The 56,561-nt window shown below is 65.8% G+C and carries 51 protein-coding genes (1 of these 51 running past the window's edge); 24 read left to right on the top strand and 27 right to left on the bottom strand.

Features of this window, described 5'->3' with window-relative positions; genetic code table 11:
• From ATB98_RS08555 to ATB98_RS08525, 7 genes are all read right to left on the bottom strand, one after another.
• A protein-coding gene (locus tag ATB98_RS08555) for an FAD-dependent oxidoreductase (RefSeq protein ID WP_066871955.1) crosses the window boundary here: on the bottom strand, positions 1–276 show its beginning. Its footprint begins 1,248 nt before the window's first position; only the first 276 of its 1,524 coding nucleotides appear in the window; it begins with the start codon at positions 274–276; its stop codon lies beyond the left edge, outside the window.
• Between the two features lie 263 nt (positions 277–539).
• Positions 540–1,550, bottom strand: coding sequence for an ABC transporter ATP-binding protein (locus ATB98_RS08550; RefSeq protein WP_066871952.1), 1,011 nt, complete (start codon positions 1,548–1,550; stop codon positions 540–542).
• A gap of 18 nt (positions 1,551–1,568) precedes the next feature.
• Positions 1,569–2,633, bottom strand: coding sequence for a Gfo/Idh/MocA family protein (locus ATB98_RS08545; protein WP_066871950.1), 1,065 nt, complete (start codon positions 2,631–2,633; stop codon positions 1,569–1,571).
• The gene (locus tag ATB98_RS08540) at positions 2,630–3,469 is read right to left on the bottom strand and encodes a carbohydrate ABC transporter permease (protein WP_066871947.1); all 840 of its coding nucleotides are present in this window, start codon (positions 3,467–3,469) and stop codon (positions 2,630–2,632) included. The genes ATB98_RS08545 and ATB98_RS08540 overlap by 4 nt, the downstream gene beginning before the upstream one ends.
• Positions 3,470–3,480: 11 nt before the next feature.
• Positions 3,481–4,428: a carbohydrate ABC transporter permease gene (locus tag ATB98_RS08535; protein WP_066871943.1), complete on the bottom strand. Its 948-nt coding sequence runs from the start codon at positions 4,426–4,428 to the stop codon at positions 3,481–3,483.
• 350 nt (positions 4,429–4,778) lie between these two features.
• Positions 4,779–6,038, bottom strand: coding sequence for an ABC transporter substrate-binding protein (locus ATB98_RS08530; protein WP_066871940.1), 1,260 nt, complete (start codon positions 6,036–6,038; stop codon positions 4,779–4,781).
• 56 nt (positions 6,039–6,094) lie between these two features.
• Positions 6,095–6,991, bottom strand: coding sequence for an N-acetylmuramic acid 6-phosphate etherase (locus ATB98_RS08525; protein ID WP_066871937.1), 897 nt, complete (start codon positions 6,989–6,991; stop codon positions 6,095–6,097).
• 198 nt (positions 6,992–7,189) lie between these two features.
• Between ATB98_RS08525 and ATB98_RS08520 the strand changes: the two genes are divergently transcribed.
• The 4 genes from ATB98_RS08520 to nagA all read left to right on the top strand — a co-directional run bounded on the left by ATB98_RS08520 (position 7,190) and on the right by nagA (position 11,089).
• Complete coding sequence (locus ATB98_RS08520) at positions 7,190–8,074, top strand: N-acetylglucosamine kinase (protein WP_066871934.1); 885 nt, start codon at positions 7,190–7,192, stop codon at positions 8,072–8,074.
• Positions 8,071–8,835: a GntR family transcriptional regulator gene (locus ATB98_RS08515; RefSeq protein ID WP_066871931.1), complete on the top strand. Its 765-nt coding sequence runs from the start codon at positions 8,071–8,073 to the stop codon at positions 8,833–8,835. Before ATB98_RS08520 ends, ATB98_RS08515 begins: the two co-directional genes overlap by 4 nt.
• A gap of 74 nt (positions 8,836–8,909) precedes the next feature.
• Positions 8,910–9,932: an SIS domain-containing protein gene (locus ATB98_RS08510; RefSeq protein ID WP_066872095.1), complete on the top strand. Its 1,023-nt coding sequence runs from the start codon at positions 8,910–8,912 to the stop codon at positions 9,930–9,932.
• Entirely contained in the window at positions 9,929–11,089 is a 1,161-nt protein-coding gene (gene nagA, locus ATB98_RS08505; protein WP_066871928.1) for an N-acetylglucosamine-6-phosphate deacetylase, read from the top strand. Before ATB98_RS08510 ends, nagA begins: the two co-directional genes overlap by 4 nt.
• 187 nt (positions 11,090–11,276) lie before the next feature.
• Here nagA and ATB98_RS08500 read toward each other — a convergent pair whose 3' ends face one another.
• The 3 genes from ATB98_RS08500 to ATB98_RS08490 are packed head-to-tail and all read right to left on the bottom strand — an operon-like array spanning position 11,277 to position 14,280.
• Positions 11,277–12,014: a copper homeostasis protein CutC gene (locus ATB98_RS08500; protein ID WP_066871924.1), complete on the bottom strand. Its 738-nt coding sequence runs from the start codon at positions 12,012–12,014 to the stop codon at positions 11,277–11,279.
• Positions 12,011–12,922, bottom strand: a complete 912-nt coding sequence (locus tag ATB98_RS08495; protein ID WP_066871921.1) for an ROK family protein — start codon at positions 12,920–12,922, stop codon at positions 12,011–12,013. Before ATB98_RS08495 ends, ATB98_RS08500 begins: the two co-directional genes overlap by 4 nt.
• Positions 12,919–14,280 (bottom strand): amidase, encoded by a 1,362-nt coding sequence (locus tag ATB98_RS08490; RefSeq protein WP_066871918.1) that lies wholly within the window; start codon positions 14,278–14,280, stop codon positions 12,919–12,921. The genes ATB98_RS08495 and ATB98_RS08490 overlap by 4 nt, the downstream gene beginning before the upstream one ends.
• Positions 14,281–14,527: 247 nt before the next feature.
• Here ATB98_RS08490 and ATB98_RS08485 point away from each other — a divergent pair, with 247 nt between their 5' ends.
• Positions 14,528–15,262 carry a sulfate transporter family protein gene (locus tag ATB98_RS08485; RefSeq protein WP_066871915.1) on the top strand — a complete coding sequence of 245 codons (735 nt, stop codon included), beginning with the start codon at positions 14,528–14,530 and terminating at the stop codon, positions 15,260–15,262.
• A gap of 50 nt (positions 15,263–15,312) precedes the next feature.
• Here ATB98_RS08485 and polA read toward each other — a convergent pair whose 3' ends face one another.
• Positions 15,313–18,312, bottom strand: coding sequence for a DNA polymerase I (gene polA, locus ATB98_RS08480; protein ID WP_066872092.1), 3,000 nt, complete (start codon positions 18,310–18,312; stop codon positions 15,313–15,315).
• Between the two features lie 105 nt (positions 18,313–18,417).
• On the opposite strand from polA, the gene ATB98_RS08475 reads away from it, so the two are divergent.
• The 3 genes from ATB98_RS08475 to ATB98_RS08465 all read left to right on the top strand — a co-directional run bounded on the left by ATB98_RS08475 (position 18,418) and on the right by ATB98_RS08465 (position 21,898).
• Positions 18,418–18,801 carry a hypothetical protein gene (locus ATB98_RS08475; RefSeq protein WP_066871913.1) on the top strand — a complete coding sequence of 128 codons (384 nt, stop codon included), beginning with the start codon at positions 18,418–18,420 and terminating at the stop codon, positions 18,799–18,801.
• Positions 18,802–19,174: 373 nt separating this feature from the next.
• The gene (locus ATB98_RS08470) at positions 19,175–20,560 is read left to right on the top strand and encodes a dipeptidase (protein ID WP_066871910.1); all 1,386 of its coding nucleotides are present in this window, start codon (positions 19,175–19,177) and stop codon (positions 20,558–20,560) included.
• A 390-nt stretch (positions 20,561–20,950) separates the two neighbouring features.
• A complete protein-coding gene (locus ATB98_RS08465) occupies positions 20,951–21,898 on the top strand; it encodes a lysylphosphatidylglycerol synthase transmembrane domain-containing protein (protein ID WP_066871908.1) in 948 nt (315 codons plus the stop codon).
• Positions 21,899–21,936: 38 nt separating this feature from the next.
• Here the strand turns inward: ATB98_RS08465 and ATB98_RS08460 are convergent, their stop codons facing one another.
• Positions 21,937–22,422 (bottom strand): hypothetical protein, encoded by a 486-nt coding sequence (locus ATB98_RS08460; protein ID WP_066871905.1) that lies wholly within the window; start codon positions 22,420–22,422, stop codon positions 21,937–21,939.
• 230 nt (positions 22,423–22,652) lie between these two features.
• Positions 22,653–23,540, bottom strand: coding sequence for a DMT family transporter (locus ATB98_RS08455; RefSeq protein ID WP_066871902.1), 888 nt, complete (start codon positions 23,538–23,540; stop codon positions 22,653–22,655).
• A gap of 498 nt (positions 23,541–24,038) precedes the next feature.
• On the opposite strand from ATB98_RS08455, the gene ATB98_RS08450 reads away from it, so the two are divergent.
• The 3 genes from ATB98_RS08450 (at position 24,039) to dnaJ (ending at position 29,936) form a co-directional block, all read left to right on the top strand.
• Positions 24,039–26,279, top strand: coding sequence for a transglycosylase domain-containing protein (locus tag ATB98_RS08450; RefSeq protein ID WP_066871899.1), 2,241 nt, complete (start codon positions 24,039–24,041; stop codon positions 26,277–26,279).
• A gap of 332 nt (positions 26,280–26,611) precedes the next feature.
• On the top strand, positions 26,612–28,537 hold the full coding sequence (gene dnaK, locus ATB98_RS08445) for a molecular chaperone DnaK (protein ID WP_066871896.1): 1,926 nt from the start codon (positions 26,612–26,614) through the stop codon (positions 28,535–28,537).
• Between the two features lie 262 nt (positions 28,538–28,799).
• Positions 28,800–29,936 carry a molecular chaperone DnaJ gene (dnaJ, locus tag ATB98_RS08440; RefSeq protein WP_066871892.1) on the top strand — a complete coding sequence of 379 codons (1,137 nt, stop codon included), beginning with the start codon at positions 28,800–28,802 and terminating at the stop codon, positions 29,934–29,936.
• A gap of 187 nt (positions 29,937–30,123) precedes the next feature.
• Here dnaJ and ATB98_RS08435 read toward each other — a convergent pair whose 3' ends face one another.
• The 4 genes from ATB98_RS08435 to ATB98_RS08420 form a co-directional block, all read right to left on the bottom strand.
• Positions 30,124–31,008 (bottom strand): DUF2182 domain-containing protein, encoded by an 885-nt coding sequence (locus ATB98_RS08435; RefSeq protein WP_066872089.1) that lies wholly within the window; start codon positions 31,006–31,008, stop codon positions 30,124–30,126.
• 28 nt (positions 31,009–31,036) lie between these two features.
• Positions 31,037–31,672, bottom strand: a complete 636-nt coding sequence (locus ATB98_RS08430) for a DUF1326 domain-containing protein (protein ID WP_066872086.1) — start codon at positions 31,670–31,672, stop codon at positions 31,037–31,039.
• Positions 31,673–31,936: 264 nt separating this feature from the next.
• Complete coding sequence (locus ATB98_RS08425; RefSeq protein WP_066871889.1) at positions 31,937–32,941, bottom strand: inorganic phosphate transporter; 1,005 nt, start codon at positions 32,939–32,941, stop codon at positions 31,937–31,939.
• Complete coding sequence (locus ATB98_RS08420; RefSeq protein WP_066872083.1) at positions 32,941–33,585, bottom strand: DUF47 domain-containing protein; 645 nt, start codon at positions 33,583–33,585, stop codon at positions 32,941–32,943. Before ATB98_RS08420 ends, ATB98_RS08425 begins: the two co-directional genes overlap by 1 nt.
• 357 nt (positions 33,586–33,942) lie before the next feature.
• Between ATB98_RS08420 and recF the strand changes: the two genes are divergently transcribed.
• The 3 genes from recF to ATB98_RS08405 are packed head-to-tail and all read left to right on the top strand — an operon-like array spanning position 33,943 to position 36,361.
• A complete protein-coding gene (recF, locus tag ATB98_RS08415) occupies positions 33,943–35,067 on the top strand; it encodes a DNA replication/repair protein RecF (RefSeq protein ID WP_066871886.1) in 1,125 nt (374 codons plus the stop codon).
• Between the two features lie 53 nt (positions 35,068–35,120).
• A complete protein-coding gene (locus tag ATB98_RS08410) occupies positions 35,121–35,885 on the top strand; it encodes a molybdopterin-synthase adenylyltransferase MoeB (RefSeq protein WP_066871883.1) in 765 nt (254 codons plus the stop codon).
• A gap of 8 nt (positions 35,886–35,893) precedes the next feature.
• Entirely contained in the window at positions 35,894–36,361 is a 468-nt protein-coding gene (locus tag ATB98_RS08405) for a GNAT family N-acetyltransferase (RefSeq protein WP_066871880.1), read from the top strand.
• A 101-nt stretch (positions 36,362–36,462) separates the two neighbouring features.
• Here ATB98_RS08405 and ATB98_RS08400 read toward each other — a convergent pair whose 3' ends face one another.
• Positions 36,463–37,467, bottom strand: a complete 1,005-nt coding sequence (locus tag ATB98_RS08400) for a 2-hydroxyacid dehydrogenase (RefSeq protein ID WP_066871877.1) — start codon at positions 37,465–37,467, stop codon at positions 36,463–36,465.
• Between the two features lie 248 nt (positions 37,468–37,715).
• On the opposite strand from ATB98_RS08400, the gene ATB98_RS08395 reads away from it, so the two are divergent.
• Entirely contained in the window at positions 37,716–38,255 is a 540-nt protein-coding gene (locus ATB98_RS08395; RefSeq protein WP_066871874.1) for an SH3 domain-containing protein, read from the top strand.
• A 209-nt stretch (positions 38,256–38,464) separates the two neighbouring features.
• On the opposite strand, the gene ATB98_RS08390 is transcribed toward ATB98_RS08395, so the two are convergent.
• Complete coding sequence (locus ATB98_RS08390; protein ID WP_066871871.1) at positions 38,465–39,457, bottom strand: adenosine kinase; 993 nt, start codon at positions 39,455–39,457, stop codon at positions 38,465–38,467.
• A gap of 78 nt (positions 39,458–39,535) precedes the next feature.
• Complete coding sequence (locus tag ATB98_RS08385) at positions 39,536–39,961, bottom strand: VOC family protein (RefSeq protein ID WP_066871868.1); 426 nt, start codon at positions 39,959–39,961, stop codon at positions 39,536–39,538.
• A 65-nt stretch (positions 39,962–40,026) separates the two neighbouring features.
• Between ATB98_RS08385 and ATB98_RS08380 the strand changes: the two genes are divergently transcribed.
• Positions 40,027–40,620: a TetR/AcrR family transcriptional regulator gene (locus tag ATB98_RS08380; RefSeq protein WP_066871865.1), complete on the top strand. Its 594-nt coding sequence runs from the start codon at positions 40,027–40,029 to the stop codon at positions 40,618–40,620.
• 70 nt (positions 40,621–40,690) lie between these two features.
• On the opposite strand, the gene nth is transcribed toward ATB98_RS08380, so the two are convergent.
• Complete coding sequence (nth, locus tag ATB98_RS08375; RefSeq protein ID WP_066871862.1) at positions 40,691–41,446, bottom strand: endonuclease III; 756 nt, start codon at positions 41,444–41,446, stop codon at positions 40,691–40,693.
• 22 nt (positions 41,447–41,468) lie between these two features.
• Here nth and ATB98_RS08370 point away from each other — a divergent pair, with 22 nt between their 5' ends.
• Together ATB98_RS08370 and ATB98_RS08365 are read left to right on the top strand one after the other, a co-directional pair.
• Complete coding sequence (locus ATB98_RS08370; RefSeq protein WP_066871859.1) at positions 41,469–41,966, top strand: DUF2244 domain-containing protein; 498 nt, start codon at positions 41,469–41,471, stop codon at positions 41,964–41,966.
• Positions 41,967–42,048: 82 nt separating this feature from the next.
• A complete protein-coding gene (locus tag ATB98_RS08365) occupies positions 42,049–42,921 on the top strand; it encodes a methylated-DNA--[protein]-cysteine S-methyltransferase (RefSeq protein WP_066871855.1) in 873 nt (290 codons plus the stop codon).
• Between the two features lie 240 nt (positions 42,922–43,161).
• Here ATB98_RS08365 and ATB98_RS08360 read toward each other — a convergent pair whose 3' ends face one another.
• From ATB98_RS08360 to mepA, 6 genes are all read right to left on the bottom strand, one after another.
• Complete coding sequence (locus ATB98_RS08360; RefSeq protein ID WP_066871853.1) at positions 43,162–43,797, bottom strand: 2,3-bisphosphoglycerate-dependent phosphoglycerate mutase; 636 nt, start codon at positions 43,795–43,797, stop codon at positions 43,162–43,164.
• Between the two features lie 27 nt (positions 43,798–43,824).
• On the bottom strand, positions 43,825–44,643 hold the full coding sequence (dapB, locus tag ATB98_RS08355; RefSeq protein WP_066871849.1) for a 4-hydroxy-tetrahydrodipicolinate reductase: 819 nt from the start codon (positions 44,641–44,643) through the stop codon (positions 43,825–43,827).
• A gap of 18 nt (positions 44,644–44,661) precedes the next feature.
• Positions 44,662–46,464, bottom strand: a complete 1,803-nt coding sequence (locus tag ATB98_RS08350) for an ABC transporter ATP-binding protein (protein ID WP_066871846.1) — start codon at positions 46,462–46,464, stop codon at positions 44,662–44,664.
• Between the two features lie 109 nt (positions 46,465–46,573).
• Positions 46,574–47,593, bottom strand: a complete 1,020-nt coding sequence (locus ATB98_RS08345; RefSeq protein ID WP_066871843.1) for a glucokinase — start codon at positions 47,591–47,593, stop codon at positions 46,574–46,576.
• Between the two features lie 126 nt (positions 47,594–47,719).
• On the bottom strand, positions 47,720–48,100 hold the full coding sequence (locus ATB98_RS08340) for a methylglyoxal synthase (RefSeq protein ID WP_066871840.1): 381 nt from the start codon (positions 48,098–48,100) through the stop codon (positions 47,720–47,722).
• 252 nt (positions 48,101–48,352) lie between these two features.
• Positions 48,353–49,408, bottom strand: a complete 1,056-nt coding sequence (gene mepA, locus ATB98_RS08335; RefSeq protein ID WP_066871837.1) for a penicillin-insensitive murein endopeptidase — start codon at positions 49,406–49,408, stop codon at positions 48,353–48,355.
• Here mepA and ATB98_RS29460 point away from each other — a divergent pair.
• From ATB98_RS29460 to ATB98_RS08310, 6 genes are all read left to right on the top strand, one after another.
• Positions 49,347–49,553, top strand: coding sequence for a hypothetical protein (locus ATB98_RS29460; protein ID WP_167354067.1), 207 nt, complete (start codon positions 49,347–49,349; stop codon positions 49,551–49,553). The two genes, mepA and ATB98_RS29460, sit on opposite strands and share 62 nt — an antisense overlap.
• 53 nt (positions 49,554–49,606) lie before the next feature.
• Positions 49,607–51,457, top strand: a complete 1,851-nt coding sequence (locus ATB98_RS08330) for an extracellular solute-binding protein (RefSeq protein ID WP_066871834.1) — start codon at positions 49,607–49,609, stop codon at positions 51,455–51,457.
• Positions 51,458–51,634: 177 nt separating this feature from the next.
• Positions 51,635–52,714, top strand: coding sequence for a microcin C ABC transporter permease YejB (locus ATB98_RS08325; protein ID WP_066871831.1), 1,080 nt, complete (start codon positions 51,635–51,637; stop codon positions 52,712–52,714).
• Positions 52,714–53,847 carry an ABC transporter permease gene (locus ATB98_RS08320; RefSeq protein ID WP_066871828.1) on the top strand — a complete coding sequence of 378 codons (1,134 nt, stop codon included), beginning with the start codon at positions 52,714–52,716 and terminating at the stop codon, positions 53,845–53,847. Before ATB98_RS08325 ends, ATB98_RS08320 begins: the two co-directional genes overlap by 1 nt.
• A gap of 8 nt (positions 53,848–53,855) precedes the next feature.
• Positions 53,856–55,484 (top strand): ABC transporter ATP-binding protein, encoded by a 1,629-nt coding sequence (locus ATB98_RS08315; RefSeq protein WP_066872080.1) that lies wholly within the window; start codon positions 53,856–53,858, stop codon positions 55,482–55,484.
• A gap of 21 nt (positions 55,485–55,505) precedes the next feature.
• Positions 55,506–56,465: a 2-hydroxyacid dehydrogenase gene (locus ATB98_RS08310; RefSeq protein ID WP_066871825.1), complete on the top strand. Its 960-nt coding sequence runs from the start codon at positions 55,506–55,508 to the stop codon at positions 56,463–56,465.
• Positions 56,466–56,561: the final 96 nt, after the last annotated feature.

Raw genomic sequence — 56,561 nt, 5'->3', positions numbered from 1 at the left:
CTCTCCCCGCAGCGAACGCAACTCCTCGAAAAAGTCGTCGAGCTCGAAGGCGAGATGGGCGCTGGTGCGCGCGGTCATGCCGCCGCCCAAGGCCCCGCGATCCACCACCGCCACCTGATGGCCCGAGCGCACCAGTTCGTAAGCGCAGGAAAGGCCGGCGATGCCGGCGCCGATGACGAGCACCTCGGTCGTCAAGTCGCCCGCGAGCGGCGGGCCCTGGTGATTTATCCTGTGCTCCATCCAGAGCGAGCGGCTCAGTTCCTTCGCGGCGTTCATGGCGAATCTCGGCGGTTGCTGTTCTGGCACAACGCGCCTTCACGGCTGGAGTTCCCGCCGCCCGTCAGGTGGTGCTCTTGGAGCGCCGCGAAGCAAAGATGATGCTGGCGGAGCGGCCCTCATGCCGCTGCCGCGCCCCCCGCACCGCCATATACGCCGGCTGCAGAATGCCGACGGTGTCCCCTCGCCCCGCTTGCGAGAAGAGGGCCAGGGTGAGGGGCGAAATTCCCTGCCGAGGGTGAGGGGCGATCCGCAGTCGGCGATCACGGACCGGAATTGACCACCCGCCCATCGGTGTCGAAGCGGTGCATGCTGCCGATGACCGGCGTCGCGTAGGCGACATCGTCGGCGGCGTAGCGGTGCTCGCCGAAGAGCCGGACGGTCAGCGTGCCGACCGTTTCCGTTTCCAGATAGACGATGGTGTCGGCGCCGAGATGCTCGACATGGATGACCTTGCCCTTCCATTCGCCGCCGTCGCGGGAGAGCCCGATATGTTCGGGGCGGATGCCGATCGTCTTTGCCGCGCCGTCGCCGAGCTTCGCGCCGTCGATGAAATTCATCTGCGGCGAGCCGATGAAGCCGGCGACGAAGAGGTTGGCCGGGCGGTTGTAGAGTTCCATCGGCGAGCCGACCTGCTCGATCTGGCCGGCATTGAGCACGACGATCTTGTCGGCGAGCGTCATCGCCTCGACCTGGTCGTGGGTGACGTAGATCATCGTCGCCTTGAGGCTGCGATGCAGCCGCGCGATCTCCAGCCGCGTGTTGACGCGCAGCGCCGCGTCGAGGTTCGAGAGCGGCTCGTCGAAGAGGAAGAGTTTCGGTTCGCGCACGATCGCGCGGCCGATCGCCACGCGCTGGCGCTGGCCGCCGGAAAGCTCGGCCGGACGGCGGGCGAGATAGGGCTCCAGCGACAGCATCCCCGCCGCCTTGGCGATCCTCTCCTCGATCTCGGCCTTGGGCGCGCCGGCCTGCTTCAAGCCCAGGCCCATATTGTCCTTCACCGTCAGGTGCGGATAGAGCGCATAGGACTGGAACACCATGGCGATGCCGCGCTTGGCGGGCGCGACATGGCCGACCTCTTCGCCGTCGATCTGCACGCTGCCGGAGGTCGCGTCCTCGAGGCCGGCGATGGTGCGCAAGAGGGTCGATTTTCCGCAGCCCGAGGGGCCGACGAAGATGACGAATTCGCCGTCCTTCACCTCGAGGTCGATGCCCTTCAGCACCTCATGGCCGCCGTAGGCCTTGCGGATGGATTTGAGTTCAAGTGATCCCACGTGTCGCCCTCTTCGAAATTAAAGCTTCACCGGCTTGCCGGTGCGCACGCTTTCGTCGGCCGCGAGGCAGATCTTCAGCGACTGCACCGCGTCCTCCATGTGCCGGTCGAGATTGATGTCTTCGCGGATGGCCCTGAGCACGAAGGCCTGCTCGCGGTCGCAGAGTTCCTGATGGCCGGGCTCGCCCTCCATCGCCAGGTCCTCGTCGGCCTCGATGAACCGGCCGTCGCGCCCGGTCGCCGCACCGTGCAGCCGGATGACGGCGGTCCTGGTGTGCATGTCGATATCGTCGGACCTCGCCTTGTCGTCCATGACGATCGAGACCGAACCTTTCGGCGAGATGACGTCCTTCACGAAGAAGGCGGTCTCCGACATCATCGGCCCCCAGCCGGCCTCGTACCAGCCGACCGAGCCGTCCTCGAAGAGGACCTGGAGGTGGCCGTAATTGTACATGTCCGGGGCGATCTCGTCGGAGAGCCTCAAACCCATGCCGCGCACCTCGACGGGCCTCGCGTCGGTGATCTGGCACATGACATCGACATAGTGGACGCCGCAGTCGACGATCGGCGCCGTCGTCTGCATCAGCGACTTGTGCGTCTCCCAGGTCGCCCCGCTCGACTGCTGGTTCAGGTTCATGCGGAACACATAGGGCGGGCCGAGCTTGCGCGCCTCGGCGATCAGCCGCATCCAGGACGGGTGGTGGCGCAGGATATAGCCGACGACGAGCTTGCGGCCGTTCGCCCGCGCGCAGGCGACGACCCGCTCGGCATCGGCGACCGTGGTCGCGAGCGGCTTCTCGACGAAGACATGGCAGCCGGCCTCCATGGCCGTCACCGCATAGGCGGCATGGCTGTCCGAGTAGGTGTTGATCGAGCAGAGCTCCGGCCGGAACTCGAGGAGCGCATCCCGGAAGGACGGCCTGATCTCATAGCCGGAGAGCGCTTCCGGCAGCGCGACCTCGGACCGGTTGACGAGGCCGGCGATCTCGAAGCCGGGGTTTTCGTGGTAGGCGAGCGCGTGGCTGCGTCCCATATTGCCGAGGCCGGCGACGAGCACGCGGATCTGGGGTGCCGATGAGTTCACTTGACTGCTCCTGCGGTGATGCCGCGGATCAATTGCCGCGAGAAGATCACGTAGAGGACGAGGACCGGGAAGATCGCCAGCGACAGTGCCGAGAGCACCGCGTTCCAGTTGGTGACGAACTGGCCGATGAAGATCTGCGAGCCGAGGGTCACGGTCTTCGTCGTCTCCGCCGGCGCGAGGATCAGCGGGAACCAGAGGTCGTTCCAGATCGGGATCATGGTGAAGACGGCGACCGTCGCCATGGCGGGCCGCACGAGCGGCAGCACCAGCCGGAAGAAGATCGCATATTCGGAAAGCCCGTCGATGCGCCCGGCGTTCTTCAGATCGTCCGAGACGGTGCGCATGAACTCCGACAGGATGAAGACCGCGAGCGGCAGGCCCTGCGCCGTATAGACGAGGATCAGTGCCGTCAGCGTGTTGACGAGGTTGGCCGCCACCATGCCCTGCAGGATCGCAACCGTGCCGAGGCGGATCGGGATCATGATGCCGAGCGCCAGGTAGAGGCCCATCAGCGTATTGCCGCGGAAGCGATATTCGGAGAGCGCGAAGGCGGCCATGGCGCCGAAGAGCAGGACGAGCGCGATCGACACGACGGTGACCACGAGGCTGTTCTGGAAATAGCCGAGGAAATCGCCCTGCTTCAGCACCGTCTCGTAGCCGATCAGGCTGAACGTCTCGGGCGTCGGGATCGCCAGCGGCTCGCGAAAGATCGCGTTGCGGCTCTTGAACGAGTTGGCGATCGTGAGAAACACCGGAAACAGCGCGACGAGCGTATAGGCGATCAGCGCGGCGTGGACGGCGCCGGTGCGGACGATGGAGGTGCGTGCTTTCGACATGTCTTTCCTCCTCAGAACTGGTAGCGGCGCATGCGGCGCTGGATGACGAAGAGGTAGAGCGAGACGCCTGCGAGGATGATCAGGAACATGATCGCCGCGATCGTCGCGCCCATCGAGCGGTCGCCGAGCTGGAGCTGGAAACCGAAGAAGGTGCGGTAGAGGAGCGTGCCAAGGATGTCCGTCGAGCCGTCCGGGCCGGCGAGCGCCCCCTGGACCGTGTAGATCAGGTCGAAGGCGTTGAAGTTGCCGACGAAGGTGAGGATCGAGACGATGCCGATCGCCGGCAGGATCAGCGGCAGCTTGATCTTCCAGAACTGGCTCCAGCCGGTGACGCCGTCGAGCTCCGCCGCCTCGATCACCTCGTCCGGGATGTTGAGGAGGGCCGCATAGATCAGCATCATCGGGATGCCGACATATTGCCAGACCGAGATCAGCGACACCGCGATCAGCGCCGAGTCGGGCCGCCCGAGCCAGGGCGCGAACAGCCATTTCATCCCGACGAGGTCCATGAGGTAAGGCGCCACGCCCCAGATCGGCGATAGGATCAGCTTCCAGATGAAGCCGACGATGACGAAGGAGAGGAGCGTCGGCAGGAAGATCGCCGTGCGGTAGAAGGCGCTGAAGCGCAGCTTCGGGATCGACAGCATGGCGGCGAGCGCGATGCCGATCGGGTTCTGCACCGCCATGTGGATCAGGAAGAAGACGAAATTGTTGCGAAGCGCGTTCCAGAAATCCGCCGCCCAGCGCGGATCGCCGAACAGCACCTTGAAATTGCTCAAGCCCACGAAGGCATATTGGCCGTCGACCGTGTTGTAGAAGGACTGGCGCAGCGTCTCGATCAGCGGCAGGATCATCACCGCCGTGTAGACGGCGAGAGCCGGCAGCAGGAAGACGAGGATATGCCAACGGCGGGGGCGCTTGAGCGCGCTGGCGTCCATGGTGGTTTCGCGTGATTTCATCGGCCTCTGGCCCGTCCTGATCGCTGGCTCCCGGCCAGCCTCGATGTCGCTCGAAATGCGGCGCGTCTGCCGCCATGGCTCCAGAGCCGGATGCGCTCACATGCGTTCGCGCCACCGCTCTTTCCGTTTGTTTTGCCGCATTTGTGCGACGTCAGGCGATTCCACCTGACTGCAAAATGCCCTAGCGCCCCCAAGGGCGGAAAGCGGCGTCGGGTTCGTTGCGATCGCTCGCATGAAGACGGCCGCCTGTTCCTCACGCGGCGCACTTCATCTTGCTTTGCGCCGCTCCGCCGCCTCAACTGGCAACCCGGAGAGGGGCGCGCGGCCGGATCGCCACGCGCCCCTGTGGCTCACTTCGCCGGCTTGTACCAGCTGTCGAGGCCTTCCTGCAGCTTCTTGGCGGCGTCTTCCGGCTTCTCAGTGCCGTTGATGACGTTGGCAGAGGCCACCCAGGTCTCGTTTTCGAGGTTCGGCGTGCCGCGCGACAGGATCTGGTAGGTCGAGCGGATCGTCGACTTGCACTTCTCACGCCATGAGACGAATTCCTGGGCGAGCGGGTCGGTCATCTTCACCGCCGTCGAGTTGAGGCTGAAGAAGCCGGGGAGCGCGTTGGCGTAGATCTCCGCGAATTCGGGCGACGCGACCCAGGTCAGGAAGGTCTTGGCCGCCTCCGCATTCGGGCTCTTGGCGTTGAGGCCGATGCCGATGTCGTTGTGGTCGGAGATGTAGCAGGTGTCGCCCGCCTTCTTCACCGGCGGCGGGAAGGCGCCCATCTTGAACTGCGCCTGCGTGTTGAAGCCGGCGATTTCCCACGAGCCGGCCGGATAGATCGCCGCACGGCCGAGGGTGAAGAGGTTCTGGCTGTCCGGATAGGTCTGCGCCTCGAAGCCGTCGCCAAGGTAGTCCTTCCACTTGGCAAGCACCCGGTAGGGCTCGACCCAGGCGTCGTCGGTGAGCTTCTGCTCGCCCTTGATCAGCGCTAAACGGCCCTCCTCGCCCTTCCAGTAGTTCGGGCCGATGTTCTGGTAGCCCATGGTCGCGGCTTCCCAGAGATCCTTGGTGCCCATCGCCATCGGGATGTAGTTGCCGTCGGCCTTGATCTTGTCGAGGACGGCAAAGAATTCCTCTTCCGTCGTCGGCACGGCAAGCTTGAGCTGGTCGAAGGCGTCCTTGTTGTAGATGAAGCCGTGGATGACCGAGGCCATCGGCACGCAGAAGGTCGTTTTGCCGTCATCGGTCGTCCAGGCGGACTTGGCGACGTCGGAGAAGTTCTCCATGCCGGCGAGACCCGACAGGTCGGCGAGATGCTTCTTGTTGTAGAGTTCGAGGGAGGCGTCGAACGGCCGGCAGGTGATGAGGTCGCCCGCGGAGCCGGCGTCGAGCTTGGCGTTCAGGGCCGCGTTGTATTCGGTCGGGGCGGAGGGCGAGAAGACCACCTTGATGCCCGGGTTCTTCGCCTCGAAGGCCGGGATCAGCTTCTCCTGCCAGATCGCCAGGTCGTCGTTGCGCCAGCTCTCGATGGTGAGCGTCACGTCCTGCGCCTCAGCAAGCCCGGCCGAGCCGAGAATGCTCGAGGCGAGCAGCAAGCCTTTCATGGTGTTGCGGGTCATTCAGGTTCTCCCAGTTTTGAGCGCTCGGTGGCGCGGTTTGGATCCCGGTTTATCGTTCAGCTCCGGACGATGGCGATCGCCCGGCGCAAATTCTGGTCGGCCTCGTCCAGTGCGGCTTCGGCCTCGGCGACGTCGCCCGCGCCCGACGCGAGCAGGATCGCCAGCTTGACGGAGCCGGAGGCCCGGGCGATCAGACTGCCCGCCTCGGCGGCGTCGACGCCGGTAATGTCGGAGACGATGCGGATCGCGCGGCCGCGCAGCTTGATGTTGTCGGCGCGCAGATTGACCATGTGGCCGTCGAGCACATGGCCGAGATGGATGCCGACCATCGTCGAGAACATGTTGAAGGCGATCTTCTGCGCCGTTCCCGCACCCATGCGCGTCGAACCGGACACGACCTCCGGCGGCGTCTCGAGCAGGATCGAGACGTCGGCTCCGTCGAAAAGGGCCGCGCCGGCATTGTTTGCGACCGCGATGACCCTGGCGCCGCGCTTTCTCGCCTCGTCGGCCGCGGCAAGCGCATAGGGAGTGGAGCCGCTGGCGGAAACGGAGACCAGGCAGTCGCCGGCCGTGATGCCGGCATTCCGCACGTCGGCGCGTGCGAGCTCCGTGTCGTCCTCGTAACCGCCGGCGAGATCGCCGAGGCTCTGGGCGCCGCCGGCCAGGAGGATGACGATCTGTTCCTTGGGGATGCCGTAGGTGCCCGGAAGCTCGAGCGCATCCGCCATGGCCATCAGGCCGGAGCTTCCGGCCCCCGCATAGGCGAGCCGCCCGCCGGCGGCGAGAACCTTCGCGGCGAGATCCGCGGCCGCGGCGATCGCCTCGATCGCCCGGTCGACGGACTTCGCCGCCGCCTGCTGCCCGCTGGCGAGCAGGCGAAGGGCAGGCGCCGGATGCATCACATCCAGGCCCCTGGCATCGTCGTGGCGCTCTTCGGTCCCTGCAGGCGGCATCGTTCGTTCTCCTCTCCGAGAATTAATGCCAAAAAAATACCACTTGTCTAGGAGAAATTTAACTTTTGATGAGAGAAAGCGCGCTGTAGATAAAATTCTTCAATAAAAACAATTGTATGCATGGAATTGTCAATCTTCGCCGGAAATCATGCTTGGTTAATGGTATTTTTTTGGTATCTTGAGGAAACGGAGGTACCCATGGCGTCTTACCTGATCGGAATCGATGGAGGCGGAACGAGCTGCCGCGCGGCAGTCGCGGCTTCGGACGGCCGAATTCTCGGCCGCGGCAAGGCCGGCGCCGCCAACATTCTAACCGATCCCGAGACGGCGCTGCAGCATATCGCCGACGCGGCACGGGCCGCCTTCCAGGACGCGGGTCTCGATCCGGCCGGCATCGCCGAAGCGCGGGCGATTCTCGGCGTCGCCGGGCATAATGTCGGCGATGCCGTCCATTATGTGAAGAGGCGGCTTCCCTTTGCCGCCGCCGAAATCGAATCGGACGGGCTGATCGCGCTGCAGGGCGCGCTCGGCGACAAGGACGGCGCCGTCGCCATCCTCGGAACCGGCACCATCTATATCGCACGTGAGGGCGACAAGGTGCGCTACATCGGCGGCTGGGGCTTCACCGTCGGCGACCACGGCAGCGGCGCGCGCATCGGCCATGCCTTGCTGCAGGAAAGCCTGCTTGCCTTCGACGGCATCCACGAAAGTTCGGCCGTCACCCAATCGGTCCTGGCCGAGTTCAACAACGATCCGCGCGATCTCGTCGATTTCGCCCGCCTCGCCAAGCCCGGCGAGTTCGGCCGCTATGCGCCGCGCGTCTTCGACTGTGCCGGGCGCGGCGATCCGGTGGCACTCCGCCTCCTCAAGGCCGCCGCGACCACCGTCGACGAGGCGCTCGACGTGGTCGTCGCCCGGGGAAGCCGGACGATTTGCCTGCTCGGCGGGCTCGCGGCACTTTACCGTCCCTGGCTTGCCGAGCGCCACCAGCCGCTCTTCGTCGAGGCCGAGGCCGATGCGCTGACGGGGGCCGTGGCGCTTGCGGCCGTCCGCTTCGGCTCCCGGCCGGAGGTCGTTGCATGAACGAGCAGCTTGCCGCCATCCTGCCGCTCGAAGGCCTGCAGTCGGGAGGCGCGGGCCCGCTTTATCTCAAGCTCCGCCAGTCGCTCGAGGACGCGATACTCTCCGGCAAGCTCAATCACGGCGACGCGCTGCCGCCCGAGAGGGACCTCGCCGACTATGCCAATGTCAGCCGCGTCACGGTGCGCAAGGCCGTCGACGACCTCGTGCGCGACGGCCTGCTGGTGCGCCGGCACGGCTCCGGCACCTTCGTCGTGCGGCCCGTCTCGCGCGTCGAGCAATCGCTCTCGCGGCTTACCTCGTTTACCGAGGACATGGCCCGCCGCGGCCTCAACGCGCGGGCGGAGTGGCTGGAGCGGGGGCTCTTCCATCCCTCGCCCGACGAGATGATGACGCTCGGGCTTGCGGCCGGCGCACTGGTCGCCCGTCTCGGGCGGCTGCGCATCGCCGACGACATGCCGCTTGCGATCGAGCGCGCCTGCGTCTCGGCGGAATTCGTTCCCGACCCGCTTGTCGTCACCTCGTCGCTCTATGCCGAGCTCGAGAAGAAGAATGCCCGGCCGGTGCGCGCGGTGCAGCGCATCTCCGCCTGCAACATCAAGGATCCCGACGCCTCTATGCTCGGCGTTGCCGTCGGCGCGGCCGGTCTCTCGATCGAGCGCATCTCCTATCTCGCATCCGGGCGCGTCGTCGAGTTCACCCGCTCGCTCTACCGCGGCGACGCCTATGATTTTGTCGCGGAACTGACAATTCCCGAAAGCTGAAACCGCCCTAACTCATAAGCTTCGATTGCGCGGATCGGCACCGGGATCAGCGCGATCCAGGAAAGGACATGACCATGCAGACCAACATGCGGCGCGAGATCGACGAGATTCCCGAGGCCGCCGCCCGGTTGCTGGAGCGTTCGGCCGCAGCACTCGCCGCCGCCGGCGCCGCCCTTCGCGCCAAGGACCCGGCCTTTCTCGTGACGATCGCCCGCGGTTCCTCCGACCACGCCGCCCTGTTCCTGAAATATGCGATCGAGCTTTCGGCCGGCCGCCCCGTCGCCTCGCTCGGGCCGTCGCTTGCCTCGATCTACGGCGCGGAGCTGAAGCTCGGCGGGGCCGCGGCGATTGCCATCTCGCAGTCGGGCAAGAGCCCGGACATCGTCGCCATGGCTCAAGCCGCGACCCGCGCCGGCGCCGTCTCGATCGCGCTCACGAACACGCTGCCTTCGCCGATCGCGGCGGCCTGCACCCACCCGCTCGATATCCTCGCCGGCCCCGAAATCGCCGTCGCGGCGACCAAGTCCTACGTCAACTCTGTCGTTGCGGGCCTTGCCGTCCTCGGCGAATGGACCGGCGACGCGGGGCTCAAGCGGGCGGTCGCCGACCTGCCGAACCAGTTCGCCAGGGCGGTGAAGCTCGATTGGCAGGATTTCGCCGCCGATCTCGGCGAAGCCGAATCGCTTTACGTGCTCGGCCGCGGCCCGGCGCTCGCGATCGCCAGCGAAGCGGCGCTGAAGTTCAAGGAGACGTCGGGCATGCATGCCGAGGCCTATTCCGCGGCGGAGGTGCTGCACGGACCGGTGGCGCTCGTCGGCCCGCGGTTCCCGGTGCTGGTCCTTGCCGCACGCGATGCGGCCGAGGCCTCGGTCGCCGATATCGCCGACGGCATGAGCGCCAAGGGCGCGGTCGTGCACGTGACCTCGGCCCGGGCGACGAAGGCGAAGCGCCTGCCTTTCGTCGAGACCGGACATCCGCTCACCGACGCGCTGGCGCTGATCCTGCCGTTCTACGGCTTCGTCGAAGCTTGGTCTCGCTCGCGCGGCCTCGACCCCGACGCCCCCGCGAGCCTCAACAAGGTGACGGAGACACGATGACTGCGAAGAAGAAGATCATCGGCGCGCGGATTTTCGACGGCATCGACTGCCACGACGGCGCCGCCCTCGTCATCGAGGGGGGGCATATCAAGGCGATCGTTCCCGCCGCAGCCGCGGGAGACGATGCCGAGACGATCGATGCGCGCGGCCTTCTCCTCGTTCCCGGCTTCATCGACCTGCAGGTCAACGGCGGCGGCGGTGCGCTCTTGAACGAGCAGCCGACGCTCGACGGCATCCGGCAGATCTGCGAGGCGCATGCGCAATTCGGCACGACGGCGCTGTTGCCGACGCTGATCACCGACAGGCGGGACATCAGGACCGCTGCCATCGAGGCCGGGCTTGCCGCCAAGGCCGCGCTGGTGCCCGGCTTCCTCGGCCTGCATCTCGAGGGACCGCATCTGTCGGTCGCGCGCAAGGGCGCCCACGATCCGTCGCTGATCCGGCCGATGGAGGATGACGACCTCCGGGAAATGCTCGCCTGCGCGAAGGCGCTCGGCTGCCTGATGGTCACCGTCGCCCCGGAAAACGCGACGAAGGAGCAAGTGCGCGCGCTCGCCGACGCCGGCGTCGTCGTCAGCCTGGGCCATACCGATGTCGACTACGACACCGCCTGCGCCTATGCGAAAGCCGGTGCGCGGACCGTCACCCATCTCTTCAACGCGATGAGCGGGCTCGGCCACCGTGAACCGGGCGTCGTCGGCGCGGCCCTCGCCACCGGCACCCTGCATGCCGGCCTGATCGCCGACGGCTTCCATGTCGATCCGGCGACGATGGGCATCGCCATCCGCGGCAAGCGCGGGCCGGGCCAGATCTTCCTCGTCACCGACGCGATGTCGCCGATCAGCACCGATCAGACGAGCTTCCTCCTAAACGGCCGCGAGATCCTGCGCCAGGGCGGGCGGCTGACGCTCGCCGACGGCACGCTCGCCGGCGCCGACATCGACATGCTCTCCTCCGTCCGCTTCGTGCACGAGAAGCTCGGCCTGCCGGTCGAGGAGGCGATCCGGATGGCCTCCGCCTATCCAGCCGACGTCATGGGCATCGCCTCGCACAAGGGCCGGCTCTTGCCCGGCACGGATGCCGATTTCGTGCTGCTGACGCCGGAGCTCGCCATGCGCTCGACCTGGATCGGCGGCGAGATTGTCTTCGCCGCCTGAGGCAGCGGGTCACGCCGAGAAAAGCCCCTCACCCTCCCCGTTCTGACGGCGACAGGGGACTGGGGCGCCGCCGCGCGTCCCCTTCGCCCCGCTTGCGGCGCTTGCGGGGAGAAGGTGGCCGGCAGGCCGGATGAGGCGGGCGCGGGAGAATCGGTCTCCGACCCGACTCCTCCAGCCGCGACCGGGGTCAAGAGCTCGCCTGCAAGGCCTCGAGCCGCGCCTTCAGCGCTTTCACCGCTGCCGCATCGGTGCGGCGACGGCCCTCGGCGGCAAAGCCCATATCGATGAGCCGTCGGTCCCTGGTCGACTCGCTGAGCGAGCAGGACGAGTGGACCTCCGTCACCGCGAGCCTCGGCAGCAGCAAGCCGATCGTGTCGACGGTGATGCCGGAACCGGGCATGATCGAGATCCGCCCGGCGGCGAGTTCGACGAGCCCGGCCAGCGTCTCGACCGCTTCCGGCGCGCTTCTCGCGCCGCCCGAGGTCAGGATGCGCTCGAAGCCGAGATCGACGGCGAGCGAGATCGCCTCGGCGAAATCCGGCGTGAGATCGAAGGCGCGATGGAGGGTGAGCCCCAGGCCGGCGGCGTGGCCGGCGAGCTTCGTCAGCATGCGTGCGTCGAGCCGGCCGTCGGCGAGCGACGCCCCGAGCACCACGCCGGCAAGCCCCACCTCGCGGGCTTGATCGATGTCCCGGCGCATCACGTCGAGATCGGCGGCGCCATAGACGAAGTCGCCGGGGCGCGGGCGGATCATCGCATAGACTGGCACCGGCGGCGGGCCGGCAAGCGCCATCAGCCCGGCACTCGGCGTCAGCCCGCCAAGGGCAAGGGCGGAGCAGAGTTCGATCCGGTCGGCGCCGCCGTCGATCGCCGCGGCGAGGCCCGCCGCGTCGTCGACGCAGACCTCGAGCTTTATGCCGGTCATGATGCCTTCCCTTCAAAGCCGAGCAGGGCGGCGCCGATCAGGCCCGGTTCCACCCGGCACGCGCCGCGCACGACCAGCGGCCGGTCGAAGCGTCGGAGAATCCGCTGGCGCACGCTGCGGTCGATTTCGGCCAGCAGCGCTTCGGCGTTGGAGAGGCCGCCGCCGACCGGCACGATCGTCGCGCCGGTGATGTTGATCGCCAGCGCCAGGGGCGAGCTGACGAGGTCGACGAAGACGTCGATCGTCCGCGCCGCTTCGGCATTGCCGCCCTGCCAGGTGTCGATAATCTCGTGGCTCGCCAGCGCCTTGCCGTGGACCGTCTCGTGTAGCCGCTCCAGTCCGCGGGCGCCGCCGACGGTATCGACACAGCGGCTCTGGCCGCAACCGCAGGGAAAGGCCGGGATGGCGATCGGCGGATGCCCGGCCTCGGCCGCGACGGAGGGTCCGTGGCCCCATTCGCCGGCGAAGCCGCCATCGGCGTTGATCAGCCTGCCCTCGACCACCAGCCCGCCGCCGACGCCGGTGCCGAGGATCGCGCCGAAGACGATGCGATGACCGCGGCCGGCGCCGATGCCCGCTTCGGCGAGCGCGAAGCAGTCGGCATCGTTGGCGATCACGATCGGCAGGTGCAGCGCCGATTCGAGCTCGGCCGCGAGTTCACGCCCGTCGATGCAGGGGATGTTGGCGCATTTGATCCGGCGCGTTTCGGGATCGATGACGCCGGTGATCGAGATCGCCACCCGTTCCGGCAGCCCGCCCGCTTCGTCGAGCAGCGATTCCAGCACCTGGACGAAGCGCCGAAAATCATCGAGCGGCGTCGTGCGCCGCGGCAGCGGAAAGATCCGCTCCGGCGAATGGGTGATCGCGCCCTTGATCGCCGAGCCGCCGATGTCGAAGCAGACGATCATGCCTCGCCCCGGATCAGCGCCTCGAGGGCGAGTGCGGCGGAAAGCAGCCGGTCATCCTGATGGTGCGGCGCGGAGAGGAGGAAGCCGACCGGCAGGCCCGCCGCGCCCTCGCCGCAGGGGATCGAGACGCCGCAGAAATCGAGGAAGTTGCCGATCAAGGTGTTGCGCAGCGTCTTCGCATTCACCTTGAAGAAGAGGTCGTCGTCGGCAAGCAGCGGCGCGACCGGCGGCGCCACATGCGGCAGGGTCGGATGCGCAAGGAACTCTCCGCCCTTGAGGCGCTCGACCGTCTCGTGGATCAGCCGGTCGCGGGCCTCGAGAAGGGCGATATAGTCGCTGACGGTGATCTTCTCGCCGAGGCGGATGCGCGCGACGACGCGGTGATCGATCCGAGCGGCCTCAGGGCCGGCGAGGCGCTCGCGGTGGAGCGCATGGGCCTCCGCCGTCACCAGCGCGCCGTGGCGCGCCGTCAGCTCGAAGACCTCGGAAAAGCTCGGGAAGGGTTGGCGCCGGACCTTGACGCCCGCCGCCTCCAGTCTCCTGACCGCCGCCTCGAAGGTGCGGACGACTTCCGGCTCGGCGTCGTCGAAGACGACGGTTTCCGGCACGATGATCGAAAGGTCGCCAAGCTCGGCCCGGCGGATCACCGGCGCGGTCAGCCCGTGCATTCCCGCATCCGCCCAGATGGCGTCCTCGACCGTATGGCAAAGGGGGCCGAGCGAATCGAGGCTCCCGGCGAGCGGGAAGACGCCCTTCATCGCATAGCGCCCGCGCGTCGCCTTGTAGCCGACGATGCCGGTCAGCGCCGCCGGAATACGGACCGAGCCGCCGGTGTCGGTGCCGATCGCCAGCGGCACGAGCCCGGCGGCGACTGCCGCCGCCGAACCGGAGGAGGACCCGCCCGGGATACGATGCTCGTCCGCCGAGGCCGGGTTGCGGGGCGTGCCGTAATGCGGGTTCACGCCGAGGCCGGAAAAGGCGAACTCGCTCATATTGGTGCGGCCGACGCTGACCATGCCGGCACCGGCGAGCGCGGCGACCACCGTTGCGTCGGCGGCCGCCGGCGGGCTGTCCGCGAGCACGACGGAGCCGGCCGTCGTGACGCTGCCGGCAAGATCGAAGAGGTCCTTCCAGGCGACGGGCAGGCCGTCGAGCAGGCCGAGCGAGCGGCCGGCCTTGATGCGCGCGGAGGCGGCCTTCGCTTCCCGTTCCGCCCGCTCGCGCGTCAGCCCGACGAAGATCGACCGGTCGGCATGGCTTTCGATCCGGCTCAGGGTCTCCATCGCGAGTGCGGCGGGATCGAGCTGCCCCGATTGCACGAGAACGGCGAGGCTCGCGAGCGTCTTCTGATTGGTCATGATGTCTCCCCTCCTGCATGTCACCTCGAGACCGGAGCCGGTTGAAGGACGCGCCGCGGACGTGGCGACGCCTATCGTCCTAACATATCGTCGCGCCTGCCGATTGCCAGCGCCTGTCGCCCCAGCCCGTTGATTGTCCAGCCCGTTGATTGCCAAGAACATAACGGCGAGGCATGGGGACCGCCTTGTCGCTGCCGATGCGCTCGCCTACATGGCTCTCGATCCACTTGCCTGAGGGAGACCGGTCATGATTCTCGATGCGGCGCGACTTGCCTTCGCCAATCTCTTCGCGGCGGAGACCCGCACGGTCTTCTGGAAGGTCATCGGGCTGACGCTGCTGGCGCTGGTCGCGCTCTGGTTCGCCCTGCGCGAACTCTTCGCCTGGCTGGCGCTGCCCTGGCTCGACGCGCTGATGCCCGGCACCCCCGAATGGGCCGGCTGGCTCACCTTCGTGGTCGGCATCCTGGCGAGCCTCGGTCTCGCTCTCGGGCTGGCGCTGCTGCTCGCGCCGGTGACCGCGCTGATCGCCGGCTTCTTTCTCGACGATGTCGCCGAGGTGGTGGAGAAGCGCGACTATCCGTCAGAGGCGCCGGGCACGCCGCTGCCGCTTGCCGAGGCGATCGCGAGCTCGGCCAAATTCCTCGGCGTCGTCATCCTCGGCAACATCGTCGCGCTCCTGCTTCTGCTGGTGCCGGGCGTCAATCTCATCGCCTTCTTCCTCGTCAACGGCTATCTGCTCGGACGGGAATTCTTCGAATTCGCCGCCATGCGCCATCGTCCGCCGGCGGAAGCGCGGCTCTTCCGCCGCAAGCACCGGGCGACGGTGTTTCTCGCCGGCCTCGTCCTGGTCGCCTTCCTCGCCGTGCCTCTGCTCAACCTGCTGACACCGCTCTTCGCGGCCGGCATGATGGTGCACCTGCACAAGATGCTGTCGGCCCGCGACCCGGGTTTCGCCCGCGCCATGGCCGTGGCGCGAGGCTGAACGCTTGAAGAGATAGGCGGCGGCGCGAACGCTTTTGGGCGCATTCCGCCCTAATGCGCCTCGTCCCAATTATGCGCCGCCCGGGCATCGACCTTCAGCGGCACCTTCATGCTGAGGGCCGGCATCGCCGCGTTCTCCATCACCGACACGATCACCGGGACGGCCCGCTCGATCTCGCCTTCCTCGACCTCGAAGATCAACTCGTCGTGGACCTGGAGCAGCATCCGGGCGGAGAGCTTCGCCGCCTCAAGCGCCGGTTCCATCTTGACCATGGCGCGGCGGATGATGTCGGCGGCCGAGCCCTGGATCGGCGCGTTGATCGAGGCGCGTTCGTTGAAGGCGCGCATCGACGGGTTGGAGGAGCGGATGTCCGGATAGTGGGCGCGGCGGCCGAAGATCGTCTCGACATAGCCGTGCTCGCGGGCAAAGGCCTTGGTGTTCTCCATGTAGTCGCGGATGCCGGGGAAGCGTTCGAAATATTTCTTGATGTAGTCGCCGGCTTCCGAGCGCTCGATCGAGAGCTGGTTGGCAAGGCCGAAGGCGGAGATCCCGTAGATGATGCCGAAATTGATCGCCTTGGCGCGGCGGCGGATCTCGCTCGGCATGCCCTCGACCGGCACGCCGAACATTTCCGAAGCGGTCATCGCATGGATGTCGACGCCGTCAGCGAAGGCCTGGCGGAGTTGCGGGATATCGGCGACATGGGCGAGCACGCGCAGCTCGATCTGGCTGTAATCCGCGGAAACGAGCTTGTTCCCCGGGCTCGCGACGAAGGCGGTGCGGATCTTGCGCCCCTCGGCGGTCCTGATCGGGATGTTCTGCAGGTTCGGGTCGGAGGAGGAAAGCCGTCCGGTGGTCGTGGCGGCCAGTGCGAAGCAGGTGTGGACGCGCTTCGTTTCCGGATGCACGAAACCCGGCAGCGCGTCGGTATAGGTGGACTTGAGCTTGGTGAGCTGGCGCCAGTCGACGATCTTGCGCGGCAGCTCGTGCCCGGCGGCGGCGAGGTCCTCGAGCACCGAAGCGGAGGTCGACCATTGCCCGGTCTTGGTCTTGGAGCCGCCCGGAAAGCCCATCTTGCCGAACAGGATGTCGCCGAGCTGCTTCGGCGAGCCGATGGTGAAGGTCTCGCCGGCGAGGCGATAGATCTCGTCCTCGAGTGCGGCCGCCCCCTGCGCCAGCTCGCCGGAGAGCCGCGACAGGATCTGGCGGTCGACCGTGATGCCGCGTTCCTCCATGTGCGCAAGTACGGGGACCAGCGGCCGCTCCAGCCGCTCATAGACGCGCGTCAGGCCCTTGGCGGCAAGCTGGGGTTTCAGCACATGCCAGAGCCTGAGCGTCACGTCCGCGTCTTCCGCGGCATAGGCCGTCGCCCTGTCGATGTCGACGAAGTCGAAGGTGAGCGAGGAGCGGCCGGTGCCGGTGACGTCCTTGTAGGCGATCGGCGTGTGGCCGAGCCAGCGCTCGGCAAGCGAATCCATGCCGTGGGCGCCGTTGCCGGCATCGATCACGTAGGACATCAGCATCGTGTCGTCGTAGCTCTGCATGGTGATCCCATGCCGCTTCATCACCAGATAGTCGTATTTCAGGTTCTGCGCGACCTTCAGGACCGATGGGTCTTCGAGCAGCTCCTTTAGCCGGCTCAATGCCTCGCGTAGCGGAATCTGGTTTTCCACGAGCCCGCCGCCCAGAAGGTCGCCGACGCCGTTCTTGTGGGTGAGCGGCACATAGGCCGCCCTGATCCGCGAACCCAGGGGATCGTCCGCATAATCGGCGATCGCCAGCGAGAAGCCGCAAAGCTCCGCCTGCATCGCATCGAGCGATGTCGTTTCCGTATCGAAGCCGACGAGCCCGGCATCGCGCGCATCGGCGATCCAGCGATCGAGGGTCGCGGGATCGCGGATCGTCACGTAGGACGAATGGTCGAAGGGCGCCTTCGCGAAAAATTCCGCACGCGCCCGGGCCAGTCCTTCCGGTGTCGCGTCCCGACCCCTGGACAGGAAGGGAACGGCCGCCCTGGCGGCGTCGCCGCGCGGCGGCGTCGCAGTCGACGATTGCGGCGTCGGCGGCGGGCCGGCGGCCTCGCCGACGTCGAGGTCGGGGCCGTGCGCCTGGGCGCCCCATTCGACCGGAACGTAAGCCGGCTCGACCGCCTCCGCATCCGTATCGGTAGCGGCGGCAACGCGGCGGGTGAGCGTGGTAAATTCCAGTGCCTTCAGGAAGGCGATGAGCCTCGGCCCGTCCTGGGAATCGAGCCTCAGCTCGTCAAGCGGCACGTCGAGCGGCGTGTGTTTGTCGAGCGTCACGAGCTTGCGGGAAAGGCGGGCCATGTCGGCATTGGCGATGATCGCCTCGCGCCGCTTCTGCTGCTTGATCTCGCCGGCACGCCCGAGCAGCGTGTCGAGATCGCCATATTCCTCGAGAAGCTGCGCCGCGGTCTTCGGGCCGATCCCCGGGATGCCCGGCACGTTGTCGGTCGAATCGCCGGTCATCGCCTGGAGATCGATCATCTTCTCCGGCGGCACGCCCCATTTCTCGATGACGTCCGGAATGGTGATCTGCTTGTCCTTCATGCTGTCGTACATCGACACCTTCGGGGTGACGAGCTGCATGAGGTCCTTGTCGGAGGAAATGATGGTGACGTCGGCGCCCGCCTCCTCGGCGAGCCGCGCATAGGTCGCGATCAGGTCGTCGGCCTCGTAGCCTTCCTTCTCGATGCAGGGCAGGTTGAAGGCGCGGGTGGCGTGCCGGATCAGCCCGAATTGCGGGATCAGGTCCTCCGGCGGCGCCGTGCGGTTCGCCTTGTACTGGTCGTAGAGCCCGTTGCGGAAGGTCTTCGACGAATAGTCGAAGATCACCGCGAAATGCGTCGGCGTGACACCGACCGACGTGTCGCGCGCGTCGGTCAGGAGCTTCCAGAGCATGTTGCAGAAGCCGGCGACCGCATTGACCGGAAGCCCGTCCGACTTGCGGTTGAGCGGCGGGATGGCGTGGAACGCCCGGAAGATGAAGCCGGAGCCGTCGACGAGGAAGAGATGATCACCGTTTTTCATGCGGCCATGGATAGCGCGGGGCACGGCAAAGGTCCATTGCGGTTTTGATCCCTTGCAGTTTTCGCGGGGCTTCGTAAGATCGGACAACTTTGTGGAGAACGATTCATGCCGGAACACGCGAAATATATCGTTCTGCAATACCTGCTGCATGGCGGGGCGGCGCTTGCGGGCTTTGTCCTCTCCGCTTTCCTGCTCGCCGACCCGGCACCGCTCATCGCGGTGAAGACGATTTTCGCACCGGCTTATCTTCTTGCAAGCAAGGGCCTCGATGCCCATTTCCAGGGAAAAGACGGCGCGCAGCCGCCGCTCTGGCAGGTGCTCGAATATTCCTTCGCACAAGGGATGATGGTCGCTTCCTTCGTCGTGATACTGGGGCTCGACCTCAACCAGACCGGGAGTTTTTTGCTGGGGCAATTCACGATGATTGCGATGGGCTACGGCGTAATCGTCGGCTTGCTCTCGATCCGGGAACGCCGCCGCATTTCGTGACGAATCGCCCGTCGGAGACTCACGGAAACGTTACACATTTGTAATGTGCGATTCAGTCGGGCAATCCTTGAAAAGCCACATTTGAATCCTCAAATCATATGGAGCGGCACGATATTATTGCCGCGTGTCTGGTGATTGGCCTGTCCCCCGCCCGCACCAGATGGAGGACAAAGGCCTCATCCCCCTCTCCGGGCCTTTGTCCCGCTTTCAAAGAGCCGTCACGGCGCCGCCTCCGCGCCGTGACGGTTTTTTGTTGCCGGTTTCATCGGCGGGCCGCTTCCGTGCGACAATTTATCGTTGCATCAAAAGAATTCGCTTAAAGCGGCCCGCTTTCGATTCTAGTTTCGCCGCAAGACCAAAAGGGATTCGCAAGATGGCAAGTATCGCCCCCGTTCTCGAGCGCGCCGACGCTAACCTGCCGCAGAGCCTGGAACGGCTCTTCGACCTCGTCCGCATCAAGTCCATTTCCACCGACCCCGCCTACAAGGCCGAGTGCCGCAAGGCGGCCGAGTGGCTAGTGGCGGAACTCCAGGCGCTCGGCTTCGAAGCCTCCGTGCGCGACACGCCCGGCCACCCGATGGTCGTGGCCCATCATCAAGCGGCAACGGCGAACGCGCCGCACCTGCTGTTCTACGGCCACTACGACGTCCAGCCGGTCGACCCGCTGAACCTCTGGGAGGCGCCCCCCTTCGAGCCCGCGGTCAGGGAAATCGCACCCGGACGGAAGGTCCTCACCGGCCGCGGCACATCCGACGACAAGGGGCAGTTGATGACCTTCGTCGAGGCGGTGCGCGCCTACAAGGAGGCACGCGGCGCCCTTCCCTGCCGCATCACCATCCTCTTCGAGGGCGAGGAGGAATCCGGATCACACTCGCTCAAGCCCTTTCTCGAGGCCAATGCCGCCGAACTCAAGGCCGACTACGCGCTGATCTGCGACACCGGCATGTGGGACCGGGAGACCCCGGCGATCTCCGCCGGCCTGCGCGGTCTGGTCGGCGAGGAGATCGTCGTCCGGGCGGCGGACCGGGATCTGCATTCCGGCCTTTTCGGCGGCGCGGCGGCAAACCCGATCCACATCCTCACCGGCATCCTGGCCGGGCTGCACGACGAGACCGGCCGCGTGACGCTCGACAATTTCTACGACGGCGTCGAGGAAACACCCGCCGAGATCAAGGCGAGCTGGGAGAAGCTCGGCCGGACGGCCGAGAATTTCCTCGGCGAGGTGGGGCTCTCGATTCCCGCGGGCGAGACGGGCCGCTCGGTGCTCGAGCTCACCTGGGCGCGGCCGACGGCGGAGGTCAACGGCATCGTCGGCGGCTATACGGGCGAGGGCTTCAAGACGGTGATCGCGGCCGAGGCCTCCGCCAAGGTCTCCTTCCGCCTCGTCGGCAACCAGGATCCGGCGAAGGTGCGCGAGAGTTTCCGCGCCTATGTGCGCTCGAAGATCCCGGCGGACTGCTCGGTCGAGTTTCATGAGCACGGCGCTTCGCCGGCTATCCATCTGCCCTATGATTCCGAACTCCTCACCAGGGCCAAGGCGGCGCTGTCTCAAGAATGGCCGAAGCCGGCGATCGTCATCGGCATGGGCGGCTCTATTCCGATCGTCGGCGACTTCCAGAAGATGCTCGGCATGGAGTCCCTGCTCGTCGGCTTCGGCCTTGCCGACGACCGCATCCATTCGCCCAACGAGAAATACGAGCTCCAGTCCTTCCACAAGGGCATCCGCTCGTGGATCCGCATCCTCGACGCGCTCGCCTGAGCGCGTCGCGATCGAACGCATTTCTTGCGACGCGCTTTGGGCGACATGCATTATGCATGTCTGCGCCCCAAAACCGCTCTACACTTTTGGGCGACATGCGTTGGTCCTGATGCATGTCGTCGCCCCAAAACCGCGCCACACTTTTGGGCGACATGCATCGAAGCGCGTCGCGCTCAATCGTAATCGCTGCTTGACCTGCCCGCCGCAGGATGCTTCCCTTTTTTGAAAACAAAACAGAACAGAATGGGAAAGTGGGCTATTGGCAGGGCTGAGGAGCGAGGCGTCGGGTTCCGGGCGCGAATTTTTAATTGCGCGGGACAGGCTTGACCGCTCGGGCACCACCGCGAACCGGAAGGCACGCCTCGATCCGGCCGGCCCCCTGATGCGAGCATGAAGCGACTGAGAACATATTTCTGGCCCGTCGTGGGGCTGGCGGCGATTCTGTTCTCGGTGAACGCGCTCTATCATGAGCTCAGAGGGCTTTCGCTCGACGAATTCGTCGCGAGCTTCCAGGCGATTTCGTTCACGAGCTGGCTGCTGGCCGTCGGCTCGACGCTCATCGCCTATGCGGCGCTTGCCGCTTACGACAAGCTGGCACTCGACCATCTCGGCCACCGCATCTCGCTCTGGTACATCACGATCTGCTCGTTCACCACTTATGCGCTCTCGCACAATCTCGGCGCCTCGGTGTTTTCCGGTGCCGTCGTGCGCTATCGCGCCTATCGCTCGAAGGGGCTGACGCCCGGCGAAGTGGGCGTGCTCGTCGCCTTCTGCTCCTTCACCTTCACGCTCGGCACGCTGATGCTCTCGGCGATCGTGCTACTCGCGAGGCCCGAGATCATCGAGCGCTTCGCTGAAGTGCTGCCGATCGAGATGTCGCTGACGACCGGGGTGTTCATCCTCGCGCTCATCGCCCTCTACGTGCTCGGCAGCCTGGTCGGCCTGCGGCCGCTGCGCACGCGCTGGTTCCAGCTCCACTATCCGCGGCCTTCGATAGCCCTCAAGCAATTGATCATCGCCCCGCTCGAGCTTCTGGGCGCAGCCGGCATCATCTATTTTGCGCTGCCCGCAGCCGGCAATCCCGGCTACATCGTCGTCCTCGGCATCTTCCTCGCCTCCTTCTCCGCAGCGCTCCTGTCGCATGCGCCGGGCGGGCTCGGCGTGCTGGAACTCGTCTTCATCGCCGCCCTCCCCGAGATGGACCCGGCCGACGTGCTGGCGGCGCTGGCGATCTTCCGGCTGCTCTACCTGCTCGTCCCCTTCGTCATGGCGCTGATCGTCATCTTCGTCTTCGAGCACTCGCGCTTCCTGGAGCAGCGCAGCGCCAACGAATCCTGATGTCGCCCCATCGCTTGAATTGGATTGAAGGCGGCGCTTTAGCGCGTGGTGCAAGTGGAGGGGACCGCCCGATCGATCGGCTCCTCGACTTCTTCGAGATGGGCTTTCTCGATCTGGTAGGGCGTGAAGGGGAGGCCCTGGATCGCCGGATTGGCGATCCGGGCCACATAGCAGCCGAAAAAGAAGCGCGGCTCGCCCTGACTTTCAACCGACTTCAGCACCACGGGAACGGCAGCATAGATGCTGCCGGCGGCGCCCTCCGTCGTCGCCTTGCCGATCGTCAATTCGACGGATCGCGTGTTGGCGTAACCATCGACGAAGGCCTTGAATTCGCCGACGGGCTTCGACGGGGCGAAATAGCTGTAGGCCCTGGCATATTCCTTGCGGTTGATGGCGTTGTAGAGTGACCTGACGAGCGCCGCGCCGTCGGAACGGTCATCGACATAGGCGATGGTCTCCTGCGCCATCGCCTCGATGCTGGTTGCCGAAAGTGCCGCGAACGCGACTGCGCATAGAAACCTCATCCTATCTCCTCTCGAAGGGGTAATCCCGCCGAGCGCAATGCCGCAGAGTCGGGTTTGCACCCCGCTGTCCGGAGGTCATCCTCAGGCTCGACTGGCTCGACCCGAGGATCCATTCACAAGCGCTCAGTCAGTGCTCGGCGACGGCGCCCGAACGCCAAAGCCCAGGAAGAGCGCGGCTCACAAGGGCCAGTATCGGTATGATCCGGGCGATTTTGCGTTGAGGAGGCCGGTTACCGCGGCGGCAGGCCGGCCCTGCGTCGCGCGACGACGTGCTCGCGCCACACGGTGAAGATGCCGGCGGCGACGACCAGCACCGAGCCGACGATCATGTTCGCCGTCAGCGTTTCGCCGAACATGCCGACGCCCATGATCGAGGCGAAGACGAGCTGCAGGTAGGTGAGCGGCTGCACCGCGGCGGCGTCCAGCATGTCATAGGCGCGGATCAGGAAATAATGGCTCGACGAGCCGGTGATGCAGAGCAGGACCATCCAGCCCCAGTCCGGCGCCGACAGCGTCGCCCAGAAGAACGGACCGACGAGGCTGATCGCGGCGGCGCCGACGACGCCGGTGTAGAAGAAGCTGGTCATCGCCGAATCCGCGCGGCTCGCAAGCCGCGTGGTGATGACATAGATCGCGAACATCGAGGCTGCGGTAAGCGGCAGCAGGAAGTCGAGATTGAACGCCCCCTCCTGCGGCTTCAGGATCAGGAGCACGCCGATGAGGCCGATGGTGATCGCCGTCCAGCGGCGCCAGCCGACGCGCTCGCCGAGGAGCGGCATCGAGAGCAGGGCGACGAAAAGCGGCGTCGCCGCGAGGATCGCCTGGGAATGCGCGAGCCCGACGATGGTGAAGGAGGTGATGACGGCGACGATCTGCGCCGGCAGAAGCGCGCCGCGCAGCAGCTGCAGGAGCGGCCTCCCCGTCTTGACGGTGGCGCCAAGCCCGCCCGGCGCGCGCGCGGCGAGCGCCACAGCGAAGGCGGCGAAGGCCCAGTAGCGGATCATCGCTACGAAAACCGGCGGATAGAGCGCGCCGAGGTGCTTCGAGATGCCGTCCTGGATCGAGAAGATGACGATCGCCAGAAGCGCGAAGACGTAGCCGTTAGCCTTGGGGTTCATGGGTCCGCTGATAGGCGCCTTGCGGCGGCCACCACGACGACAGCGGACGCCCAGAAAGAGAAAAGACCCCGAGCCGGGAGGAGGTGGCGTCGGGGTCTTTGAACTCGATCGGTTCTGGGAGGAGGAGTGGAACCGATCTCATGTCGGGCGCCGTGGGAGGAGGTACAGCGCGTCGACAAGGAGGAGAATAAATCATCCCCCCTGATTTAACAGGGACAATGTTGCATTGCAGCATTGCAGATAATGCAGGGCAGCATCGGAATCGGCGAAATCCGGCATCCACGGCACCGGTCGACGGCGGCCGCGGTAACAATTTGAAAGATGTCGACAATCCGCGAAACCCCGTCCTTAACTCCCCCTTAAATTGCCGCATTTAAAGTTCAACGGATCGGCACGAGCGGACGGGACAGGCCCGACGCGCGACAACTGCGCCGCCGGGGATCGCTTGGAAGCGATGATCGAGCCCGGTCCGGCCTCAAGGGGACCTATCCTTCCGGCATGGCGAGCGGCAAATCGGGACAACGGATCGAACCTTCCTTCGGCGGAGACGACGACGGCGACGAGTTCCGCGTCGATGCGAGCGATCGCGTGACGGCCGGCGGCCGCAAGCCCTTGAAACGCGCCAAGGCATCCGAGGGCCGCGGCAAGCGCGAGACGCGCGGCAGGCCGGCGAAGAGGGGCGGCGGCCGCGGCGGTTCCGGCGGCGGCTTCTTCGGGCTCGTCCGGCGGCTTGCCTATTGGTGCATCGTGCTTGGCATATGGGGGGCGATCGGCGTCGGCGGGCTGGTGCTCTATTACGGGGCGCGCATGCCGAGCGCGACGAGCTGGTCGATCCCCGACCGTCCGCCGAACGTCAAGATCCTCGCCGTCAACGGCGACATCATCGCCAATCGCGGCGCGACCGGCGGCGAGGCGCTCGCGCTCGAGGACATGTCGCCCTATATCCCGCAGGCGGTGATCGCCATCGAGGATCGGCGGTTCTATTCGCATTTCGGCGTCGACCCGCTGGGGCTCGTGCGCGCCATGCTGACCAACCTCACGAGCGGCCGCATGGTCCAGGGCGGCTCGACGCTCACGCAGCAGCTCGCCAAGAACCTCTTCCTGTCACCGGAACGCACGCTCGAGCGCAAGGTGCAGGAGGTGCTGCTCGCCTTCTGGCTGGAGCAGAAATACACCAAGGACCAGATCCTGGCGATGTATCTCAACCGCGTCTTCTTCGGCTCCAACGCCTATGGCGTCGAGGCGGCCTCGCGGCGCTACTTCAACAAGTCGGCGCGCGACGTCAATCTCGGCGAGGCGGCGGTGCTCGCCGGGCTCCTCAAGGCCCCGTCGCGGCTGTCGCCGGCGCGCGACCCGGAAGCCGCGGAGGCGCGCGCGCAGGTGGTGCTCGGCGCCATGCGCGAGGAGGGCTACGTCACCGATGCCGAGATCAAGACGGCGATGTCGCAGACGCCGACCAGGGCGAAGAGCTTCTGGTCGGGGGCCGAGCACTACGTCGCCGACATGGTGATGGACCAGCTTCCCGGCATGATCGGCGAGGTCAAGCAGGACCTCGTCATCGACACGACGATCGACCTCACGCTCGAGAAGAAGGCCGAAGAGGTCATCGCCGCGACGCTCGATGCCGAGGGCGGCAAGCTCAACGCGTCGCAGGCGGCCCTCGTCTCGATCGACGGCACCGGCGCCATCCGGGCGCTCGTCGGTGGCAGGGACTATGCCGAGAGCCAGTTCGACCGCGCCTCCAAGGCGAAGCGCCAGCCGGGCTCGGCCTTCAAGCCCTTCGTCTACGCGGCGGCGCTGGAGATCGGCCGCACGCCGATGTCGGTCAGGAACGACGCGCCGGTCAGGATCGGCAACTGGACGCCGGAAAACTACGACCAGAAATATCGCGGCGAGGTGACGCTCGCCGATGCGCTCGCCAATTCGCTGAACACGATTGCCGCCCAGCTGGTGATGGAAGTGGGACCGCAGAACGTCGTCCAGCTCGCGCACCGGATGGGAATCGATTCCGAGATGCAGGCGAACGCCTCGATCGCGCTCGGCACGTCGGAGGTGACGCTGGTGGAACTCACCTCGTCCTATGCCCCCTTCATGAATGGCGGCTTCAAGGCGACCCCGCATGTCATCCGCCGCATCTCCACCGCCGACGGCACGGTGCTCTACGAAAACACCTACGACAACCCGCCGCGCGTGCTCGACCCGGCGATCGTCAGCGAGATGAACCGGATGATGGTGCGGGTGCTGACGAACGGCACCGGCAAGAAGGCACGCCTGCCCGGCTGGGAGGCGGCCGGCAAGACCGGCACGACGCAATCCTTCCGCGACGCGCTCTTCGTCGGCTACACGTCGAACCTGACGACCGGCGTCTGGTTCGGCAACGACGACGGCAAGTCGATGAAGAAGGTCACCGGCGGCGGCCTGCCGGCCAAGGCCTGGCATGATTTCATGGTCGCCGCGCATGAGGGGCTTTCGCCCTCGCCGCTCTTCGGCACGACGGGCGTGCAGCCGGTCTTCGACGAAGGCGGCATGGCCGCGGCCGGCGAGACGGCGCCGGACGGCCTCATGGGCGGCGATCCCGAGGCCTTCCCCGCGCCGCCCGCGGGCGTCGACGGCACGGCCGCCGTCGAGCAGGTGCGCCCGGCGGAACAGGCCGGCGGACCGATCCCGCCGGCGGGCGTCGGCGAAACGACGGGGACGACCCGCCGCACGACGCTGTTCGAGCTGCTGACGGGCGGCTGAACCGCGACGCGCTCAGGATTTTGCTCCATTGAAGTGCCCCGCGCGGAGCCGCATTTGCGGCCCTCCGGGGGCGGCATCGACGGCCGCCTTGCAAATCTTCGGCGCGCGAGCCGCGAAGGCGGTCGAGCACATCTTCCGTCCGATCGTCCGAGGCCGCTTGCATTTGCCCCGGATCGCCCCGCAGAATGCCTTGCAGTCCGATACGCCGGTCCTTATATACGCCGCATCGACGCAGCCGCGGCTGCGATGAACTTCAAAAGACCATCCCGTTAGGGGCTGTCCCACGAATGCCTGACCGGGGTTCCGACAGTCCGCTGCAAGGAGAGAACGACATGGCTAAAGTTATTGGTATAGACCTCGGAACGACCAACTCCTGCGTCGCCGTCATGGACGGCAAGGACGCGAAGGTGATCGAAAATGCTGAGGGCGCGCGCACGACCCCCTCGATGGTGGCATTCACCGATGATGGCGAGCGTCTCGTCGGCCAGCCGGCCAAGCGCCAGGCCGTCACCAATCCGGAAAACACCCTTTTTGCGATCAAGCGCCTGATCGGCCGTACCTTCGAGGACCCGACGACGCAGAAGGACAAGGGGATGGTCCCCTACAAGATCGTCAAGGCCGACAATGGCGACGCCTGGGTCGAAGCACACGGCAAGACCTACTCTCCGTCGCAGATCTCCGCGATGATCCTTCAGAAGATGAAGGAAACGGCCGAATCCTACCTGGGTGAGAAGGTCGAGAAGGCCGTCATCACCGTTCCGGCCTATTTCAACGACGCCCAGCGCCAGGCCACCAAGGATGCCGGCAAGATCGCCGGCCTCGACGTGCTGCGCATCATCAACGAGCCGACCGCGGCAGCGCTCGCCTACGGCCTCGACAAGAAGGACGGCAAGACCATTGCCGTCTACGACCTCGGCGGCGGCACCTTCGATATCTCGGTTCTCGAGATCGGCGACGGCGTCTTCGAGGTGAAGTCGACCAACGGCGATACCTTCCTTGGCGGTGAAGACTTCGACATGCGTCTCGTCGAATACCTCGCCTCCGAATTCAAGAAGGAGCAGGGCATCGACCTCAAGAACGACAAGCTCGCGCTGCAGCGCCTCAAGGAAGCTGCCGAAAAGGCGAAGATCGAGCTCTCGTCCTCGCAGCAGACCGAGATCAACCTGCCGTTCATCACGGCCGACGCTTCCGGTCCGAAGCACCTGACGATGAAGCTCTCGCGCGCCAAGTTCGAAAGCCTGGTCGAGGACCTGATCCAGAAGACCATCGCGCCGTGCAAGGCCGCGCTCAAGGATGCCGGCGTCTCGGCTGCCGAGATCGACGAAGTCGTTCTCGTCGGCGGCATGACCCGCATGCCGAAGGTCCAGGAGACGGTCAAGCAGCTCTTCGGCAAGGAGCCGCACAAGGGCGTCAACCCGGATGAAGTGGTCGCCATGGGCGCCGCCATCCAGGCCGGCGTGCTGCAGGGCGACGTCAAGGACGTGCTGCTGCTCGACGTGACCCCGCTGTCGCTCGGCATCGAAACGCTCGGCGGCGTCTTCACCCGCCTGATCGAGCGCAACACGACGATCCCGACGAAGAAGAGCCAGGTCTTCTCGACGGCCGACGACAACCAGTCCGCCGTGACGATCCGCGTCTCGCAGGGCGAGCGCGAAATGGCGGCCGACAACAAGCTGCTCGGCCAGTTCGACCTCGTCGGCATTCCGCCGGCACCGCGCGGCGTGCCGCAGATCGAAGTGACCTTCGACATCGACGCCAACGGCATCGTCCAGGTCTCGGCCAAGGACAAGGGCACGGGCAAGGAGCACCAGATCCGCATCCAGGCCTCCGGCGGCCTCTCCGACTCCGAGATCGAGAAGATGGTCAAGGACGCCGAAGCCAATGCCGAGGCCGACAAGAAGCGCCGCGAGGCGGTCGAGGCCAAGAACCAGGCCGAAAGCCTGATTCATTCCTCGGAGAAGTCGCTCAAGGACTATGGTGACAAGGTTTCGGAGACGGACCGCAAGGCGATCGAGGACGCGATCGCTGCGCTGAAGACCGCCGTCGAGGCTTCCGAGCCGGACGCCGAGGACATCAAGGCGAAGACCAACACGCTCATGGAAGTCTCCATGAAGCTCGGCCAGGCGATCTATGAGGCCCAGCAGGCGGAGGCCGCTCATGCGGATGCCGCTGCCGACGCCAAGCGCTCGGGCGAGGACGTCGTCGACGCCGACTACGAGGAAGTCAAGGACGAAGACGACCGCAAGCGGTCGGCCTGAGCATCCTGGTTTGGACGAGAGGCCCGGGGCGATCCCGGGCCTTTTTGTTGCAGCGTGCCGGATCGGACGCCCGGGGATCGAGGAAGAGGTCAGGGAAAGTGGCGTGAAATGCGCGTTTTCCGACAAAAAACCGCTTCCGCCCCGACTTGGCTATGGTATCGCGCTTAAAGGTTTACTAAATCCTGTGGCAAGATAATCAGGCAGCCTTCGGATCCGCGGCGCTGGCAAGCCCTGTCGCTGTTAACAGGACGATCTTTGAAGCATGAAACGTGATCTTTACGAAACGCTTGGCGTTCAAAAAAACGCGGACGAGAAGGAACTGAAGAGCGCCTTCCGCAAACTCGCGATGAAATATCACCCGGACCGCAATCCCGGGGACCAGGAAGCGGAAAAGTCCTTCAAGGAAATCAACGAAGCCTATGAGACGCTGAAGGACCCGCAAAAGCGCGCGGCCTACGACCGCTACGGCCATGCGGCCTTCGAGCACGGCGGCATGGGCGCGGGCTTCGGCAACGGCTTCGCCGGCGGCGCCGGCGGCTTCTCCGACATTTTCGAGGACATCTTCGGCGAGATGATGGGCGGCGGCCGGCGCCGCTCGGCCGGCGGACGCGAGCGCGGCGCGGACCTGCGCTACAACATGGAGATCACGCTCGAGGAGGCCTTTTCCGGCAAGACGGCCCAGATTCGCGTGCCGACGTCGGTCACCTGTGACGTCTGCACCGGCACGGGCGCCAAGCCCGGCACCAGCCCGAAGACCTGCGGCACCTGTCAGGGCAGCGGCCGCATCCGCGCCGCCCAGGGCTTCTTCTCTATCGAGCGCACCTGTCCGACCTGCGGCGGCCGCGGCCAGACGATCACCGATCCGTGCGGCAAATGCCACGGCCAGGGCCGGGTGATGGAGGAGCGCACGCTCTCGGTCAACATCCCGGCCGGCATCGAGGACGGCACGCGCATCCGCCTTTCGGGCGAAGGCGAGGCCGGGCTTCGCGGCGGCCCTGCGGGCGACCTCTATATCTTCCTCTCGGTCAAGCCGCACGAATTCTACCAGCGCGACGGCGCCGACCTCTATTGCTCCGTGCCGATCTCGATGACGACGGCGGCGCTCGGCGGCAAGTTCGACGTCACCACGCTCGACGGCACCAAGTCGCGCGTCACCGTGCCGGAGGGCACCCAGGCCGGCAAGCAGTTCCGCCTCAAGGGCAAGGGCATGCCGGTGCTGCGCTCCAACCAGACGGGCGACCTCTATATCCAGATCCAGATCGAGACGCCGCAGAAGCTCACCAAGCGCCAGCGCGAGCTCCTGCAGGAATTCGAGCAGATCTCCTCCAAGGAGAACAATCCGGAATCGACGGGCTTCTTCGCCCGCATGAAGGATTTCTTCGACACGCTGAGCGATTAGGGTGGTCCTTGAATTTTGCCCCTCTCCTCGGGTTCAGGCCGAGGACCACTAACCCTCTCCCGTTCTGACGAGGAGAGGGACTGGGGCGCTGCCACAAGTCCCCTTCGCCCCGCCTGCGGGGAGAAGGTCGCGGCAGCGGGCGAGGGGCAGATACGTTGAAAAGCGCACATTCCGAACCAGCACGCTCTCAAGCCGCCGCCGCGACCAGTTGCCAGATGCCTGCGGCGATGAGCGCGGCACCTGCCGCACGGGAAAGCAGGCGGCCGGCCGGCAGCACCTTTTCCGCCATCACGAAGATGGCGATCGCCGCGATCCAAAGCACGTTCATGATGCCGCCGACGAAGAGCAGCGCCATCAGCGCCCAGCAGCAGCCGATGCAATAGAGACCGTGGCGCAGGCCGAGCCGCACCGCTCCGGCCGGATCGCGGCGGAAGCCGCCATGGCGTTGCAGGAAGACGACGGGCGCCTGGCATTGGCCGAGGCATGCATCCTTGAGCGGCGTCCACTGGTAGAGCCCGGCGAGCGTCAGGACGAGGCCGCTGAAGGCGCGGCTGGCGCTCGCGAGCGACGGCGTCAGCAGCGAGCCCTCCATCAGCCATTGCCCAAGCGTCGCGGCCGCCGCGAAGCCAGCCCAGGCAAGCAGGTAACCGCCGGCAAAGAAGCCGGTGGCGGCGAAGGGCTTCCCCTCCTTCCGGCTCTGGCGGCCGACGCGGGCATAGAGCAGCACCATCGGCGTCGCCGACGGCAGCATCATGCCGACCATCATGACGATCCACATGGTGAGGGTGATGCCGGCCTCGACGGCCGTCCAGGGACGCGGCGCGACATCGAGAAGCGTGTCGAGCGGCGTCGCCGGGCCGTTCGACATGTCCATGTTCCCCATGTCGTCCATGTCCATGTCCATGTCCATGCCCGCACCCATGCCGGGCTCGGGCATCGCCATGCCGCCCATGTCCATCGTGGCGGCCAGCCAGAGAATATAGGCCCAGGCGAGCGCGGCGAGCATGGCGAGCGACGCCGCGACGATCGCGCGGTCCCGTCGCAGGAGGGTTTCGAGCGCGGTGTCGGGCATTGCGTCTGTCATTGTGTCGGGCACGGCGTCAGTGGACCACGCCGCTTTCGGTCATATGAAGCCGGGCGAAATGGGCATGCGAATCCGACAGGGAAAGCGCGATCGGCCCGGTCGTGTCGGCCCAGCCGCGGCCCACCTCGCAGAGATCGTATTCGAAGCCGTCCGGAAGGTTGAGCCGGGCGCGGTGAACGGCGCCCGTCACCGGATTGAGGATCGGCTCGCCGCGGGCCTCGATCCATCCCGGTATGCTCACGCGGGCCGTCCGGCCCTCGATGTCGACCTCGAAATCGATCGGCGCGAAGACCGGATCGTGGAAGGTCTCGAAGGTCGTCGCGAACACCTGGAAGAACGTCGCCCCGGGTTCGGTATCCTCACCGCTCATGATGCGCAGCAGCGCCTCGCGTTGGCCGTCGGAGGCACGCTCGTCGATGATCGGCACGACAGCGCCCCTGCCCTCATGAATGGCACCCGGCCAGGACACGATCATGGCGCAGCGCAAGCCGTCGAGGCGCGTGGCGCCATGGTTCCCTTGCTCGATCTCGACGACGCCGATTGCGCTGCAGTGCCCCTGCGTCGGGCGCGCATTGAACTGGCAGGGGCAGCCATAGGCGCAATTGCAATGAATGAATTCGCGACCCTTGATCGTCCATTTGACGTCCGTCATCGTCTCCTCCCAGATCCGATGGATGTCGATTTCAGCGAACGCGACCACTGCCGCGCCGCGCGTCCTCCTCGGGCGCGCAAAAGCCGCTGCAGCACTTTGCTGCATGTCTCGTCCTTCAATCGAGGTCGACCGAGGGACATGCAGCAGGGGACGAAATATACTCTCCGGCGCCGCCGATGCCAACGGCGTCGCGCCTTCTACAGCTCGGCGCGTCTTATCGGACGCGCCAAGCTCGCTGTAAGACTTTGAATTGCTTCCCGGACCTCAGCCGATCAGGTCGATGGCGAAATAGCTGAGAGCCGAGATCAGCGCCGCGGCCGGCATGGTGATCACCCAGGCGACGACGATGTTGCCGGCGATGCCCCAGCGCACCGCCGAGACGCGGCGCGCCGACCCGACACCGATGATCGCGCCGGTGATCGTATGGGTGGTCGAGACCGGAATGCCGAGCCAGGTGGCGGCGAACAGCGTGATGGCGCCGCCCGTTTCGGCGCAGAAGCCCTGCATCGGATTGAGCTTGGTGATCTTCGAGCCCATGGTGTGGACGATGCGCCAGCCGCCGAACAGCGTCCCGAGCGCGATCGCCGCCTGGCAGGTGATGACCACCCAGAAGGGCACGTAGAATTCCGAGCCGAGATAGCCCTGGGAGAAGAGCAGCACGGCGATGATGCCCATCGTCTTCTGCGCGTCGTTGCCGCCATGGCCCAGCGAATAGAGCGAAGCGGAGACGAACTGCAGCATGCGGAAGGTGCGGTCGACCGCGAAGGGCGTCTGCCGCACGAACAGCCAGGAGACGATGAGGACCAGGAGCAGCGCCAGGAAGAAGCCGATCGCCGGCGACATGACGATCGCACCGGCCGTCTTCAGGAGGCCGTTCCAGACGATGGAGCTGAAGCCGGCCTTGGCGAGACCGGCGCCGACGAGGCCGCCGACCAGCGCGTGCGAGGAGCTCGAGGGAATCCCGAAGAGCCAGGTGACGATGTTCCAGACGATCGCGCCCACGAGGGCGGCGAAGATGACCTCGGGCGTGACGATGCCCGGGTCGATGATGCCCTTGCCGAGCGTTTCGGCCACGTGCAGCCCGAAGAACAGAAAGGCGATGAAGTTGAAGAAGGCCGCCCAGAAGACCGCGTAATGCGGTCTCAGCACCCGGGTCGACACGATGGTCGCGATCGAGTTGGCCGCGTCGTGCAGTCCGTTGAGGAAATCGAAGAACAGGGCGATGACGATCAGCCCCAGGAGCAGCGGGAACGCGAGCGTCGCTTCCATCAGACGTTCTCGATCACGATGCCGCTGATTTCGTTTGCCACATCCTCGAAGCGATCGACGACCTTCTCGAGCTCGCCGTAGATTTCCCGGCCGATCATATAGGCCATGGGATCGCTCGCGCCGTAGCGCTGGAACAGATCCTTGAGCCCCTGGTCGTGCAATTCGTCGGACCGGCCCTCGACGCGCGTCACCTCCTCGCCGATGGCGCTCAGGCGATGGGCGTTGGCGCCGATCCAGTTGAGGAGGGGAATGGCCTCGGCGATGAGATGGGCGGCCTCGACAACGGCGGCTCCCATTTCGCGCATGCCGGGATCGAACGTCTTCTGCTCGTAGAGCCGGATGGTCTTCACCGTCTTGTGCATCATGTCGATCGCATCGTCCATCGACTGGATGAGATCCTTGATGTTGCTCCGGTCGAAGGGAGTGATGAAGCTGCGGCGCACGGCCAGCAGCACCTCGCGGGTGATTTCGTCCGCCTCGTTTTCGAGCGCGACGATGCGATCGCAATGGCTTTCGATGTCGGGCCCGCCCGCCAGCAGCGCATTCAACGCCTCCGCCGCGCCCATGACGACACGCGAGTGCTCGGCGAAAAGATCGAAGAACCGGTCCTCGCGCGGGAGGAGCTTGCGAAACAGGCCAAACATCATCGATCCATCCAGCTGTCGATTGTCACGCCGTTGTCTTATTGTACTTGCGCGCCCGGGGAAAGTTCCGATGCGGCGGAAAATGAAAGCTTTCCCACAAAGGATTCGGCGGGCGCGAAGTGAAGAAGGGGACGCGGCCCGAAGGACTGGCGCTCTGCCCGCAAAGACGGCGAGTGAGGATTGGGAAGCGTGCCGCTCATCCCTTCGCCCCGCCTGCGGGGAGAAGGTGCCGGCAGGCGGATGAGGGGGCGAGAGCCTTGTCGCGACCGATCGGCCCACCGGATCGGAACGACCGTTTCGCCTTGCCTTGGCCCGGCTTTCGTCCTACCTGACAGCAACGTCGAATTCGGACCCGCAATGCCCCACAAGGTCTTTCTCACCCGGCTGAAACTCAATGATTTCCGCAATTACGCGGCGCTTTCGCTCGAGCTTGACCAGCGCCATGTGGTGCTGACCGGCGAGAACGGCGCGGGCAAGACCAACCTGATGGAGGCGGTCTCCTTCCTCTCGCCAGGCCGCGGCCTGCGGCGCGCCGCCTATGCGGATGTCGCCCGCGTCGGCGCCGCGGACGGCTTTTCCGTCTTTGCCGTCGTCGACGGCATGGAAGGTCCGGTGGAGATCGGCACGGGAACGCAAGGGACGGAGGAGGGCCAATCGCGCCGGCTGAGGCTCAACGGCACGCCGGCGCGCACCGTCGACGAGTTGACCGACCACCTCAGGGTGCTCTGGCTGACGCCGGCGATGGACGGGCTCTTCACCGGTCCTTCCGCCGACCGCCGGCGCTTTCTCGACCGGCTGGTGCTCTCGCTCGATCCCGAACACGGCCGGCGCGCCGGCGAATTCGACCGCGCCATGCGCAGCCGCAACCGGCTGCTATCCGACTTTCGGCCCGATCCCGCCTGGCTCTCGGCGATCGAGCGCGAAATGGCCGGGCTCGGCGTGTCGATGGCGCTCGCCCGCCAGGAAATGCTCGGCCTGCTCACGGCGTTGGTGGAACGAAGCCAGGGCGACGGGACATTTCCGTCCGCCCGCCTGTCGATCGCCGGCTTCCTCGACGACTGCCCGGGCCTGCCGGCCTACGACCTCGAGGAGCGTTACCTCGCCATGCTCGCCGAAGGCCGCGCCCGCGACGCCGCCGCCGGCCGCACGCTCGACGGGCCGCACCGCAGCGACCTCCTGATCCGCCACCGGGAGAAGGACATGGAAGCCGAGCGCTGCTCGACCGGCGAACAGAAGGCGCTGCTCGTCGGCCTCGTGCTCGCCCATGCCCGGCTCGTCGGCGACATGACCGGCCACGCGCCGGTGCTGCTCCTCGACGAAATCGCCGCCCATCTCGACCAGGGGCGGCGCGCCGCCCTCTTCGACCTCGTCGACGCGCTCGGCGGACAGGCCTTCATGACCGGAACCGACCGGGCGATGTTCGACGCGCTCGGCGAGCGCGGACATTACCTGACCGTTGCAAACGGCTGCGTTTCGGGGTGACATCCCGCTTGCGCCTCGCTTCGCGGAGCCGCAAAGAACAGACGGAGACGCCGATGACGACCGCTGCCCCCCTCGCCGCTGACGAAATCGCGCGCTATGCGCGCCACATCGTGCTGCCGGAAATCGGCGGCCCCGGGCAGCAGAGGCTCAAGGCCGCGCGCGTGCTCGTCATCGGCGCCGGCGGCCTCGGCGCGCCGGCGCTTCAATATCTCGCCGCCGCCGGCGTTGGCACGCTCGGCATCGTCGACGACGATACCGTCTCGCTGTCGAACCTGCAGCGCCAGGTCATCCACGCCACCCGGGATATCGGCCGGCCGAAGGTGGAGAGCGCGGCTGCCGCCATCGACGCCCTCAATCCGCATGTGCAGGTGGTGACCCATGCGGTGAGGCTCGGAGCCGACAATGCCGAGGCGATCTTCAAGGCCTACGACCTCGTCGTCGACGGCTCGGACAATTTCGAGACGCGCTATCTCGCGGCCGACACGGCCGAGACCGCTGCGGTTCCGCTCGTCACCGGCGCCGTCGGCCGCTTCGACGGATCGCTCACCGTGTTGAAGCCCTACGAGACCGATGCCGAGGGACATCCCAACCCCTCCTACCGCGACCTCTTTCCCTCGCCGCCCCCGCCCGGCGCCGTCCCGAGCTGCGCCGAAGCCGGCATCATCGGTGCGCTCACCGGCGTCATCGGCACGCTGCAGGCGATGGAGGCGATCAAGCTCGTCACCGGCATCGGCGAGCCGCTCGTCGGCCGCCTGCTGCTCTACGACGCGCTCACCTGCCAGTTCAACACGATCCGCTACCGGCGCGGCAACCGCTGAGGGTACCCATGGAGACCATACGCATCGACGGCCGTTTCGAGCGCTACGAAGAGCTTCTCACGCTCATCCGCTCGTCCTTCGCCTATATGGACGGCCGGATCGATCCGCCCTCCTCGGCGCATGCGCTGACCGTCGCGTCGCTGCGGCAGAAGGTGCAGGACGAAGTCGCTTTCGCCGTCCTCGCCGAGGACGACCTGCTCGGCTGCGTCTTCTGCAAGCCAGAGCCGGACTGTCTCTATATCGGCAAGCTCGCCGTCGCCTCCGGCTTCCAGGGCAAGGGCGTCGGCCGCACGCTCCTTGCCGCCGCCGAAGAGACGGCGCGGCGACTGAAGCTGCCGGCGCTGAGACTGCAGACGCGCATCGAGCTCACCGAGAACCACGCCACCTTCGCCGCATGGGGCTTCGTCGAGACCAGCCGCTCCGCCCATCCCGGCTTCACGCGCGCGACCTCGATCGAGATGCGGAAAGTCCTCTGACGGCGAGAGACCCCTTCCTCACGCCTCCCCACCAAGGCCCCTCCCAACCTCAAAAGGGGGAGGGGTGGGGAGGGCTTTCGAAAGCAATGCTCCCCCGATTGCTAATCCCGCCCCGGCAGCACCCGGTCGGGCGGGCGGTGGCCGTCGAAGAAGGTGCGGATGTTGATCACCACCTTCTCGCCCATGTCGATGCGGCCTTCGAGCGTCGCCGAGCTCATGTGCGGCAGGAGCACGACCTTGCCCTCGTTGGCGAGCTTGATCAGCTTCGGGTTGACGGCCGGCTCGTTCTCGAAGACGTCGAGGCCGGCGCCGGCGATCTTGCCCTCCCGCAGGCATTTGATCAGTGCGGCCTCGTCGATGACGTCGCCGCGTGCGGTGTTGACGATGTAGCTGTCGGGACGCATCAGCGCCAGCCGCCGGGCGGAGATCAGATGATAGGTCGCCGGCGTCGACGGGCAGTTGACGGAAACGATGTCGACGCGGGCGAGCATCTGGTCGAGGCTGTCCCAATAGGTCGCCTCCAGCATTTCCTCGGTCTCGGGTTTGACGCGATGGCGGTTGTGATAATGGATGGAGAGGCCGAAGGCCTTGGCCCGGCGCGCCACGGCCGTGCCGATCCGCCCCATGCCGACGATGCCTATCCGTTTTCCCGCGATGCGCCGTCCGAGCATCCAGGTCGGCGACCAGCCGGCCCATTCGCCCTTGCGGTCGGTCAGCACCTGCGCACCCTCTGCGAGCCGGCGCGGCACGGCGAGAATCAGCGCCATGGTCATGTCGGCGGTGTCCTCCGTCAGCACGTTCGGCGTGTTGGTGACGGTGATGCCCTTGCGGGCGGCCGCATCGACGTCGATGTTGTCGACGCCGTTGGAGAAGGCCGCAATGAGCTTCAGCTGCGGCCCCGCCTGCTCGATCAGCGCGGCGTCGATCCGGTCCGTCACCGTCGGCACGAGCACGTCGGCCCGCTTGACCGCGGCGACGAGTTCCGGCTGGCTGCGCGGCGTGTCGTCGATGTTCAGTTCCGCGTCGAAGAGCTCGCGCATCCTGGTTTCGACCACATCCGGCAGCTTCCGGGTGATGTAGACCGTTGGTTTCTTCTTGCTTGTCATGCCTGTGAACGGCCCTCGTTGACGGGTCCTTAACCAAGTTGGGCGATAGTTTCTCCCTATAGCCGCATTTTCTACCAGACCCGGTGGGGAAGACAATTGAAAGTCGCTGTCCGGGGTCAAGGATTTGCGGCGCGGCGCGGCTGACCAGGAGGCCGGAGCGGATGCGGGCGGAAGCCGCAGACACTTGTCCTCATGCCGCTCCCGGCTTACCGCAAAGCCTTGCTTACGAACGGAAAACGGGCTTCGTCATGCGTCACATCATTTCCAAAGCCTCTGCATTGTTGCTGGCCGCCTTCCTCGGAACGGCGGTGATGACCTCCGCCGCCCATGCCCAGGCGGCCAAGGGGCCGAGCGGCCTGCCGCTGCCCCGCTTCGTCAGCCTGAAGTCGCGGAGCGTCAACCTGCGAATCGGCCCGAGCCTCGATTATGCGGTGGCCTTCCGCTATCTCAAGTCCGGCGTCCCGGTCGAGATCATCCAGGAATACGACAATTGGCGGCGGATCCGCGACGCCGACGGCACGGAAGGCTGGGTCAACCAGGCGCTTCTCTCCGGCGACCGCACGGCGCTCGCCGCCCCATGGATGCGCGGCAAGGGCGAGGGCATTTTCGTCAACATGCGCCGCGATCCGCAGGCGACGGCGCCGATCGTCGCGCGGATGGAACCGGGCGTGCTGCTCCATGTCGGCGAATGCAACGGCGACTGGTGCCATGCCGAGACACAAGGGGTGGAAGGCTGGATCGCCCAGGGCGAGATCTGGGGCGCCTATCCGGGCGAGGCCTTCAAGTAGGGCGGCGCGTGGCCGACGAATTCCAAGAAAATTTCAGGTTATCGCTCGCGTCCGTCCCTCATCCGGCCTGCCGGCCACCTGCTCCCCGCAAGCGGGGCGAAGGGGCAAGCGGCGCCGTCTCAGCCCCCTCTCGTGCGGGGTGAGGGCCAGGGTCAGGTGCATTCCTGCCACCCGCCGCTGCCTGCAGAGCGGCGCCACAGGGCAATCCATCAGACGAGCCCGGCCTCGCGGGCGGCCTTGGCGAGCGATATCAGCGGGCGCGGGCCGATCTGGCCGATCACGATGCCGGCGGCGAGGTTGCCGAGACGGCTGCAATCCTCGAGCGAGCGGCCGGCCGTATAGCCGAAGAGGAAGCCGGCGGCATAGAGATCGCCGGCGCCGGTGGTGTCGACCACCTGCTCGATCGCACTCGCCCCGACGCGCACGCGCTCGCCGCCGCGCACCACGACCGAGCCGTGCTCGCTCAGCGTGACGGCGGCAAGCTTGCAATCCCTCGAAAGCAGGTCGAGCGCGCGGTCGAAGTCCTCGGTCTCATAGAGCGCGAGCGCCTCCTGCCGGTTGGCGAAGACGATGTCGACGATGCCCGAACGCATGAGCTCGAGGAACTCGCCGCGGTAACGGTGCACGCAGAAACTGTCGGAAAGCGTCATCGCGGTCTCGCGGCCATGACGATGGGCGATATGCGCCGCCGCGCGGATCGCGTCCTTGGCGCGCGGCGGGTCCCACAGATAGCCTTCGAAATAGGTGACCCTGGACTGGGCGACGACGTCGTCCTCGACATCCTCCGGACCGAGCTCGACACAGGCGCCGAGATAGGTGTTCATCGAGCGCTCGCCGTCCTCGGTGACGAAGATCATCGAGCGCGCCGTCGGCGGCGTTCCGTCGAGCGGCCGCGTCTGGAAGTGGACGCCCTGGGCGCGGATGTCGTGGGTGAAGATTTCGCCGAGCTGGTCGTCGGCGACCTTGCCGAAATAGGCGGCTCGTCCGCCGAGGTTCGCGACGCCGGCCGCCGTGTTGCCGGCGCTGCCGCCGGAAGCCTCGACCGCCGGACCCATGCGCGCATAGAGAAGCTCCGCCCGTTCCGCATCGATCAGGTTCATCGCGCCCTTGATGATGCCGTTTTCCGTGAGAAAGCTGTCATCGCAGCGCGCAATGATGTCGACGATCGCATTGCCGATCGTCAGTACGTCGAATTTCGTCATGGGCTCCGTCCGGTTTCCTTTAATGGCCGGTATTGGTTAATAGCGGTTTTCCGGCCATTTGGAAGACGTGAACGACGATCACGTCGGCAGCGCGCTCGCGTCGTAGCCGGCGGCGAACTCGGCATTCGGCGGGATCGGCTTGATGATGTCGATCAGCACGCCGTTCGGATCGGCCGTGATGAAATGACGCTGGCCGAAGGCCTCGTCACAGATGGGCTTGAGGATGGGCAGGCCCGCGGCGCGCATCTCGGCATGGATACGGTCGGGATCCTCCACTTCGAAATTCAGGATGACGCCGCGGACCGGCGCCCGCTGCGCTTCCGGTACCGTCTCGTGCCGGTAGTCGAGGATGGCGAGCGTCACGTGCTCGTCCTCCGTCGACTGAAGGTGGATGTACCAATCGCTCGTGAAGAGCGGCTCGAAGCGAAGGTGTCTCACGTAGAAATCTGCCGTCGCCGGCACGTTGTCGGTCGTGAGGACCGGGTAATAGCTGGTCGATTTCACGCTTCCTCTCCGTCGCTGAGTAACATACAATCTGTATGTACCTAACTAACATACAGGCTGTATGTATGCAACAAGGAAAAACCAGACGCTCGAACCAGGAGCGCTCCGACGCCACCCGGGCCGCGATCATCGAGGCGGCACGCGCGCTTTTCGTCGCGAAAGGCTATGCCGATACGGCAACGCCGGAGATCGTCGCTGCGGTCGGCCTTACCCGCGGCGCCCTCTATCACCATTTCGCGGACAAGAAGGCGTTGTTTCGGGCCGTCATCGACAGAGAGGCGCGCGAGGTCGCGGCGCTCATCGAACAATCCGCGGGCGAAAACCTTGGGCCACATGAGGCGCTGCTCGCAGGCGCGGCCGCCTATTTCGACGCCATGGCGGTTCCGGGCAGGGTGCGCCTGCTGCTGCTAGACGGGCCGGCGGTGCTCGGCGTCACCGAGATGGCGCTGATCGACGCCGCGCATGGGCGCAGAACGCTCGAGGAGGGACTGACCGCCGCCATGGCTCCGCATCGCCTCGAGGAAAAGGCGGTGAAGGCTATGGCCTTCCTGTTGTCGGCCGCCTTCGATCGCGCAGCACTCGAGATCGATGCCGGCGCCGCCCGCGCCGACTATGCCTACGCCATAGACAGGCTGATCGATCGCCTGATCGCTCCGTGAAGCGCGCTCACGCGAGGCGCCATCTGCATTTTTGCGACGTCAGGTGATTCCACCCGACTGCAAAACCCGTCTAGCCGGCCACCGGAACGACCTGCGGCGGCAATTCGACGAGCGGCGCCGGAATGTCGCAGGTTTTCTCCGGCGATTTGCAGAGGTCGGCGATGACGCAGCGCTCGCATTCCGGCCGGCGCGCCTTGCACACGTAGCGGCCATGCAGGATCAGCCAATGATGGGCATGATAGAGATAGTGCTTCGGGATGACGCGCATCAGCTTCGCCTCGACCTCGTCCGGTGTCTTCCCGGGCGCGAGCCGGATGCGGTTGGCGATGCGGAAGATATGCGTGTCGACGGCGATCGCCGCCTGGCCGAAGGCCATCTGCAGGACGACGTTGGCGGTCTTCCGCCCGACGCCCGGAAGCGTCATCAGCTCCTCGCGCGTGCGCGGCACCTCGCCGCCGAAGTCGGTGATCAGCTTCTCGGACAGCGCGATGACGTTCTTCGCCTTGTTGCGATAAAGGCCGATCGTCTTGATAAAGTCGCGAAGCCTGTCCTCGCCGAGCGCCAGCATCTTTTCCGGCGTGTCGGCGACGGCAAAGAGCGGCCGCGTCGCCTTGTTGACGCCGACATCGGTCGCCTGTGCCGAAAGCGCGACCGCGACCACCAGCGTGAACGGATTGACGTGCTCGAGCTCGCCCCTCGGCTCCGGCCGCTGCACGGAGAAGCGGCGGAAAATCTCCTCTACCTCGGCAGGGCCGTAGGCGCTGCGCTTCGCGGCAGCCTTCGGTTTCGACGATCCCGGCAGCGATTTGAGTTTCACGTTTTTCATGCCGCATCTATAGTCATGGGTCATGACCGAAGGCAACGCCGAGCCAACCATCAACGACGAGCCGATCTTCGCGGCCGAACTCACGCCCTACCGTTCGCTCGGGTGGAGGGGCTTCAGGATCCTGCTCCTGATCGCCGGCGCGCTGAGCCTCGTGCACATCTTCGTTTTCCTGGTGATCGGCGCCTGGCCGATCGTGTTCTTCTTCGGGATCGATTTCGTCCTGCTCGTCGGCGCCTTCTGGCTCAACTACCAGGCGGGCCGCGCCCGCGAGGAGGTCAGCGTTTCGCGCACCGACGTGTCGGTGAAGAAGTTCGCGCCGTCGGGACGAATGATCGAGCATCGCTTCAATCCCTTCTGGGCGCGCTTCAGCATCAGGCGCCACCAGGAGATCGGCATCGTCTCGATGCGGATCAGCGGCGGCGGCGGCCACACCGAGATCGGCTCGTTTCTCAACTACGACGACCGCGAGACCTTCGCCGCCGCCTTTGCCCGGGCACTCGCGACCGCACGATCGCGCTGAGCCCTCGCCTCCCGGTTCGTCGACAAGAATCGGGTGGTTATCAGGACCGGCGCATGATTATCTCGGGCATGAGGAGATGATCATGAACGTCGCTACATCCATTCAGACCGACATCACCCCGAAAGGCACCGATTACGACACCGTCAGGTGCGTGATCGAGGCGCTCACCGAGAACTATCGCGACCAGCCGTCGCTCGAGGCGCTCGCCAGGCGGCTCGGCCAGCCGCCGACGCAATTGCAGAAGGTCTTCACCCGCTGGGCGGGACTTTCGCCCAAGGCGTTCCTGCAGGCGGTGACGCTCGACCATGCCAAGCGGCTGCTGCGCCAGGAGGACATGCCGTTGCTCGAGACGAGCATCGAGGTCGGATTGTCTGGCCCCGGACGACTGCACGACCTTTTCGTCACCCACGAGGCGATGTCGCCCGGCGAATGGAAGGCGCGCGGCGCCGGCCTCACCATCCGCTACGGCTTCCATCCTTCGCCCTTCGGCACGGCGCTGGTCATGGTGACCGATCGCGGCCTCGCCGGCCTCGCCTTCGCCGATCCGGGCGAAGAGCGCGCGAGCTTCGAGGACATGGCCGGCCGCTGGCCGAACGCGCTTTACGTGGAGGACAGCGCCGCGACGGCGCGCTACGCCGCCCGCATCTTCGACCCGGACCGCTGGTCGGCGGAGGAACCGCTGAGGATCTTCCTGATCGGCTCGGATTTCCAGGTCCGGGTCTGGCAGGCGCTGCTCCACGTGCCCCTCGGCAAGGCCACGACCTATTCGAGGATCGCCGAAGAGATCGGCCAGCCGACGGCCTCGCGCGCCGTCGGCGCGGCGGTCGGGCGCAACCCGATCTCCTTCGTCGTCCCCTGCCACCGCGCCCTCGGCAAGAGCGGCGACCTGACGGGCTATCACTGGGGTTTGACGCGCAAACGCGCGATCCTCGGCTGGGAAGCGGGGAAGGCGTGAGAAAGCCGCAATGACCGCCTCCTCGCAGCCGGGCGCAACCTGGGGACGGTTGCTACCCCTCCCCAACCCCTCCCCACAAGGGGGAGGGACTCCCGTGCTGCACCCTCCCCACCTGAACCGAGCCGTCGCCAATTGCCGAGATGTCGGATCAGGCGAGACGGCGCCGCGGCCAAGCCCCTCCCCCTTGTGGGGAGGGGTTGGGGAGGGGTGATCCCTCGACCCTCATAGAGTTTCGTCGACTCAATGCGCGGCCGACATGTCGCCGAGCACTTCCTTCGAGGCGACCGTCGAATCCGCGTTCAGCTTGTAGACCATCGGCACGCCGGTCGCGAGGTTGAGCTTGAGGATCTGCTCCTTGGTCAGGCGGTCGAGCACCATGACGAGCGAGCGCAGCGAATTGCCGTGGGCGGCGACCAGAACCTTCTCGCCGGAGAGCACGCGCGGCAGGATGTCGGTGAGATAATAGGGCCAGACGCGCGCGCCGGTGTCGCGCAGGCTTTCGCCGCCGGGCGGCGGCACATCATAGGAGCGGCGCCAGACATGGACCTGCTCCTCGCCCCATTTCGCCCGGGCATCGTCCTTGTTGAGACCGGAGAGGTCGCCGTAGTCGCGCTCGTTGAGCGCCTCATCACGGATCGTCGCCAGCGAGGACTGGCCGACGGCATCGAGCACGAGCTGGCAGGTGCGCTGGGCGCGCACAAGGGCGGAGGTGAAGGCGATGTCGAACTTGATGCCGTATTCGGCGAGCGCCTTGCCGCCGGCCTTCGCCTCTTCGATGCCGAGTTCGGTAAGGTCGGGGTCGCGCCAGCCGGTGAAGAGGTTCTTCAGGTTCCATTCGCTCTGGCCGTGCCGGACGAGGACGAGGGTGCCGCTCATTTCGATTTCCTCTTGAAGTTTTACGTGTCAGTTGAGCCCGAGAACATCGAGCATGGAGTAGAAGCCCGGCTTCTGGCCGCGGCCCCAGAGGGCTGCGGCGACGGCGCCGCGCGCGAAGATCGAGCGGTCGGTGGCGCTGTGCGAGAGCGTCACTGTCTCGCCCTCGCCCGCGAGCATCACCGAGTGCTCGCCGATGACCGAGCCGCCGCGCAGCGTCGCAAAGCCGATCGCCCCTTCGGGGCGCGCGCCGGTATGGCCGTCGCGCACCCGCACGGAATGGGCGGCAAGTTCGATGCCGCGGCCCTTCGCCGCCGCCTCGCCGAGGAGCAGCGCCGTGCCGGAGGGCGCGTCGACCTTGTGCTTGTGGTGCATTTCCAGGATCTCGATGTCCCAGCCGGCGGCCGGCAGCGCGCGCGCCGCCTTTTCCGCCAGAACGCCGAGCAGGTTGACGCCGAGGCTCATATTGCCCGACTTGACGATGCGGGCATGGCGGGCGGCGGCCAGGATCTTCGCCTCTTCGTCCGCCGACCACCCGGTGCTACCGACGACGTGGACGATGCGCGCCTGTGCGGCAAGGCCGGCGAATTCGACCGAGCTTGCCGGCGAGGTGAAATCGAGCACGCCCTCTGCATCCAGGAAGGCTTCGAGCGGCTTGTCGGTGACGGGAACGCCGATCGGTCCAAGACCGGCGAGGTCACCGGCGTCGCGGCCGATGAAGGGCGAACCGGGCCGCCCGACCGCGGCGTGGAGGCGTACGCCGGCCATGCCGTGGATGGTCCTGATCAGCGTCTGGCCCATCCGACCGGCCGCACCGACCACCACGAGCTTCATGTCCGTTTCGCTCATCCTCGCAATTCCTCGTTCTTACAGGATTTCGGCGTCAGCGGTCACGTCCGCGCTGCCCTGGAGATTGTGGAGGCGAGCGTAGAGACCGTCGGGTCGCCGCGCAAGCTCGTCATGCGTGCCCTCCTCGACGACGGTGCCCTCCTTCATCACGACGATCTTGTCGGCGCTGACGACGGTGGAAAGCCGGTGGGCGATGACGATGACGGTGCGGCCGCTCATCGCCTGTTCGAGCGCCTTCTGGACGGCGGCTTCCGATTCGGTGTCGAGCGCCGAGGTCGCCTCGTCGAGAAGCAGGATCGGCGCATTGCGGACGAGCGCGCGGGCGATCGACAGGCGCTGGCGCTGACCGCCCGAAAGCGTGATGCCATGCTCGCCGACCGGCGTGTCGTAGCCCTGCGGCTGCGCCAGGATGAAATCATGGGCATAGGCAAGGCGCGCCGCTTCCTCGATTTCCGCATCGGTCGCCTCCGGCCGGCCATAGCGGATATTGTCGCGGATCGAACCCTCGAACAGATAGGGCTGCTGCGACACATAGGCGAGGCCGTTGCGCAGCGAGTGCTTGGTGACGCCGGCGATGTTCTGGCCGTCGATCAGGATTTCTCCCGAACTCGGATCGTAGAAGCGCGGTATGAGGCTGATGATCGTGGACTTGCCGGCGCCGGAGGGGCCGACGAGCGCCGTCGTCTTGCCGCCCTCGGCACGGAAGCTCACCCCCTTGAGGATTTCGTCGCCGTTGCCGTAGGCGAAGCGCACGTCGCGGAGCTCGACCGTCGCCTCGCCGAGCTTCAGCTGGGTGGCGTCCGGACGGTCGCGCTGATGCGGCACCGTGTCGAGGATCTCGTAGATCATGCGGGCGTTGACGACGGCGCGCTCGAGCGACACCTGCAGGCGCGCCAGGCGCCGCGCCGGGTCATAGGCCATCAGCAGCGCGGTCACGAAGGCGAAGAAGGCGCCCGGCGGCACGTTGCTGTAGATCGTGCGGAAGGCGGCATAGGCAAGCACGCTGGAGATCGCCAGTCCCGCGAAGGTCTCGGTCATCGGCGCGGTGCGTTCGCTCAGCCGGGCGATGCGGTTGGCGCGGTTCTCGGCGCGCTCGATGATCGCCTCCACCTTGCGGCGCAGCTCGTCCTCCATGGTGAAGGCCTTGACGATGGTGATCCCCTGGATGGTCTCCTGCATCGCGCCGAGCACGCGGCTGTTCACCTCGACCGCCTCGCGCGTTGCCAGGCGCAGGCGCTTCGAGATGTAGCGCAGGCCGAGGAGCAGCGGCGGCGCGACGAAGAAGACGATCAGCGACAGCAGCCAGTCCTTGCTGAACATGACGCCGATCAGGCCGAGGAGCGTCAGGAAATCACGCGCGATCGACGTCACCGTCATGTTGAGCACGTCGCGGATGCCGCCGACGTTCTGGCTGATCTTGGCGGCGAGCTGGGCCGAGCGCTGCTCGTGGAAATAGCCGACGCTGAGCGCCATCAGATGCGCGTAAAGCCGCCGCTGGTAACGGGCGACGATGTTGTTGCCGATCTTGGAAAGGGCGACCGCCTGGCCGTAGGTCGCAAGGCCCCTCAAAACGAAGGCGGCGAAGATCGAGACGCAGATCAGCAATACGATGTCGGCGCGCCTGTTGGCGAAGGCCTCGTTGATCACGGTTTCCATGATCCAGGCGGTGAAGCCCGTGGTTGCCGCCACCACCACGAGGCACCCGATGGCAAAGGCATAGCCCCGGATGTGGTCGCGGCCGTTTTCGGCGATGACGCGCCGCAGGATTCCGGTGATCGTTTCGGAATCGACTGCGCGGTGGTTTCTATCCTTGGCGTTCAATAAGCCCGTCTTCCCTGAGCCCGCTCCTGTAGCCGGATGCCCGGCCTCGTCTGTCGGGCTCTATAGTGGTTTGAAGCCGCTTTGGCGAGTCTTTGCGGTAAACGGCGCGTCAGCTTCTCCAGCGCCGTCCCTCGGTTGCAACACCGAAGGCCCTTGGCGCACGCGCGAAGGCGGCGAGGCCGGACAGCGCCGCCATCGGATGGATCACGGCGAAGGTCGGAATCGTCCGCATCAGCGCCGAATGCGGCGCCTTGTCCTCGAAGGCGGCGCGGAATTCCGGCTTCATCAGCGCCGGCAGGATCTTCTGCGAAATGCCGCCGGCGAGGAACACGCCGCCGCGCGCCATGAAGATGAGCGCCATGTCGCCGGCAACGCGCCCGAGATAGGTTGCGAAGAGCGACACCGTCTCGACCGCTGCCGGATCGGCACCCGAGAGCGCGCTTGTCGTCACCTCCGCCTGATCCTTGAGCTCAGGCTCCAGGCCATCGGCGGCGCAGACCGCGCGATAGAGATTCATGATGCCGCGGCCGCAGAGGATCTGCTCGCCCGCCATGCGCCCCTCGATCGGATCGAGGAAGGGCCAGATGCGGAAATCGCGCTCGGTGCGCGGCCCGATATCGACATGGCCGCCCTCGCCGGGCACGGGAATCCAGGTGTGCTGCGCATAGACCAGGCCGGCAACGCCGAGCCCGGTTCCGGGGCCGAGGACGACACGCGAGGCCTGCGGCCGGACGCTGCCGCCGCCGATCTGCACGAGGTCCTCGTCGGCGGGCGCGGCGATGGCGAGCGCCTGTGCCTCGAAATCGTTGATGACCAGCACGTCCTCGAGCCCGAGGCCTGCCAGCATGTCCTTCGGCCGGATCACCCAGCCGGCATTGGTGAGCGGAATCTCGTCGCCCTTGATCGGCCCGGCGACGGCGAGGATGGCCGAACGCGGCGCGACGGCGGTCTTGTCGAGGATGCTTTTTCGCATCGCCTCCTCGATCGTCGCGAAGTCGCCCGTCTTGATCGGCGGGAGCTGCAACGGTTCGGAACCGGCGTCGACGAGCAAGGCGAAGCGGGCATTCGTGCCGCCGATATCGCCGATCAATATCGGGAAGGGGAAGCTCTGATCACTCGCATTGAGCATGGCAAGATCCGTCCTGGTCGCGGGTGTCCTCCTGCATGTTTCCTCAAGGGGCGAAACATGCAGCAATTCAAGGTGCTGCGGCGACCGTCGCGCGTTTGAGGACGCAAGGGGCGCCGTAGATGTGTATCAGCTGCGCCTGAAGGCGATCAACTCTTCGGCGGTGGCGCGGTTGAGCGCCATCGGAATGTCGTAGACGATCGCAAGCCGCATCAGCGCCTTGACGTCGACGTCGTGCGGCATGGGTGTCAGCGGGTCGACGAAGAAGATCAGGCAGTCCACGTCGCCGGTCGCGATCATCGCACCGATCTGCTGGTCGCCGCCGAGCGGCCCGCTTTTCAGCCGCGTGACGTCGAGCCCGGGGCAGATGTCGAGGACACGCCCGCCGGTCGTTCCGGTGGCGACGATCTTCAAGCCGGCGAATACCGCCTCGTTCGCCTTAACGAAGGCGGCAAGGTCATCCTTCTTCTGATCATGGGCGATCAGGGCGAGACATTTGCGATCTGCCATGCGGGAGCCCCCGGCAAGAGTTCATGACGCGATGGAGCGCTTTGGGCGCGCTCGTCCGAACCGACTTAAATCGATTTGAATGCCCTATACATGAGCGTCGTGAAATTGCAACGGGACCGCAGCATCCAATCATGTTTCACCTTGGGCTGCTGCGAGCCACCTTGCCGACGGGATGCCCGATGTCCCGTCGGCAAGGTGATAGAGCGGTGGCGCGAACGCATGTGAGCGCATCCCGCTCGAGGGCTTTCCGGTCTACTGCAGCGCCGGCCGCGGCGACGGGACCGGGACGTCTGCGAGCGGCGTCTCCGCCGCGCCGATCACGGCCTCGACGCTGGTCGCAGCGGCCGGGATTGCCGCCGGCTGAGTATAGGCCGTGCCGTAGGTCGCCTGCTGTTCGGAGGCCGCCGGGCCGTTCAGCACCACGGCGCAGGCCTTCGGCAGATCGGCAAGCGTCGCGAATTTCGGCTTCACGGGCTTTTTGGGCGTTTTCGGCTTTGCCCAGGGCTCGTCCGTGAACCACCAGGCGAGCGACTTGTCGCAGCCGTCGCCGGCCGGCACCGCCGCCTGGTCCTTGCAGCCGGCAGAGCCCGCCGGGCATTTGATGCGGACATGAAAATGGTAGTCATGGCCATAGATCGGCCGGACCTTGCCGAGCGCCGAGCGGTCGCCGCGCCAGGTGTCGCAGAGCTTCTTCTTGATCGCCGGATTGACGAAGACGCGCTCGACTTCAGGGTAGCTCGCCGCCAGCATGATCAGCCGGGCGTGCGCCGGCGTCCAGACGGAGCGGTCGATCGTCAGGAACTTGCTCTTGTCCAGCATCGAGGTCGCGGAGATCGTCTCCCGCTCCTCGTAGCTCAGCGTCCGCTTCGGCATCGGCGTCAGCCAGATGTCGGCATCGAGCCCGATCTGGTGCGAGGCGTGGCCGGAAAGCATCGGGCCGCCGCGCGGCTGGGAGATATCGCCGAGCAGAAGCCCCGGCCAGCCGATCTTGTCGGCCGCGTCATGGGAGAGGCGCTCGATCAGCGCGATCATTTCCGGATGGCCCCAGCGGCGATTGCGCGACAGGCGCATCGCCTGCCAGGTCGGCCCGTCGGTCGGGATGGCGACGCCGCCGGCAAGGCACCCCTTGGAATAAAAACCGTAGGAGGTCGGGGCCGACTGCACGGGCAGCGCCTTGGCGCCGAAAAGCGCCTTGGCGGGCGTCGTGTCGGCCGCACGCGCGTCCGCCGACAGCAGGCCCGCGCCGATGACCAGCGCCAACAACGCCGAACTGCAACGCCTTGGCGCAGCACGCCTGAAAGATGCCATTCCACTCCCCTCGAGCTGTGACGCGCGGCCAGAGCCGCCGCCCTCTCCTATCCTGATTCGCGGCGGTTGCATCAGCCTTGCGACTCGCCCGGATGTGACTGAAAAATTTCGCCTGATTTTGGGCAAGCCCTGTCAATTGCCCTGATTTCGCCTATTCTCATCCGAAGGATCATCCTAAAGCAGGGAGAAGCGACTGGCATGCGGCATGGTAGTGCAAGGAAGGAAGGCAAACTGATCGGTGCGCTGCTGGCGTTGAGCCTCTTCTTTCCCTCGTTCGCCGCCGGCCAGGACTTGGAGTGGCGCAACGGCGTTTCGATGTTCGGCGCACCGAAATACGAGGAAGGTTTTTCCCGGTTCGACTACGTCAATCCCGAGGCGCCCAAGGGCGGCGAGCTCCGACTCACCGCGATGGGTACTTTCGATACATTGAACCCCCTCCTCGCCAAGGGTGAGCTCGCCGCCGGAACCCCATTCGTGTTCGAGACTCTGCTCACGCGCGCTCTCGACGAACTCGGCACCGATTACGGATTGCTGGCGGAGGCGGTCGCCTTTCCCGATGACATGGCCTTCGCGAAGTTCCGGCTGCGGCCCGAAGCAAAATGGGCCGACGGGAAGCCCGTGACACCGGAAGATGTCGTCTTCAGCTTCGACAAGGCGAAGGAACACGACCCGCAGCGGCAATTCTATTATCAGCACGTCATCAAGGCGGAAAAGACGGGCGACCGCGAAGTCACGTTCACGTTCGACGAGAAGAACAACCGTGAACTCCCGCGGATCGTCGGCGAACTCGTGGTCGTGCCGAAGCATTGGTGGGAAGGCACGACGGCCGACGGCAAAGAGCGCGACATCAGCAAGACGACGTTGGAAGTTCCCATGGGGTCGGGGCCTTATAAGCTGACGCGAGTCTCGCCCGGTTCGACCTTGCGCTACGAACTGCGAGACGATTATTGGGGCAAGGACCTCAACGTGAATGTCGGCAGCCACAACTTCGGCGCCATAACCTACACCTACTTCGCCGACCTCGACGTCGCATTCGAGGCATTCCGGTCGGGAAATGCCGACTTCTGGTCGGAGAACTCGGCCCGCCGCTGGGCCACCGCCTACGATTTCCCAGCCGTCAAGGATGGGCGCATCAAGCGCGAGAAACTCGAGAACGACTATCGCGACAGCGGCGTACTCGTGGGCTTCATCTTCAATCTGCGCCGACCGAAATTTCAGGACATCCGCATACGCCGGGCAATCAATTATGCCTTCGACTTCGAGGAACTGCAGCGCACGATCTTCTATAACGAGTATACGCGGATCGACAGCTTCTTTTACGGTTCCGAGCTTGCCTCGCACGGTCTCCCCCAAGGCCGGGAACTGGAAATCCTGAACGAAGTCAAAGACAAGATACCGCCTGAAGTTTTCACGACGGAATACAAGAATCCCGTCAATGGGGATCCGAAGAAGCTGCGCGACAACCTGCGCAAGGCGATCGCCTTGTTCAAGGAAGCCGGCTACGAACTGCGCGACAACCGGATGATCAACGTCAAGACGGGCGAACCATTCGGTTTCGAGATACTTCTCGACGGACCGACGATCGAACGCGTCGCGTTGCCCTTCACTCAGAACCTGAAGAAGATTGGAATCAACGCTGCCGTGCGAACGGTTGATTCTTCGCAATACACCAATCGATGGCGTTCGCGCGATTTCGACGTCCTCTATCTTGGATGGGGACAATCGATCAGCCCGGGCAACGAGCAGGCCGAGTACTGGGGCTCGGAGGCCGCCAAGCGCGAGGGCTCACAGAACTATTCGGGTATCAGCGATCCGGGAATCGATGCCTTGATCAACAAGGTCATCTTCGCCAAAGATCGCGACGATCTCGTTGCAGCAACGAAGGCTCTCGATCGTGTGCTCCTTGCCTACCAGTTGGTCGTTCCGAGTTACACCGCCCGATATGGTCGTCTAGCCTATTGGAACACAATTGCCCGGCCGGAGACGTTGCCCGAGTATTCCACCGGTTTTCCGACGATCTGGTGGTCGACGAAGGCAGCAGCCAAATGAAGCCCTTGCGCTTGGGCGGCGTCTCGAATCCAAATGCGGGAAGCGAATCACGAAACACGAAAGGCTCCGCGGAGGCCGCAGCCGACGGGAGATGCAGGTATTGAAACACGATAAAGGGCATGCCGACGCTTCGTGGGTCCGGTTCGCCGGCAACACGTCGATCCAGAGGTTCGCCTGATGGGTGCCTATATCCTGCGCCGGCTGCTGCTGATGATCCCGACGATCGTCGGCATCATGGCGATCTCCTTTGCCGTCGTGCAGTTCGCGCCGGGCGGGCCGGTTGAACAGGTGATCGCCGACCTTACCAACGCCGCCGGCTCCGACCGGCTTTCCGGCACTGGCGGTGATCTCCTGCAGGGGGGCGGCGAGGGCGGGCAGTATCGCGGCGCTCAAGGGCTCGATCCGGAATTCATCGCCAAGCTCGAGAAGCAGTTCGGCTTCGACAAGCCGCCGCTCGAGCGCTTCCTGACGATGATGTGGAACTATATCCGCTTCGATTTCGGCGAGAGCTTCTTCCGCAACACCTCGGTGATCGACCTCATCATCGAGAAGATGCCGGTGTCGATCTCGCTCGGGGTCTGGATCCTCATCTTCTCCTACGCCATCTCGATTCCGCTCGGCATCAAGAAGGCCGTCTCCGACGGCTCGACCTTCGACGTCTGGACGTCCGGCGTGATCGTCATCGGCTATGCCGTGCCGAGCTTCCTCTTCGCCATCCTGCTGATCGTGCTCTTCGCCGGCGGCTCCTTCTTCGACTGGTTCCCCCTGCGCGGCCTCGTCTCGGACAATTTCTACGACCTGCCCTGGTGGCAGAAGATCCTCGATTATTTCTGGCACATGACGCTGCCGCTGATCACGCTCCTGCTCTCGGCCTTCGCGACGACGACGCTGCTCACCAAGAACTCCTTCATCGACGAGATCAAGAAGCAATACGTCACGACGGCGCGCGCGAAAGGCCTCAGCGAACGGCGGGTGCTCTACGGCCACGTCTTCCGCAACGCCATGCTGATCGTCATCGCCGGCTTTCCCGGCGCCTTCATCTCCGCCTTCTTCACCGGCTCGCTGTTGATCGAATACATCTTCTCCCTCGATGGGCTCGGGCGGCTCGGCTATGACGCGGTCGTCAAGCGCGACTATCCGATCGTCTTCGCGACGCTCTACATCTTCTCGCTGATGGGTCTTTTCGTGAGCCTCGTCTCGGACCTCATCTATACCTGGGTCGACCCCCGCATCGACTTCGAGCGGAGGGACGTCTGATGAGCACCGTCGCGACCTATGCCGGCGCCCCGGAAAAGGGCTGGCTGACGCCGATCGGCCGGCGGCGCTGGCAGAATTTCAAGGCCAACCGCCGCGGCTACTGGTCGTTCTGGCTCTTCCTGGTCCTTTTCGGCCTCAGCCTTTGCGCGGAATTCATCGCCAACGACAAGCCGATCATCGCCTCCTACAAGGGCGAAATCCTCTATCCGGTGCTCGTCGATTACCCGGAAGAGAAGTTCGGCGGCTTCCTGGCCGAAACCGACTTCCGCTCCGACTTCATCCGCGATGAGATCGAGGCGAACGGCTGGATGATCTGGCCGCCGATCCGTTATTCCTACCAGACTGTCAACTCCAATATCCCGCATTCGGCCCCGACGCCGCCCTTCTGGCTGATGAGCAAGGAGGAGCGCTGCTCCGCCTATCCGAAAGGCGCCGCCGATCCCGGATGCATCCTCGGCAACCTCAACTGGCTCGGCACGGACGACCAGGCGCGCGACGTGATGGCGCGGATGATCTACGGCTTCCGCATCTCCGTCCTGTTCGGCCTGGCGCTGACGATCGCCTCCGCGCTGATCGGCGTTTCGGCCGGCGCGGTGCAGGGCTATTTCGGCGGCTGGACCGACCTGCTTCTCCAGCGCTTCATCGAGATCTGGTCGTCGATGCCGGTGCTTTACATCCTGCTCATCATCGCCGCCATCCTGCCGCCCGGCTTCTTCATCCTCCTCGGCATCATGCTGCTCTTTTCCTGGGTCGGCTTCGTCGCCGTCGTCCGTGCCGAATTTCTAAGGGCGCGGAACTTCGAATACGTCAACGCGGCCCGCGCGCTCGGCGTCGGCAACGGCACGATCATGTACCGCCACCTCCTGCCGAACGCGATGGTCGCCACCCTCACCTTCCTGCCCTTCATCCTTTCGGGCTCGATCACCACGCTCACCTCGCTCGACTTCCTCGGCTTCGGCATGCCGCCTGGATCGCCCTCGCTCGGCGAGATGATCGCCCAGGGCAAGTCGAACCTCCAGGCGCCCTGGCTGGGGCTCACAGCCTTCACGGCAATGTCGGTCATGCTGTCGCTCCTGATCTTCGTCGGCGAAGCGACGCGCGACGCCTTCGACCCGAGAAAGACGTTCCGGTGAGCGCGACGATGACAGACAGCCTCCTCTCCGTTCGCGATCTCTCCGTCGCCTTCCATCAGGGCGGCGAAACCTCCGTCGCCGTCGACCATATTTCCTTCGACATCAGGCGCGGCGAGACCGTCGCGCTCGTCGGCGAATCGGGCTCCGGCAAGTCGGTCTCGGCCAACTCGATCCTGAAGCTCCTGCCCTATCCGGCCGCGAGCCATCCAAGCGGCGAGATCTTCTTCAACGGCAAGGACCTGTTGAAGGCGAGCGACGAGGAGTTGCGGCACGTCCGCGGCAACGACATCACCATGATCTTCCAGGAGCCGATGACCTCGCTCAACCCGCTGCACACGATCGAGCAGCAGATCGGCGAGATCCTCGAACTGCATCAGGACGTGACGGGCGCGGCCGCCCGCGCGCGAACGCTGGAACTCCTCGACCAGGTCGGCATCCGCGAGGCGGAGAAGCGTCTCGGCGCCTATCCGCACCAGCTTTCCGGCGGCCAGCGCCAGCGCGTGATGATCGCCATGGCGCTGGCCAACCGGCCGGAGCTCCTGATCGCCGACGAGCCGACGACGGCGCTCGACGTGACCGTGCAGGCGCAGATCCTCGAGCTCCTGAAATCGCTCAAGGACCAGCACGGCATGTCCATGCTGTTCATCACCCACGACCTCGGCATCGTCCGCAAGATCGCCGACCGCGTCTGCGTCATGACCAAGGGCAGGATCGTCGAAGCAGGGCCGACCGCCGAGATCTTCGCCAATCCGCAACACGCCTATACGCGCCACCTGCTTGCCGCCGAACCCAAGGGCGAGCCGCCGCCGTCGGACGCATCGAAGCCGGTCGTCATCGAAGCGAAGGAGATGAAGGTCTGGTTCCCGATCAAGGCCGGGTTCCTGCGCCGCGTCGTCGATCACGTGAAGGCGGTCGACGGTGTCGACCTGACGCTGCGCGCCGGCCAGACGCTCGGCGTCGTCGGCGAATCCGGTTCCGGCAAGACGACGCTCGGCCTGGCGCTGACGCGGCTGATCTCGTCCAAAGGCCGGATCGCCTTCGTCGGCCAGAACATCGACGCCTACAGCTTCCGGGAAATGCGGCCGCTCCGCAACCGGATGCAGGTGGTCTTCCAGGATCCCTACGGCTCCCTCAGTCCCCGCATGTCGATCGCCGACATTGTCGGCGAAGGCCTGAAGATCCACGAGAGGGCGCTTTCCGACGACGAGCGCGACGCCCGCGTTGCCGCCGCGCTGCAGGAGGTCGGGCTCGATCCGGCCACCCGCTGGCGCTATCCGCACGAATTCTCCGGCGGCCAGCGCCAGCGCATCGCGATCGCGCGGGCGATGGTCCTGAAGCCGCAATTCGTCATGCTCGACGAGCCGACCTCGGCGCTCGACATGAGCGTGCAGGCGCAGGTGGTCGATCTCTTGCGCGACCTGCAGCGCAAGCACAATCTCGCCTATCTGTTCATCAGCCATGACCTGAAGGTCGTGCGGGCGCTCGCCAACGAGATCATCGTCATGCGGCACGGCAAGGTGGTCGAGCAGGGTCCGGCCGAGCGCATCTTCAACGCGCCCGCCGAAGACTATACGAGGGCGCTGATGGCCGCCGCCTTCAATCTCGAGGCCGTCAACCTGGCGGCCGTCCGTCAATAGAGTCCCCACACCGAGTTGCCCATGCCCGCCAAGAGCCCCGTCATCGTCGATCTGAAATTCATCCCGGAGGAGGTCGAAGCGGCCCTTGCCGGCGCCTTTCCCGATCGTGAGGTCATCAATCTTGCCGATGCCGCGCATGAGCGACGCGATCTTTCCGGCATCGCCTATGCGGTGGTCTGGAAACCCGCCCCCGACCTCTTTTCGCGCGCTCCGGACCTCGAGGTGGTCTTTTCCGGCGGCGCCGGCGTCGACCATGTGCTGACGCTGCCGGGGCTTCCCGAGGTGCCGCTGGTGCGCTTCGTCGACCGCTCGCTGACCACGCGCATGAGCGAGTGGGTGGTGATGCAATGCCTCCTGCATCTGCGCCAGCACCGCGCCTATGAGGCACTGGCGCGGAAACACGAGTGGCGCGACCTCATCCAGCCGGAGGCGGCCGACGTCACCGTCGGCATCATGGGCATGGGCGTGCTCGGCCAGGACGCCGCCCGCAAGCTCGCGACGATGGGCTTCAAGGTGATCGGCTGGTCGCGCACGAAGCGCGACGTCAAAGGTATCGAGACCTATGACGCCGCCGGCCTGGACGCAGTTCTTGCAAGGACGGACTTCCTCGTCGGCCTGCTGCCGCTGACGGCCGAAACGAGAGGCATCTTCAACGCCGACCTTTTCGCCAAGCTGAGCCGCAGGGGGCCCTTCGGCGCGCCGGTCTTCATCAATGCCGGCCGCGGCGGCAGCCAGGTGGAGGCCGGCATTCTCGACTGCCTCGATTCCGGCGTGCTCGCCGCCGCCTCGCTCGACGTCTTCGAAGAGGAGCCGCTCTCGCCCGAAAGCCGCTTCTGGGACATGCCGAATGTCTACGTGACCCCGCACGTCGCCGCCGCTTCGGACGTCAAGGCGCTGTTTGCCCATGTCGAGCATCAGATCGGCCGGTTCGAGAGCGGGCTGCCGCTGGAGCATGTGGTGGACAAGATAGCCGGCTACTGATCCTTCACAGGCCGCCCCCTCACATGAGGCTTTCGCCGTCAAGCCCCTGCGTATGAGGAGTTCCTCCTTGTTCGCCGGGTTCGGTCTTGCTCCTCG

This window comes from Sinorhizobium saheli (assembly GCF_001651875.1).
Taxonomy (GTDB): domain Bacteria; phylum Pseudomonadota; class Alphaproteobacteria; order Rhizobiales; family Rhizobiaceae; genus Sinorhizobium; species Sinorhizobium saheli.
This window is presented reverse-complemented; position numbering and strand designations above follow the sequence as displayed.

Coding starts and splice junctions, on each gene's coding strand:
- ATB98_RS08460 (WP_066871905.1), bottom strand. CDS start 22,422: ATGAGGTTTCTATGCGCAGTCGCGTTCGCGGCACTTTCGGCAACCAGC.
- ATB98_RS08365 (WP_066871855.1), top strand. CDS start 42,049: ATGAACGTCGCTACATCCATTCAGACCGACATCACCCCGAAAGGCACC.
- ATB98_RS08470 (WP_066871910.1), top strand. CDS start 19,175: ATGGCAAGTATCGCCCCCGTTCTCGAGCGCGCCGACGCTAACCTGCCG.
- ATB98_RS08360 (WP_066871853.1), bottom strand. CDS start 43,797: ATGAGCGGCACCCTCGTCCTCGTCCGGCACGGCCAGAGCGAATGGAAC.
- ATB98_RS08510 (WP_066872095.1), top strand. CDS start 8,910: ATGCAGACCAACATGCGGCGCGAGATCGACGAGATTCCCGAGGCCGCC.
- ATB98_RS08345 (WP_066871843.1), bottom strand. CDS start 47,593: ATGCTCAATGCGAGTGATCAGAGCTTCCCCTTCCCGATATTGATCGGC.
- ATB98_RS08330 (WP_066871834.1), top strand. CDS start 49,607: ATGCGGCATGGTAGTGCAAGGAAGGAAGGCAAACTGATCGGTGCGCTG.
- ATB98_RS08405 (WP_066871880.1), top strand. CDS start 35,894: ATGGAGACCATACGCATCGACGGCCGTTTCGAGCGCTACGAAGAGCTT.
- ATB98_RS08475 (WP_066871913.1), top strand. CDS start 18,418: ATGCCGGAACACGCGAAATATATCGTTCTGCAATACCTGCTGCATGGC.
- dapB (WP_066871849.1), bottom strand. CDS start 44,643: ATGAGCGAAACGGACATGAAGCTCGTGGTGGTCGGTGCGGCCGGTCGG.
- ATB98_RS08520 (WP_066871934.1), top strand. CDS start 7,190: ATGGCGTCTTACCTGATCGGAATCGATGGAGGCGGAACGAGCTGCCGC.
- ATB98_RS08420 (WP_066872083.1), bottom strand. CDS start 33,585: ATGTTTGGCCTGTTTCGCAAGCTCCTCCCGCGCGAGGACCGGTTCTTC.
- ATB98_RS08310 (WP_066871825.1), top strand. CDS start 55,506: ATGCCCGCCAAGAGCCCCGTCATCGTCGATCTGAAATTCATCCCGGAG.
- mepA (WP_066871837.1), bottom strand. CDS start 49,408: ATGGCATCTTTCAGGCGTGCTGCGCCAAGGCGTTGCAGTTCGGCGTTG.
- ATB98_RS08325 (WP_066871831.1), top strand. CDS start 51,635: ATGGGTGCCTATATCCTGCGCCGGCTGCTGCTGATGATCCCGACGATC.
- ATB98_RS08535 (WP_066871943.1), bottom strand. CDS start 4,428: ATGAAATCACGCGAAACCACCATGGACGCCAGCGCGCTCAAGCGCCCC.
- ATB98_RS08530 (WP_066871940.1), bottom strand. CDS start 6,038: ATGACCCGCAACACCATGAAAGGCTTGCTGCTCGCCTCGAGCATTCTC.
- ATB98_RS08400 (WP_066871877.1), bottom strand. CDS start 37,467: ATGACAAGCAAGAAGAAACCAACGGTCTACATCACCCGGAAGCTGCCG.
- nagA (WP_066871928.1), top strand. CDS start 9,929: ATGACTGCGAAGAAGAAGATCATCGGCGCGCGGATTTTCGACGGCATC.
- recF (WP_066871886.1), top strand. CDS start 33,943: ATGCCCCACAAGGTCTTTCTCACCCGGCTGAAACTCAATGATTTCCGC.
- ATB98_RS08450 (WP_066871899.1), top strand. CDS start 24,039: ATGGCGAGCGGCAAATCGGGACAACGGATCGAACCTTCCTTCGGCGGA.
- ATB98_RS08315 (WP_066872080.1), top strand. CDS start 53,856: ATGACAGACAGCCTCCTCTCCGTTCGCGATCTCTCCGTCGCCTTCCAT.
- nth (WP_066871862.1), bottom strand. CDS start 41,446: ATGAAAAACGTGAAACTCAAATCGCTGCCGGGATCGTCGAAACCGAAG.
- dnaK (WP_066871896.1), top strand. CDS start 26,612: ATGGCTAAAGTTATTGGTATAGACCTCGGAACGACCAACTCCTGCGTC.
- ATB98_RS08425 (WP_066871889.1), bottom strand. CDS start 32,941: ATGGAAGCGACGCTCGCGTTCCCGCTGCTCCTGGGGCTGATCGTCATC.
- ATB98_RS08540 (WP_066871947.1), bottom strand. CDS start 3,469: ATGTCGAAAGCACGCACCTCCATCGTCCGCACCGGCGCCGTCCACGCC.
- ATB98_RS08500 (WP_066871924.1), bottom strand. CDS start 12,014: ATGACCGGCATAAAGCTCGAGGTCTGCGTCGACGACGCGGCGGGCCTC.
- ATB98_RS08455 (WP_066871902.1), bottom strand. CDS start 23,540: ATGAACCCCAAGGCTAACGGCTACGTCTTCGCGCTTCTGGCGATCGTC.
- ATB98_RS08320 (WP_066871828.1), top strand. CDS start 52,714: ATGAGCACCGTCGCGACCTATGCCGGCGCCCCGGAAAAGGGCTGGCTG.
- ATB98_RS08370 (WP_066871859.1), top strand. CDS start 41,469: ATGACCGAAGGCAACGCCGAGCCAACCATCAACGACGAGCCGATCTTC.
- ATB98_RS08340 (WP_066871840.1), bottom strand. CDS start 48,100: ATGGCAGATCGCAAATGTCTCGCCCTGATCGCCCATGATCAGAAGAAG.
- ATB98_RS08525 (WP_066871937.1), bottom strand. CDS start 6,991: ATGCCGCCTGCAGGGACCGAAGAGCGCCACGACGATGCCAGGGGCCTG.
- dnaJ (WP_066871892.1), top strand. CDS start 28,800: ATGAAACGTGATCTTTACGAAACGCTTGGCGTTCAAAAAAACGCGGAC.
- polA (WP_066872092.1), bottom strand. CDS start 18,312: ATGAAAAACGGTGATCATCTCTTCCTCGTCGACGGCTCCGGCTTCATC.
- ATB98_RS29460 (WP_167354067.1), top strand. CDS start 49,347: ATGACCAGCGCCAACAACGCCGAACTGCAACGCCTTGGCGCAGCACGC.
- ATB98_RS08485 (WP_066871915.1), top strand. CDS start 14,528: ATGATTCTCGATGCGGCGCGACTTGCCTTCGCCAATCTCTTCGCGGCG.
- ATB98_RS08490 (WP_066871918.1), bottom strand. CDS start 14,280: ATGACCAATCAGAAGACGCTCGCGAGCCTCGCCGTTCTCGTGCAATCG.
- ATB98_RS08410 (WP_066871883.1), top strand. CDS start 35,121: ATGACGACCGCTGCCCCCCTCGCCGCTGACGAAATCGCGCGCTATGCG.
- ATB98_RS08465 (WP_066871908.1), top strand. CDS start 20,951: ATGAAGCGACTGAGAACATATTTCTGGCCCGTCGTGGGGCTGGCGGCG.
- ATB98_RS08435 (WP_066872089.1), bottom strand. CDS start 31,008: ATGCCCGACACCGCGCTCGAAACCCTCCTGCGACGGGACCGCGCGATC.
- ATB98_RS08390 (WP_066871871.1), bottom strand. CDS start 39,457: ATGACGAAATTCGACGTACTGACGATCGGCAATGCGATCGTCGACATC.
- ATB98_RS08430 (WP_066872086.1), bottom strand. CDS start 31,672: ATGACGGACGTCAAATGGACGATCAAGGGTCGCGAATTCATTCATTGC.
- ATB98_RS08380 (WP_066871865.1), top strand. CDS start 40,027: ATGCAACAAGGAAAAACCAGACGCTCGAACCAGGAGCGCTCCGACGCC.
- ATB98_RS08395 (WP_066871874.1), top strand. CDS start 37,716: ATGCGTCACATCATTTCCAAAGCCTCTGCATTGTTGCTGGCCGCCTTC.
- ATB98_RS08515 (WP_066871931.1), top strand. CDS start 8,071: ATGAACGAGCAGCTTGCCGCCATCCTGCCGCTCGAAGGCCTGCAGTCG.
- ATB98_RS08495 (WP_066871921.1), bottom strand. CDS start 12,922: ATGATCGTCTGCTTCGACATCGGCGGCTCGGCGATCAAGGGCGCGATC.